Below are 55570 nucleotides of genomic sequence, written 5' to 3' on the forward strand. Positions count from 1 at the left end.
TACATATTCCCCGCGCTTTTCACCGCCCGGATAGCAACCGCCCGAGTTGCAGCCCTTTACCTGTTGGCCCCAATTGTTCGCCGGCTGGCCGGACTTGCCGCTGTTCTGCGCCATCGCAGTCGTGGCAAGACCACTCAACAAGATCGCCGCACTGGCAGTCAGGAATCTGGTCATCGATCTTCTCCCGTTTCGGGAAATATTAGATCGTCAGCCGATGGATTGCAGTTCCACCAAAATACGGTAGCCGTTCAACAATCCGGTTAGGTATCGAAAGGCAAGTCACGTCTTCTGTCATAGACGACTAACCCAAACTCCAGATTTTTGGTGCCAGAAACGTAAGAAACCAACATCCTTCATATTGGGGGACGGCAGCTACGGAGAAATGAAAATGGGAGTTGCCATTAGAATAACGATGGGAATTGCATTCCTCTCGCTCGCAGGGTGCGAAACGAGTTCGCTCCCGTGCGATATGTCTCAAGCAAACATTCAAAAGGGTAATTGCTGCAGCGTGTCCGGCGGACAGTGCGAGAGAGGCGAAGGAGACACCGGTGGACGGGAGCGCGGCCAAAGAGCCCAAGCGTAAGGCGACGCTGACGCGCAGGTACTGCCTGCTTTCAGTGCCCGCTCGACCCAAGGCCGGGCGGGCCTTTGGCCTGCCATCCTATTGCGCGACGATGACGGCATCGTCCGGGCCGGCGACGCTCCGGCCGGCATGGGAGTTGAGCGCGAACACGACCGCGAACGAAAGCACGATCCCGACGCCGACGCCGTAGATGAACGTCCTGGTAGCCCGCATCTCAACCGGCCTCTGAGGTTCCGCGCTCTCGCAGTTGCCGGGCCGCGCGGGTCAGCACCTCACGGCTGTCGCCGTGCTTCCTGATCAGCATCATCGTCTGTTCGATGGTGAGGCCGTTCTGCTCGGCAAAGTGCCTGACCTCGTATTCATCCTCGGCCGAAACGCGGTCACGATCCTGAAAATCCCGCTTCGTCTTGTCATCCACCATCATGGCTTCTCCACTCCAGCAGCGATCCTCGGCAAGCCGGGCTTCGTTGGGCGACTTCAAGTAACGCACGGCGGTACTCCACGTGGGGCGTAACGCCCGCCGGGCGATTCAGTTGCCTGCGTGCGGATTTTGCCCGTGCCTGCGTGCGGATTTTGCCCGGAAGCGGCCAGGCCGCTTCGGTCCGGCGCTTTACGCGACGTGCTTCAGGGCAGAAGGTGGAGGGCGTGGCGCGAGGGCGTCAGGAACACCCCCTCGCCCAGTTGATGCAGGGGCGCCTCGGCCGGATTGGCGCTGTCGACGGTCCACTGCCCGGCACCTTCCACTTCGATCAGGTATTCGGCGATGTTGCCGAGAAACATGACCCGCCTGACGGTCCCCTTGAAGAGGCCGGAATCGGGCGAAAGGTGAATGGCTTCCGGCCGCAGCACGGCGGAAACGGCCTCGCCCGGCCTGCGGGCCGGCATTCGGGCGACGGGCAGGCGCACGCCGGCGATCTCCACCGTTTCGCCGTTGACGACGGTCGTGGCGAGGAAATTCGCCTTGCCGATGAAATCGGCGACGAAACGGCTCGACGGCCGCGCATAGATCGCGTGCGGCGAGCCGACCTGCTCGACCACGCCGGCATTCATGACCACGATCTCGTCGGAGATGCTCATCGCCTCGACCTGGTCGTGAGTGACGTAGATCGAGGTGATGCCGACGCGCTGCTGCAACTCGCGGATTTCGACGCGCATCTGCTCGCGCAGCTTGGCGTCGAGATTGGAAAGCGGCTCGTCGAACAGAAGCACGCGCGGTTCCATGACGATGCAGCGCGCCAGCGCCACGCGCTGCTGCTGGCCGCCGGAAAGCTGGCTGGGCGAGCGCCGCGCATAGCTGGCGAGACCGGTCTGCTCCAGCACCTTTTCGACGCGCCGCTCTAACTCTTCCCGGCCGAGCTTGCGCAGCCTGAGCCCGAAGGCGACGTTCTCGAAGACGTCGAGGTGCGGGAACACGGCATAGGACTGGAACACCATGGCGGTATCGCGCCGGTTCGGCGGCTCGTCGTTCATGCGCCGGGCGCCGAAGAAGATGTCGCCCGCGGTCGGTTCCTCGAAGCCGGCGATCATCCTGAGCAGCGTGGTCTTGCCGCATCCGGAGGGTCCCAGCAGCGTCACCAGCCTGCCGGTGCCGATTTCCAGGTTGATGTCGCGCACCGCGGCAACTGGGCTGCCGTCCGGGCCGGCGAAGGCCTTGTTCAGGCCGACGATGCGGATGTTGTCGGTCATTGTTCTAGAACCTCACCATGGCTGTGTGCCGGCTCCAGCGATTGACGAGGCGGCTGATGATGACGATCGCGACCAGCACGATGGCGATGACGACCACGCTGAAGGCGGCTGCCACGCCAAGCCGGCCGGAGCCGACCTGGTTCAGGATCTGCACCGTCATCAGGTTCCAGTTGGCGGAAACCAGGAAGATCGCCGCGCTGATCGCCGTCATGGCGCGCACGAAGGCGTATACGAGGCCGGAGAAGAAGGCCGGCGCGATCAGCGGCAGCGTTATCTTGCGGAAGGTGGTCAGGCTGGTGGCGCCGAGATTCTGCGCCGCCTCCTCGATCGCCGGGTCGATCTGGCGCAGTACCGCGATGCCCGACTGGATGCCGACCGGCACGTAGCGAAAGACGAAGCACGCCACCAGGATCGCCAGCGTGCCGGTCAAAACCAGCGGCGGCGCATTGAAGGCCATGATGTAGCCGATGCCGACGACGGTACCCGGCACGGCAAAGGACAGGATCGAGCCGAATTCCAGCGCCGTGCGGCCGGGAAAATTGCGCCGCACGACCAGAAACGCCACCAGCATGCCGAGCAGGCCGCTGATCGGCGTCGTCACCAGCGCGACGATGAGCGTATCCTTGACCGACTGAAAGCCGACATCGAAGACATAGAGAAAATGCGTGACGGTCGGCGTGTAGTTGAACCCCCAGACCTTGGTGAAGGCGCCGACCAAAATGACCGCGTAGAAGGCCGTCACCAGCAGCGCGAACAAAAGGGTGATGCCGTAGAGCGCCCATTTCGCCATCGGGCTGACGACCTTCGAGGTCGAGGCGGTCGGCTTGCCGGTCACGGTGATGTACTGCCGCTTCGACAGGTAGTAGCGCTGGATGGCGAAGGCGGTCATGGAAGGAATAAGCAGCACGATCGCCAATGTCGCGCCGCGCGACAGGTTGAACGAGCCGGTGATTTCCAGATAGGCCTGCGGCGCCAGCATCGGGAAGCCGGCCCCCGCCAGCACCAGCGGATTACCGAAATCGGCCATGGATTCGATGAAGACGACGAGGAAGGCGCTGGCGATGCCCGGCAGCGCGAGCGGGAAGGAAACCTTCCAGAAGGCCTGCCAGCGGGTAGCGCCGATGTTGAGCGCGGCATCCTCCAGCGTCGGGCTGAGCGAGGCGAGCACGCCGCGCAGCGACAGGTAGGCGATGGGCGCGAAGGTGAAGACCTGCGACAACACCACGCCATGGAAACCGTAGATCGAGAAGTCGTTCAGCCCCAGCAACTGGCGCGTCACCAGCCCGTTGAAGCCGAACAGGAACAGGATCGACACCGCGCTGACGAAAGGCGGAGAAATGATCGGCAGGATGGTGACGTAGTGCAGCAGCGTCTTGCCCGGCACGTCGAGCCTGGTCAGCACGAAGGCGTTGACGAAGCCGATGGCGACGCCGAGCACGCCGACAAGGGCGCCGACGCCGAGGCTGTTGATCAGCGCATTGCGATAGAGCCTGCGCTCGGCCAGTTCCGCATAGCCGGCGAACGACCAGGCGCCGTCGACCTGGAAGCTGGCGAGCAGCACCCGGACCAGCGGATAGACGACGAAGATGGCGACCGACGCCGCGATCGCCACCAGAAGCACCAGCAGGATCGGATCGCGCGCAAGCTGCCGCAACTGCGCGCGGGCGGTACCGGACATGGCAGGCGTCCTACTGGCCAAGCACGTCCTTGGTCCAGCGCTCGACCAGCCGCTTCTTGTTCTCCGCGGCAAATTTCGGGTCGCCGGACACCAGCTTGATCTTGTCGAGCGCCGGCACGCCGCTGCCGCCGCTGACGTCGCTGCGGATCGGCAGGAAGTAGGTCTTGGCCGCACTCAGGGCGCCCTGGCCGTCGGCCGAGGTCATCCAGTCGACCAGCTTCTTGGCATCGTCCTCGTTCTTGGCGCCCTTGAGGATCGACATGGCGGCGACTTCGTAGCCGACGCCCTCGCTGGGGAATACCACCTGCACCGGATAGCCCTCGTCGGTCAGTTTCAGGAAGCCCGGCGTGAACTGGATCGCCAGCGGCGTCTCGCCGACGCCGAGCGCGCCGGAAGGCGCGGTGCCGCTTTGCGTGTAGGTCTGGACGTTCGGATTGATCGCCTTCAGGTAGTCGAAGGCGCCGTCCTCGCCGCGCTCGTCGATCAGCGTCAGGATCAGTGCATAGGCGGTGCCGGAGGACTGCGGCGACGGCATCTGGATCAGCCCCTTGTAGGCGGGGTTCTTGAGGTCCTCCCACGAGGTCGGCACCGGCGCCTTGCGGCTTTCGAGGATATCGGTGCGCACGCCGATCGCCAGCGGGTTGGTATAGATGGCGTGCCAGTAGCCTTCCTTGTCCTTGAACTCGTCGGAAAGGGCCGCGGCGTTCTGCGAGGCATAGGGCTCGGTCAGGCCGCGCTCCTTGGCCAGGATATGGTTCTCGCTCGGCGCGCCGAACCAGACGTCGGCCTGCGGATTGGCCTTCTCGGCCTCGATGCGCGACAGCGCGGGACCGGAGGACAGGAACACCATCTGCGTTTCCACGCCGGTCGCCTTGGAGAAGGCATCGAGCAGTTTCTTGGCGTTCTCTTCGTCGACGCTCGAATAGACGGTGAGCGCATGCGCCGAGCCAATCGCCAGCAGCGACGTAACCGCCGCCGCCGCGACGCGAACCAGGAACCTCATGATGGCCTCTCTTTCCCCGAATGGTATTGCCGAGTTGATAGTCGGCAAAACTATCGCGGCCCAAAGCGCCGGGTCAACCGTCGACAGGCGGAGAAGCAATCTGGCCTTTGGATAAGGTGGCCGGCACCGGTGTCATCCTGGCGCCCACGCGCACGGCGTAACGCTTGTCACGCCGTGGCGAACTTTCGACCGGCTTTAGCGAAGACGTTTCTTGGATGCGTCGATCAGAAGGTGAGCGCGGCGCGGAGAAAGGGACCGTGGAAAAGCGGATCCTTGTCCGCCGTGACCGAGTATGGTTCGAGGCTGTCGGTTACGGTTGCGCCTGCCCGGAGGTTCCACCACTTCTGCAGCCTATAGCCTGCCGTTAGCGTAAACTGGCTCGTCGTGTGCCACGACAAACCGGCCAGGGCCTCGATATTGTAGACGGTCCTGTGGCTGTCGGACGTGGTCGACGGAGCCAGCCAATCATAATAGCTATTGTCGAAGTTGCCGAACAGGATCGAACCCGACCCCTCCGCGACGAACCCGAACTGCGACCCGCCGAGCATCGTCTCGGTCTGGAAACCGGCGCGCGGACCGAACGCCCAGCCTTCGGCGCCATAGCTGCCGCGTCGGGTAGCCCCGCCGGTAAGGGTCATGCTGTCATTCAGATGCAGGGCACGGATACCGAACAGCAGGCGGTTGAGGGGGTTCGCGCCAGGGTGGTAGCCAAGATCGAGATCGACCGTCTGAAAGTCGAGATCGGATTTGAACCTGTTTACGCCATCGGAGGAAGACGTGTCCACGCCGGTTGCCGTGCCGGTGATCTGCCAGTCCCACTGCGGCTGGAACAGCCGCCGATAAGTGACCGCACCGTAGAAGCCGTCCTCGTCGTCCATCTTGCCGTATTTGTCCGAGGAGCGGTCGAAATTCCCGGTGTTCCAGACCGGCCCGCCCTCTACGGAGAGGTAATTGACCGCATCGACCTCCGGCGGCAGCGTAACCGGCATATCCGCAGCATTCGCGTCCGGAACCGCAACCGCGAACAACGGAAGCACAAAGAGTGGAGCTAGTTTAGAAGTCATGTCAACCCGCCGATCTCGACAACGATCCGGGGCCTCTTTCGAAGCGGCGTGAGGCTTGGCAAAGTCGCCAAATCGTTCCGCTAGGGCAGGTCCGCGTTACACGCCCAGAAGCCATATTCTCGGTTCGCCGTCAATATTACCTGTCGGTGATATACGCGGCTGTCCCTTTAAAACTGATGCAAGAACCGGATATCTGGCGTACACGACCGGTGGCTGAGATTATTCTTGCGATATCCTTCGTTTTCTCGATCACGAGTCGGCAGTGAAGCACCCCGTCCAGTTCAAGACCATGCCGGCCAGTCTCGAATCGTTCGGGGTAGCCGTCGATTTCCTGTCCCGGCGCGAGCCCTTCGTCGCGGACCAGGTGGGACCGTTCATCCGTGCCGTTCGACGCCAGATCCTGCGGCGCGAGCATGTGGTGGGCTTTGATGGCGCGACGCTCGTCGGCTACGCCGGCTGGCTTCCGACCACCCGGGCCGCCGCCGATGCGTGGCTGGAAAACGGTGGCGAGTTGCATTCCGCCGACCATGGCGCCGACGCCGTCGCCCTCACCATCGTGGCCGTCGACGATCCCAGGGTAACGCTCGGCCTGATGCGCGCCGCCCGTGAACTCAATCCGGGCCTGCGGGTGTTCTTCAAGCGCTCCTATGCCGACGCGACCCGCGAAGCCCGCAAGTCGGCCGTCATGAACCGCACCGGCCTGACGCCGGACCAGAGTGTCGAGAACCGGCCGGCACCTCCTGCGGCTGCCCCTGCCCGCTCCGGCGCGCGGCCGCCCATCGCGGACGATCCATGCGCTTTCCTCTATGCGCTTGCCGAACGCTCGCCGGGCGCGACCGAACGCGTGGCGATCGGCGAGGAACAGGTTCTGGTCGTCCAGGACCCGCAGGTCGCCGCCCATGTGTTGGTCGACAACCTTGCCAACTATTCCAAGAATTTCTCGTCCTTCACGCCGTTTTTCGGCCGAAGCCGGCTGACCCTCGACGGCGATGCCTGGCGGCGCTCGCAACGGATCAGCCAGGGTTTCATCGCCCCGCACGATACGGCCCGCGCCACGGAAATCTTTTCGCGGCTCTATGCCGGGCTGGCCGAGGAGCTTGCCTCACGGGGCGGGGCGGCCGGTCCCGTCGACGGCGCCCTCGATCGGGCAGCGGTGGCGGCGCTGACGGAGACGGCGTTTTCCACCCCGCTTGCCGAACTCGGCGACGGCTTTGCCGCCGACCTTCGCCCGATCATCCATTATACCGCCAGACGCGCCTGGGACCTGCCCGGCGTACCGCCCGCCGTCAATGAAACGATGCTGGCGGAAGCGCAGGCAGCGGCTGGCCGCGTGCGCAAGGCGATCGCCAGGATGGTCGAGCGGCGCCGCCGCGTCGAGCCGCGCGACAACGACGCCTTGTCGGCGCTGATTGCCGCGGCCGATCGCACGGAATGCGAACCGGAGGAAATACGGATCGATCTTGCCGGCGAACTGGTGACGCTGGTCGTCGCCGGATCGGACACCACGTCGGCCGCCCTCGGCTGGGCGCTGTCGATCCTCGCCGCCTTCCCCGCCTTCCAGAACGCACTCCGTGACGAGATTTTTGCCGCATTCGGTCATGGCGGACCAACGCTGGAAAATCTGGAGCGCGTGCCTAATCTGCGTCCCTTCATCGATGAGACGCTCCGGATGTTCCCGCCGGTCGCGATCCTTTCGCGGTTTGCCAACGGCTCCGACACTGTCGGCGGCCACGCCGTCGCCGCCGGCGATCGCGTCCTCGTATCGGTTATCGGGCTTCACCAGAACCCGGCAAACTGGGACGCGCCGCGTGAATTCCTGATCGAGCGACACCATGCCGAGCAGCGCGCGCGTGGCGAGCGACGTTCGCGTTTCATGGCGTTTTCGGCCGGGCCGCGAATTTGCGGCGGCGCCCGCTTCGCCCGCATGGAAATGGAAATCGCCCTTGCCCAGATATTGCGGACCTGCCGGCTGGAACTGGCCGAGCCGCTTCCGCTCGCCTTCGACTGGGGCGCCTCGATGCGCCGGCGCGGCGGCCAGAAGATCAAGGTGACTAGACTCTAGCAATCGGGCGCGGCACCGCGACTCAGGGCGCCGCAGACGCTTCGCCCCGACCTGAAGTATTGATTCCAGGCGATCTTCGGAGTCATGCTCGGCGAGACCCCGCGCCGCAATAGCGAGGCTTTCTTTACAGGCGCCTGTCCAGGTTCGTTAAACAACCGGCCGCTGCGGGTACAACGACATGGCCGTTTCCATGATTTTGCCATCCGGTGCTGTTTCGTGCCTTCGCTGCGACCAGCCTGAGCGATACTGCTACGAAAATGCGTGAGGCCATGAGCCAAACCGAGACACCGGCGAGAGGCAAGCGACTGAGCGAGGGCCTCGCGCAGGCGGTCGCCCATATCCTGGAGCCGCGTGTGTTCGGCCCCATCGTCGGCGCGGCAGCGGTGGCGATTGCGCTGTTCGTTATCCACGAGATCAGCGGCAAGGTGCACCTGCACCAGATCGAGACCGCCCTCGCCTCCACCTCCTTCGCAACGGTGGCGCCGGCGCTCGTCTTCACCTTCATCAGCTTCGTCGCCATGGGATGTTACGACGTCATGGCGGTGCGGCGCGTGGCGCCCGGCAAGGTGCCCATGCGGCTCGCCATGTTCGCCGGCTTCGTCGGCTACGGCTTCTCCAACGCCATCGGCTTCCACGTCTTCGTCGGCGGCCCGGTGCGCTACCGCATCTACCAGTCGGCCGGCGCGGACGCGGCCGACGTCGGCCGCATCGTCGGCATCTCCTTCCTCACCTTCTGGGGCGGCCTGCTGACCGTCATCGGGCTGGCCCTGCTGTTCGATCCGGACGGGCTGCCGGCGCTAAACCTTTTGATGCCGGCCGGCGACCGCATCCTCGGCGGCGCGATCATGGCGGGCCTCGCGGCCATCATCGTCTGGCTGTCGCGCGGCAACCGGCGCATCTCCATCCTCGGTTGGGATTTCCCCCTGCCCTCGGCGGCCAGCGCGCTGGCGCAGATCGGCATCGGCGCCATCGACATCGGCGCGGCGGCGGCCGCCCTCTACGTGCTTTTGCCGGCCGACATCGCGCCGGGCTACACGATCTTCCTCATCCTGTTCGTGGCCGCCATCATCGCCAGCGTCGTCAGCCATGCGCCGGGTGGCCTCGGCGTGCTGGAGGCGACGATCCTGCTCGGCCTCGGGGCCGGCACCCGGCCCGATGTCGTGGCCGCGCTGGTGCTGTTCAGGCTCGTCTACTACGTGCTGCCGCTGCTGCTGGCGGCCTCGGCGCTGCTGGCCTTCGAGGTCTATCGCATCCGCTCCACCGTTTCGACCGTTGCGGGGCGCACGCTCAAGGTGACGCGCCGCGTGGTGCCGCCGGTCACCGCGACGCTCGCCTTTGCGGGCGGCATGGTGCTGATGCTTGCCGGCAATACGCCCGCCGCCGTCGAGCGCACCGACTGGCTGAGCGACATCCTTCCGCTGCCGTTCGCCGAAGCCTCGCACCTGCTCGCCTCGATCACCGGCCTGCTTCTGGTGGTCATCGCGCGCGGCCTTTACCGGCGTATCGCGTTCGCCCGCATCGCCGCCATCGTGCTGCTTCTGTCGGGCGCCGCCTTCTCGCTGCTGAAGGGCCTGGACTGGGAGGAGGCAACGCTCCTGTCGGCCATCGCGCTGGTGCTGTTCATCTACCGCAGGGCCTTCTACCGGCGCGAGGACTGGCGCGCCTTCCGCCCCGACCCGACCTGGATCGGCCTCATCGCCATCGTCATCATCGCCTCCACCCTGGTCGGCCTGCTGGCCTACCGGCACGTCGACTACCAGGCCGACCTGTGGTGGCAGTTCGCCTGGGATGGCGACGCACCGCGTTTCCTTCGCGCCACGCTAGCGCTCGCCATCATCGCGGCGTCGATCGCCGCCGATTCGATCATCAACCGGCCGGTTTACGCCAAGCAGCCGGGCCGGGTCCCGATTCCCGACGCGGTTCGCCGCATCCTGGAAACGACCTCCGATACCCAGCCGTGCCTGGCCCTGCTGGGAGACAAGTCCTTCATGGCCTCGCCCTGCGGCAGGGCCTTCCTCATGTATGCCGTCTCCGGCGGAAGCTGGATCACCATGGGCGATCCGGTCGGCGATCAAAAGGCCGGCAGGGCCCTGATCTGGCACTTCGCGGAGGCCGCCGATCACGCCGGCGCGAGAACGGTGTTCTATGCCGTTCACGAGAAGTTTCTGCCCTCCTATCTGGACATGAACCTCGCGATCCTGAAGATCGGCGAGATGGCGCGTGTCGATCTGACGGCCTTCAATCTGCAGGGCCCGGCCCGGCAGCCGCTGCGTTACGCCGCGGGCAAGGCGGCCCGCGAAGAGCTCGCCTTCTGCGTCATCCCCAAGGCCGAGGTGCCGGCCATCCTGCCGCAGTTGCGCAGCGTTTCCGACGCCTGGCTCGAGAGCAAGAACGGGCATGAGAAAGGTTTTTCGCTCGGCTGTTTCGACGACGCCTATTTGAGCGAGTTCGACTGCGCGGTGCTGAGCAAGGACGGCGAGATCGTCGCTTTCGCCAATCTGTGGCGCAGCGGCGACCGCGACGAATTCTCGATCGACCTCATGCGCTACCGGCCGGGCGTCTCGAAAGTGGCGATGGAAGCGCTGTTCGTGCACATCCTGCTCTACGGCAAGGCCGAGGGCTACCACTGGTTCAACCTCGGGGCTGCGCCGCTGGCCGGGCTCGCCGACCATCCGCTCGCCTCCACCTGGAGCAGGGTCGGCACCTTCATTTACCGGCGCGGTGACGAATTCTACAACTTCGAGGGCCTGCGCGCCTTCAAGCAGAAGTTCGATCCGGTCTGGACGCCGCAATACATCGCCTGCCCCGGCGGGCTGGCCATCGCGCAGATCCTTCTTAACGTGACCACCCTCATTTCCGGCAGCCCCATCAGGATCTTCAAGCGATGAAACGTTCCCTGGCCTTTCTTCTCCCGGTCTTTGCCGCCATCGGTTCCGCCTCCGCCCAGTCCACGCCGACGGCGGCGGCCGCAACGGTCAGCGCCGGCAGGCTGGAGAACGTGCGCCTGCTGCCCCCCGACGGCCCGCCGAAGGCAATGGTCGTCCATTTCTCCGATCGCGCCGGCTGGACGCAGGCCGACGACACCGTCGCGGCCGCCTTGCGCAAGGATGGCGACGTGGTGCTCGGCGTCGATCTTGCCGCCTATGCGCAGGCGCTCGACAAGGCGGACGGCGAATGCCTCTATGTCGTCGGCGAAATCACCGACCTTGCCCAGACCGCGCAGCGCCAGCTCGACATCCAGACCTACCTGCCGCCGATCGTTACCGGACGCGGCGAGGGCGCGACCTTCGCCTATGCCGCGCTGGCCGACGCCCCGGCCAATACGCTGGGCGGCGCCGTCGCTTCCGACTTCGCCAACAAGCTGACGCTGAGGCTGCCCTTCTGCCCCGGCTCGACCGCCACCAAGGCCGCGGACGGCGCGAGCTATAGCTATGCCTTCGACGTGCCCTTGCCGGAGCCCGCCTCGCTCTTCGTCGACGAAACCTCGCTGGATACCGTGCGCGGCGAGGCCTCTGCGCAGAACACGATCACGGTGGATTTGCTGGACGCCGACGATCCGGCCGGCCAGATCGTCACCGCCGTCTCGTCGCTGGCGGATGGGATCGAACCCTTCGGCAAGCTGCCGGCGCTCGACCTTCCGGCCACCAACGGCAAGCCCAAAGCCATCGCCATTCTCGTCTCTGGCGACGGCGGCTGGCGCGACCTCGACAAGACCATCGGCGAATGGCTGTCCACGCAGGAAATCCACGTCGTCGGGCTCGATGCGCTGCACTATTTCTGGGCGAAGCGCACGCCGCAGGAACTGGCGACCGATGTTGCCGCCATCGTCAAGGGAACGGACCCGAAGGGCGAACTCCCGGTGATGCTGATCGGTTACTCCTTCGGCGCGGACACCATCCCCTTCGCCTGGCCGCTGCTGCCCAAGGCGCTCCAGGACCGCATCAAGGTCATCGCGCTGATGGCGCCGGGGCTGACCACCTCCTTCCAGGTCACCATCTCCGGCTGGCTCGGCATCGACGACAGCGGCTACGAGATCCCGCCGGCCATTGCCGCGCTGCCGGTCGACCGCGTGATCTGCGTGTCCGGTAAGGAGGAAGACCAAAGCGCCTGCCGCGACCCGGCCCTGAAGAACGTCACCCATATCGAAACCGACGGCGGGCATCACTTCGACGGCAACTATGCCGCGATCGCGCAGAAATTCCTCGACAAGCTGTGACGGGTCGGCGGTCGAGGATCGCGCGGCCAGTAGAAGTCTAGAACGCCTCGACGATCTGCCTAAGGCGCGTCCTGCCGAAGCTGGCGAAATGGCCGCCATGAACGATCGATACCGGCAGGGCAACCAGCCGCTGCAGGGAACGGCGATAGTCCTGGAGATCGGAATAGAAGGTATCCGTCACCAGTTCGCCGTCATAGACGATGTCGCCGGCAATCAGGGTGCCGGGCGCCTCCTCATAGAGGGCGATGCCGCCCGGTGAATGTCCCGGCGTGTGAATGACGGTGAACTTGCGATCGCCGAGGTTGATCGTGTCGCCATCGGCCAGCAGCTTGGTCGCCGGCGCAGGCTTCACGCGATAGGCCTTCGTGTCCCAGCCTTGGGGCGGAGCGATGAACATGGCCTCGTCGGCATAGCCGGCGGCCAGCGTCCATTCCGGGCGCGGATCGGCCAGGATTTCCGCTTCGGCGGCGTGTATCCAGCGCTCCTCGAATTCGTGGTGACTGCCGATATGGTCGAAATGCGCATGGCTCGCCACGCAGACCAGCGGCTTTCCGCCCTGGAGCAGCGGCACATTGGCCCGCAACGGAAAATGACCGAGGCCGGTATCGACCAGTAGGTCGAAGTCGCGGCCGCCGACATGCCACATGTTGCAGCGGAAGAAGGGCTGTATCCACGGCTCATGGATAAGGCTGATGCCGTCCGCGAAACGGATGACCTCGTACCAGTGCTCCTCAGCGATCGCCTCCATGCCGGCTACTCCTGCAACAGGCCGATGTGGTGCGGCGCGGCATGCATTTCGACGCGCTCGCCGATCCTGGCAGGCACATCGACCGGAAGTTTCAGCACGATATGCTGCCCGCTCGCCGCGCGCACCGCCACCTTGCGATAACTGCCCTGAAAAACGCTTTCGACAACCTCTCCGCTACCCAGCGAAACATGGTCCGGCGGCGTGGCTCCGAGCCTTATGTTCTCCGGCCGTATTGTAAGCGTTGCCTTACCTGATCGGACGCCCTGGCGGTCGAGCGCGAAGGTCCCGAGCGCCGTCTGCAAGGTCGCGGTCGTGCCCGACACACCCGTCACCTGTGCGTCGATCAACGTGTTCTCGCCCATGAAGGTCGCGCTGAACCGGGTGGAGGGCCGGGTATAGACCCGCTCGGGGTCGCCCTGGTCGACGATGCGGCCGTCCTGCATCACCAGGAGCACATCGGCCAGCGCCATGGCTTCCTCCTGGTCGTGGGTGACGTGGACGAAGGCGGTGCCGACGCGCTTCTGGATCGCCTTCAATTCTTCCTGCATCTGCCGGCGCAGGCCCAGGTCGAGCGCGCCCAGTGGTTCGTCCAGCAGAAGCAAGCGTGGCTTCATGACCAGCGCGCGGGCCAGCGCCACCCGTTGCCGCTGGCCGCCGGAAAGCTGGTGCGGCTTCTTGTCGAGCGCCTGCTCCAGCCCCACCAGCGCCAGCGTCTCGCGCGCCTGGCGCGCCCGCTCGGCCTTCGCCACGCCGTTCATGCGCAGGCCGAAGGCGACGTTGGCGCCGACGCTCATATGCGGGAACAGCGCGTAGTCCTGGAACACGGTAGTGGTCGGGCGTTTCGCCGGGGGCATGCGGGTGCAATCCCGGCCATCGATCAGCACCTCGCCTTTCGTCGGCTGCAGGAAGCCGCCCAGAATGGACAAAAGCGTGGTCTTGCCCGACCCCGATGGGCCGAGCAGCACCAGATATTCGCCGGGCTCGATGTCGAGCGACAGTTCATGCAGCACTGTCAGCGCGCCGAAGGCGTGCGACAGGTTGCGGATCGAGACGGCCGGGGCGCTCATGCCTTCTTCTTTCCCTTGCCGAAGATCGCCAGTTCCGCCAGCACTACCAGCAGGATCGAGACGCCGAACACCAGCGCGCCGATGGCGTTGGCCTTCGGGTTGAGGCCGGAGCGCAGCAGCGTCCAGATTTCCACCGGCAGCGTCGTCTCGAAGCGGGTGAGCAGGAAGGCGATCAGGAATTCGTCCCACGACAGCGTCAGCGACAGGACGAAGCTTGCCAGCAGCGCCGGCCACAGCACGGGTGCTACCACCAGTGCCAGCACCTGCCACTCGCGCGCGCCAAGGTCGCGGGCGGCCTGTTCCAGCCGGATGATGTTGTCGCTCATCTGGCTGTAGAGAATGGCGAAACACAGCGGCAGGTTGATCACCACATGGCCGATGCCGACCGCAAACAGTGATTTCGGCACGCCCGCCCAGTTGAACAGCACGACCAGCCCCATGCCGATGATGAGATAGCTGACCGACAGCGGCGCGATCAGCAGAGCGCGGACCATGCCGCCGAGGCGGCCCCTCATGCGCGCGCAGCCATAGGCGGCGAGGAAGCCGAGCAGCACGGCGACGGCGGAGGAAACGAAGCCGACGACGACCGAGTTCAGCATCGCGCCGGTGAACTTGGAATCGGCGAGCACCTCACCATACCAGCGCAGCGACGGCCCGGTGAAGGGCGGCAGGGGGAAGCGGCTCGCCTGGAAGGAAAACAGCACCAGCACCACGATCGGCAGGTAGATGAAGCAGTAGGCCGCAACTGCGTAAAGACCGGCCACGAGGTCGAGGAAGCGCTTCATGGCGTCACGTACGCTCCAGCTTCAGCCAGCGCGCGCAGGCGAGATAGGCGATGGAGATGACGACCATCAGGATCAGCGACAGCGCGGCAGCCAGCGGCAGGTCGGCGCGCCGGCCGATCTGCTGGATAATCAGCTGCGGCATCAGCAGTTCGTTGGAGCCGCCGAGCAGTTGCGGCGTCACATAGTCGCCGATGGCCAGCACGAAGGCGAGAAAGGCGCCGACCATGATGCCGGGCAGCGTCAGCGGCAGCACGACATAGAGGAAGGTTTGCAGGCCGCTGGCACCGAGGTCGGCGGCGGCCTTGCGGCAGCTCGGGCTCAACTGCCGGAAATTGGCATAGATGGTGAGCGTCAGCAGCATGATGAAGAAATGCACGAAGCCGATCACGGTGGCGGTGCGCGTATTGGCCAGCTGCAGCGGCTGGTCGATGAGGCCGCTTGCCATCAGGGCCCGGTTGACGACGCCGCGCTCGGCCAGCAGCAGCAGCCAGCTATAGGAGCGCACCACATAGGAGGTCCAGAACGGCAGGATGGTGAGCATCAGCGCCACCCGTTGCCAGCGCTCCGGCACCCGCTCGGCCAGCACCCAGGCCAGCGGATAGGCAACGACCACGGATATGGCGGTGACGACCAGCGTCACCTGCAGCGAGTTGACCAGCGCGCGCACATAGCTCGGTTGGGTCAGGAAATGACGATAGTTGTCGAGCGAAAACGCCCCGCCGGCGGTGAACGAGGCCGCACCCATCGCCACCAGCGGCACCAGGAAGAACAGCACCGTGAACAGCGCTGCCGGGCCGACCAGCCAAAGCGTGTTCCAGTTGATCTTGGAGCCGGTCATTGCGGCACCGCCATCGGTGCATCGCACCGCCACGGCATGCTTTCCCGGTGCGCTTCGATACCCCCACCCCTAGCCCCTCCCCACAAGGGGGAGGGGGAGTCGCGGAGGTGCCCGCCAAGTTCCCCTTCCCCTTGTGGGGAGGGGCTAGGGGTGGGGGTCTGAAACCCGCAACGTGGGCAAGGCCCCCATAGGCGGCCCAGCCCGCAAAGGGTATCGAAAAACATCGGCTGCCAGCACAAGATCATGGCGGTTTCGTACAGCGTAGCGGCGGTGGAACACCCTTCCTCTCGACGAGAGGAAGGGCGACGGAGCGAGCCCTAGTTCGCCTGCAGCACGTCGTTCCACAAATCCTGCATCTTCTTGTCGAGCTCGGCGTCGGGCGCGGGGTAGCGGTTCGAGGCCGCAAGGTCCTTGGCCTGCTGCTCGGAGGAGAATTTGAGCGTCTTCTTCTGCTCGTCGTTCAGCGCCGCATCCTTCTGCGCCGGCATGCCCCAGTAGCAGGAAGAGGTCGCCAGCGCCGCCTGTCCTTCGGGGCTCAGCACATGCTGGATGAACTTCAGCGCCAGATCGGCCTTCTTACTGTCCTTGAGGATGGCAAGCGACTGCGTCCACAGGATGCCGCCTTCCTCGGGGATGACGAAATCGAGGTCGGGATTTTCGGCGTGCAGGCCGGCCGTCACCCACTCGCCGGCGCCGACCACGACGTCGACCTCACCGGTGGCCAGCGCCGTCTGGCTGGCCGAGACCTCGCCGACCAGCTTGGAATTGGCCTTGAGCTTCAGCATCAGGTCCTTGACCGGAGCCAGCGTCGCCTCGCTGAAATCCTTGGTCGGCGTGCCGGTCGCCACCGAGGCCATGCCTTCCACCGGCAGGTAGTAGTCGTAAATCGCCAGTCGCCCCTTGAACTTGGGATCGGTGAGTTTCTTCAGCGTCGATACGTCCTCGGCCGAGAACGCCTTGCTGTTGTAGGAAATGGCGTTGAAGCCCCACTTTTCCGTCACCGCATAGCGCTTGCCGTCGAGCACCAGCACGTCGTCCATCCGCACTTCGGGGAACTGGCTGGCAAGCGGCAGGCTGTCGTCGGCCAGCGGCAGGAACCGCTCCTTGGCGATGCGCTGGACATCGATGGAGTCGATGACCATCACGTCCCAGTCGCCCGGCTGCGACTGGTCAAGGATCGAAAGCCCGGCGCCGGTACCTTCATAGACCTTGAGGTTGACCTTGACGTCGTTGGCCTTCTCGAAAGGCTCGATCAGGGCCGGATCGGTGTTGTCGCACCATACCAGCGCGTTGAGTTCCTCCGTCGCATTGGCCGGCGATAACGCCAGGACGGAGACCGAAAAGGCGAGCATGCCCAGGCGGGCCATGAATGAAGATCGTGCGTCAAACATCGTTTCCTCCCTGTCCAATTTCCGAAATCGCATCCCCCAAAAATATGAATTGCCTTCAAAAATGAGTCAATTCATATTTAGCGGCAATGACCGGCTTGAGACAGAGGCAGAAGATCGACAGGGACCGCCGCATCGTCGAGGCGGCGGCGCGGCTGTTTCGCGAATTCGGGTTCGAGGGCGTGAAGATCGAGACCATAGCCGAGCAGGCCGGAGTCTCGGTCGGCACCATCTACAATTATTACGAAAGCAAGGGCGACGTGCTGATCGCGGTCGTCTCGCTGGAAGTGAACGAGGTCATCAGCGCCGGCGAGAGCGTGCTGGCGCGCCCACCGGCGCGCGCGGCTGACGCGGTCGATGCGCTGTTCGACATCTATTTGCGCCACTCCCTGTATTATCTCAGCAAGGAGATGTGGCGCGCCGCCATGTCGATGTCGATCCTGCATCCGGACTCGCCGCTGGGACGCCATTACGGCCACCTCGACGAAAAGCTCTGCCAGCAGGTCTGCCGGCTCCTGGCCAAGCTGCGGCAGGAGGGTTCCATCGACGCGACTGTCGATACCGAGATCACCGGGCGCATCCTGTTCAACACCATGAACATGTCGTTCATGACCTTCGTGAAGGACGACGGCATGGATGTCGAAACCGTGATTGGCGCCGTCCGCAGGCAATCTGCAACGATGGTGGTGCTGGGCAACGGCTGACGCCGCGGGCAAAAATACCGCTGGCCGGATGCGCAAGCCGGCAACAAGGATAAGGAGCTTCACATGACAACCCGGTTCAACCAGCCGCTCGGCGGCAACGAGATGCCCCGCTTCGGCGGGCCGGCCACCATGATGCGGCTGCCGTCGCAGCCGACCGCCGAGGGGCTCAACGCCTGCTTCGTCGGCATCCCGATGGATATCGGCTCCTCCAACCGCTCCGGCACCCGGCACGGCCCGCGCCAGATCCGCGCCGAATCCTGCATGCTGCGGCCCTACAACATGGCAACCGGCGCCGCCCCCTTCGAGCACCTGCAGGTGGCCGACATAGGCGACATCGCCATCAACACCTTCGACCTGAAGAAAACCGTCGACATCATCACGGAAGCCTATGACGCCATCCTGGCGCATGACTGCATCCCGCTGACGCTGGGCGGCGACCACACGCTGACCTATCCGGTGCTGCGCGCCATCGCAAGGAAGCACGGCCCGGTGGCGTTGATCCACATCGACGCCCATGCCGATATCAACGACGAGATGTTCGGCGAGAAGATCGCCCATGGCACGCCGTTCCGCCGCGCCTTCGACGACGGGCTATTGCAGAACGACAAGGTGTTCCAGATCGGCCTGCGCGGCACCGGCTATTCACCCGACGATTTCAACTGGGCGCGCAAGCAGGGCTGGACGGTGGTGCAGGCGGAGGAATGCTGGGGCAAGTCGCTGAAGCCGCTCATCGACGACGTGCGCAGCAGGATCGGCGATGCGCCGACCTACCTGACCTACGATATCGACAGCCTCGACCCCGCTTTCGCGCCCGGCACCGGCACGGTGGAGATCGGCGGACTGACGACCTGGCAGGCGCTGGAACTGGTTCGCGGCTGCGCCGGCCTCAACCTCGTCGGCGGCGACCTGGTCGAAGTCTCGCCGCCCTACGATCCCTCCGGCAACACCGCCCTCATCGGCGCCAACCTGCTCTACGAAATGCTGTGCGTCCTGCCACGCGTCCCATAAGGCTGAACCGGCAACAGCCGCCGGCGAGTGTTCCGGAACGAGCGGTACCGTCGCGGCATCGCTCGTGAGCGTCCTGCAAGGGCGCGGCGCCCAGGGCTTACAATCCCCCTCTGAACGACCGCCTCAATTCGCGGACGGCGAAAGATGGCGGCAGGACGGCACTCATCAGATGCTGCGTGTATTCGTTGCCGGGATTATTGAGGACGTCCTCCGCCGCCCCAAAGTCCACCATTCGGCCTTTGTGCAGGACGCCGATCTTGTCGGAAAGCGTCCTGACGACACCGATGTCGTGGCTGATGAGGATGTAAGAGATGCCGCGCTCGGAACGCAGGCGAAGCAGCAGCGCGAGGATTTGCGCTTGCACGGTGGCGTCGAGCGACGAGGTCGGTTCGTCGAGCACGATAACGTCGGGCTCCACTGCAATGGCGCGCGCGATGCAGGCGCGTTGACGCTGCCCGCCCGAAAGCTGATGCGGAAGCCGGTCCTTGTGCTCCGGCTTCAACCCGACGGCATCGATCAGATCGTCGATGGCGGCATTCGGGTTGGCGGGGTGCCGGCCCGGGAAAGCAACCCACGGCTCCCTGATGGAATCGGCGATGGTGTATCGCGGATCGAGGGCCGCGAGCGAATCCTGGAACACCATCTGCATGCGCCATTTCTCGGCCGGCTTCTCCCTCGCATCCGGCTTGAGAACGTCACGACCGTTCAGGAGCACTTCCCCGCGCGAGGGCAGGTCGAGACCGATGGCGATGCGCCCGAGGGTGGACTTGCCCGAGCCGGACTCGCCGACGATGCCGAGGACCTCCCCCTTGTGCAAGGTCAGGTCGATGTCCCGCAGGACTTCCAGTGCGCCGAACGACTTTCCGACGTTCTTCATCTGCAAAAGCTCGGCGGCGGAAGAAGCGCCCTGCCCTGGGGTCGGATGCGACATCATCATGACACCACGCTTTCCAGCAGCCTGCGCGAATAGGGATGGTCGGGACCGGAAAAGAACCTGTCCGCATCCGTGATCTCGATGATGCGGCCGCCATGCATGACGGCGATGTCGTCGGCCATGTAACCGGCCACGCCCAGATCGTGGGTGATCAGCAGCAGGGCCAGGTTCTGTTCGTGCTGGATTTCCATGATCAGCTCCAGAATCTGGCGCTGCGTCGTGACGTCCAGCGCGGTGGTCGGCTCGTCCGCGATCATGATTTCGGGCGCCTGGGCGATCGCCATGGCGATGGCGACGCGCTGGCGCATGCCACCGGAGAATTCATGCGGATAGGCCGTGAGCCGTTCGGCAGCGTTGGCGATGCGCACATTGTCCAGCAGTTCCAGCGCCCTGCGTTGCAGCGCGGCACCGGAAAGCCCCATTCGGATACGCAGGATCTGCTTGAGCTGATAGCCGATAGTCAGGACCGGATTGAGGGCGGACATGGCGTCCTGGAAAACCATGCAGATGCGCCGGCCCCGCACGTTCTTGAACGCCCCCGGCCCCTTGCCGCCGAGTTCCTCGCCACCGAGATAGATATTGCCTCTGCACACACGAGCGGACTGCTGCGGAAGAAGTCCCATCAGAGCCCGCACGGTCAGGCTCTTGCCGGAGCCGGATTCGCCGACGATGCCAAGCGTCCTGCCTCGATCGAGATCGAACGAAACGCCCCGGACGATCTCCATCCAGCCTGTCCCGGGGGGCCTGACTTCGATAGAGAGATCGCGCACGCGCAGGCGCCCGGAAGCATCCGCGCCGACAGCCGGCCGGTACACCGCGGACGCCATGCTCATTTCGACAGATCTCCCCTGGGGTCGAGCAAGGTTCGCAACGCCTCGCCCAATATGGTGAAGGCCAGCACCGCCACGCAGATCGTCGCGCCCGCAAACAAGGTTATCCATGGCGCCGTGCGCAGATGTGCGCTTCCCTCCGACAGGATCGTTCCCCAGCTTGCCGTGGGCGGCTGCACGCCTGCGCCGATGAAGCTCAACCCGGCCTCGATGTTGATGGCGGTGCCGACCGACAGGCTGGCGAACGCAAGCACAGGTCCCATTGCGTTGGGCAGGATGTGGCGGAAGAGAATAGCTGTCGTCGACCGGCCGAGCGAGCGCGAGACCAGAACGAATTCGCGCTGGCTTACCGCCAGTACGCTCGAGCGCGCAATGCGGATGATGGTCGGCACCTGTGTGATGGCGATCACGACGATGAGGAGCTTCAGATTCGGGCCGAGCACGAAGGCGAGCGCGATGGCGACGACCACGAACGGAAAGGAGATCAGCACGTCATTGACCCGCATGACGACATTGTCGAGCCAGACCGGGCCGAAGCCGCAGAATCCGCCGACGATCACGCCCCCGACCAGCGCGGCAAGCGTGCCCGTGACGCCGACCAGCAGCGAGACCCGACCGCCCGCCACCAGCCGACTTAGAATGTCGCGTCCCAGCTGATCGGTCCCGAACAGATGGGCGGCGCCCGGCGAGCCCAATCTATTTGCCAGATCGAGCGCGTTGGGATCACGCAGGAAAAGCGGCCCGGCCGCAGCCAGCAGCGTGAGAGCAAGCACCAGTCCGGCGGCAAACCGCGTGCCTGGAATATCGAAGAATTTGTTCAGCCCACGCATGTTCCAGCCTCAGCGCTTCTGCCTGATCCTCGGGTCCAGCAGCCCGTAGAGGATATCCGTGACGAGGTTGACCAGTACGAACGCGACGGTGATGACGAGAAGGCAGCCCTGCAGGACCGGATAGTCGCGACGGAAAACGCTCTGAACCAGAAGGTTGCCGACGCCCGGCAAGGCAAAAACGATCTCGGTCAGGACCGCCCCACCGACGAGCAGCCCGAACTGCAATCCGATCACGGTCACGATGGGGATCAGCGCATTGGGAAAGATATGGGTCCACAAGACCGTCCGCGGCGGAAGGCCGTTCGCCCAGGCGGTCTCGACATAGGGCTGGTTGACGATTTCAAGCATCGCGCCCCGTGTCGTCCGCGCCAGGATGCCGGCGAAGGAAATGCCGACCGAGACACTCGGCAGCAACAGGGCCTTCCACCCGAAATCGAAGGGTGACCCGCCCGCCGGAAGCACGGCCAGGCGGACCGAGAAGATCAGGATCAGCACCAGGCCGATCCAGTAGACGGGGATCGAGACGCCGCCGAGCGCAAAGACCCGGCTGAACCGGTCGACCCAGCCGCCCGGATGCAGGGACGAATAAAGACCCAGTGGCATGCCGATCGCACAGGCAAGAAGGGTCCCGCCAACGGCGAGAAGCAAGCTGATCATGACGGCAGGCTTCAGCAGCGACCACACCGGGTCGCCGCTGAACAGCGAGGTTCCGAGGTTTCCCCTGGCTATCTGCATAAGCCAGGAGAAATACTGAACCACGATGGACGAATCGAGATTGAGGTCGCGCCTCAAGCTCGCAGCGGCTTCCGGCGTGTAGCGATCACCGAGGATCGCGGTGACGGGATCGCCGGGAACCGCCTGCAGCAACGCGAAAGCCAGCAACGAGATCCCGATGACAACGGGAATGCTTGCCGCTGCACGCTTGACGACGAACAGCCACATTGCGATCAGTTTTTCTTCGCCACGTCACGCAGCAGGACGATGTTGGCCGCCGCAGCCGTCCAGCCCTCGATCTTGCTCGACGTCAGGTTCACCTGCTGGAAGAAATTGAGACGCAATTGCGGCGGGTCCTCGTTGAGCGCCTCCGCAATGGCCGACCATTGTGGCTTGGCCTTGGCATTGCTGTCGGGCCCGGCGTCCGAGAACTTCAGCGCCTCGCGCAGCATTTCTTCCACCTTGGGATTCTGCCTGCCGCCGTCACGATTGAAGAGGCTGGAATTCAGCGGACCTTCTGCACCGTACTGGTAGTAGGCAAACTCATAGGCCGTTCCCGACAACGGGGTGATGATGCGAATGGCGACGGGCCCCAGCCACTGCTTCGGATCATTGCTGGAGACGATGCCGGCAAGCGTGGTGTATTCCATGGGCCGCACATCCATCGTCACGCCGATCTGCGCTAGCTGCGCCTGGATGGCGACGGCCTGGTCGATAAGCAACTGCCGGTTCATCACCATCGCGGTGAAGGACAGGTTGGACGCACCGGCTTCGGCTAGCAGGCTCTTGGCTCGGTCGAGGTCGGGCTTGACCTGAATGCTTTCGTCGTGCGCCCAGTGCCAGGAGGGAAACAGGTCGCCGGCCGGCTCCGCGAAGCCATAGAAGAACGCGTCCGCAATCTGCTGGCGGTCGATCCCCAGTGACAGCGCCAGCCGCACCCTCGGATCGTCGAAAGGTTTCGTGGCGGTCTGGAACGTCATCAAGGTGGTGCCGCAGGCCGGGCTGACATGCGACAGGAAACGGCCGTCGGCCACGGCCCCGGCGACATCCTTCGGGTCCGGATTGAGATCGACGTCGATCTGCCCGGCCTCCAGCGCGGCCAGGCGCGCCGACGCGTCGGGAATGGTACGGATGACCACGTTTTTCATTTTCGCGGCGCCCTGCGGGGAAACCGCCTGGTCGGCCCGCTCGAGGCGGATGTAGTTGCCGACCTTCCAATCGGTTACCTTGAACGGACCGCTGCCGGACCATTGGCTGCGGCCAAAACCTTCCGCCTTGAAGGCCGCTTCCTGAACGACCGGGGTCTCCAGGTTGCCGAGCCACGCATTGAGGAAGGGCCATGGCTTCTTCAGCTTGAAGCGCACCGACATGTCGTCCGGCGCGTCGATCGCCGACACATATTCGTTCCAGATCGCTCGGTCGAAGGACTTGGGGTTGGTAAGGACCTCGTTCAGCGTGAAGAGGACATCCTTGGCGGTCAGGTCCGAGCCGTCATGGAACTTCAGCCCGCTGCGTATCTTGTAGACGATCTCCAGCGCGTCCGGTGCATCGGGCAACGCCTCGGCGAGGCCGGGTACCAGTTCGGTGAAAGACGCGTTGCGGTTGACCAGGCTGTCGGTGGTGTTGTTGACCACGAGAAGTCCCATCAGCCCCGGGTCCTCCACCGGGATCTGCATGGAACGCACGTCCGTGGAAACGCCGATCACCAGGGTGTCGGCGTCCGGACTGATCTGGGCAAACGCACGGCCGGGCAGCGCGGAAAGCCCCGCGCCGCCTGCCAGGCACAGAACGCTGCCGATGAGAAAGTCCCTTCTGCTGGGTTTCAGGCTTATGTCGTTCACGTCCAGGTTCAACTGATCCGCCATGTTCTCCTCCCCACTCACAAAGTTATCCTAAACGGTCCGGTCCACGGGAACCGCGGCCAGCAAAGTCGACGGATCGAATCGCATCCCTCCCTTGAACACGACAAGCGGATTGTCCGTCGACTCCAGATCGGCCCTGGGATCCTTTTCCAGAAGGATAAGGTCCGCCAACTTCCCGACTTCGATGCTGCCGAGTTCGTCTGCGGCGCCGAGCGCGCGCGCGCCGCCCATGGTCGCCGCGATGAGGATGTCCATGTTCGACAGCCCTCCCCACTCCGCCATCAGGCGCATCTCGATGCCCATGTCCTCATAGCCGTCGGTGCCCACGGCAAGCTTACCGCCCGCCTCGACCACCTGGCGATAGGACTTCCGGCGCGCCGCCTGGATTTCCTTGGCACGGGCGTGGCCCGGCAGGTCGTGCCCAGCGCCGACGGAGTCCAGCATGGCCGTAACCGTCAGGGTCGGAATCACGTAGATGCCGCTGCGGGCAATCGCTTCCGCCGATTCCTGGTCGGCCAGCCCGGCATGCTCGATCGTATCAGCGCCCGCCTCGATGGAAGCCAGGATGGCGGACTTCGGATGGGCGTGAACGGCGACCCGGCGCTCGGCCTTGTGTGCCTCCTCGACACCGGCGCGAAGCTCGTCGAGGCCGAGCTGGGCCGTATGGGCCAGGTCCCGATCGGCAAGCAGACCGCCGCCGCTCGCCATGAACTTGATGACGTTGGCGCCCTTCTTCAACTCGTTGCGGACGGCGGTCTTGACCCCATCCACCCCGTCGGCCTCTACCGAATGCGGCACCCCGTGGCCACCGGTCATGGCGATGGCCGCGCCGCAGGCATAGATGCGGGGGCCATGGATCATCTCCTTGTCGACGAGGTCACGGACGATCACGTTCACGCTGTCGAGCGAACCGAGGTCGCGGACGGTGGTGACGCCGTGTGCCAGCGAATGCAGGCAACTGCGCACCGAGCGGCCGAGTGTCCAATGGCTGGACAGCGACAAAGCATTCGGATGGGGCTGGCGGGTGATCTGCCAGAAGCTGCCCACCGCATATTTCAGGTCGAGGTGATCGTGCATGTCGATCTTGCCCGGCATTAGGTACTTGCCGGAGCCGTCGAGCACGTCCGTGCCTTCGATGTTCTCGCCGAACTCGGCTGCCGGGCCTACCGCCGCGATCCGGCCATCTTCGATGACCACGACGCCTTTCTCGATGACACGGTCATCCTTGCAGGGAATGACCGTGACGTTCTTGATTACTTGCTTCATCTTCTTCTACCGAACTTCCAAACAGCACCGATCAGGGTTTCACCAGAACCGCGATCTTGGTGATCGCGCCCTTCTGGACCCATTTGCCGGAATCCATGGCGGAATAGGTGAGAACCTGGCCGGCCCGAGCCACATGGGAAACGCCCTCTTCATCGATAACCTCGGCTTCGCCGTCGAGGATGACGTCGAACTTCTGTCCTTCTACCTTGCCTCCGCCGTTCAAGATGCCGATGTCCGCCTTACGGGTCCAGAAATATAGGGTAACCTTCCCGTCTGGCGTCTGGAATATATGGGACTTCCTTCCAGGTCCGGTTCCGGCCGGGGTTTCATCTTCGCTAAGCTCGACTTCTTTCCAGTCGTTACGGTTCTTGGGGTCCAGAACTGCTATGGTCATTGCTCTCTCCGTTGGCTGTACCCGCACCTTAGCCGCACCGGAACCGCCAAAAATAGCAATGTATGATATCTTACATTTGCTTTTATCAATGTGATAGAAGTGTCGTTGCCGGTTGGAAGCAAGCGCCGAGCCCCGAGGACTTGACGTCATGAAAATTTCCAAGACAGATATAAAGCTGCTTGAAATATTCGATACCGTTGTCAAGCACGGTGGTTTCGCATCGGCCGAAGCTTCTCTCAATATATCTTCGTCGACCATCAGTAACCACATGGCAAATCTCGAGAGCCGTCTCGGTGTTCGTCTTTGCAACAGGGGTCGCGGAGGTTTCTTCCTGACCGACGAGGGCAGCCGTGTCTACGAAGCTTCGAAAGCACTCTTCAAGGCCAGGCGAGATTTCGAATCCGAACTGGGGGCACTTCGGGGCCACCTGATCGGATCGATCAAGATCGCCGTGGCGGACGCGACGGTCGACGATCCCAACAACAAGCTGCCGGTCGCCCTGAGGACCTTCAACAAGGCTGCGCCGAACGTGACGGTATCGCTTTACCTGGAGCGATCCGAAGTGATGCAGGAACAGGTGCTTTCGGGAGCCTACCATTGCGGGATCGGGAATTTCCCGCATTTGAGCTCGAGCCTGATCCGAAACAAACTGTATCGCGAAAGGCACCTGCTCTACGCCGGCTCCGGACATGTCCTGTTCGGCCGGCCGGACGCCGAGATCACCGAGGACATGATCATCAGGCAACCCATCGTCGGCAGACATTACTGGGGCCCTACCGAACAGAAGCGTTTTCGAGTGGGGCCGCCGAAGGCCTTCACCGACCACGTCGAACCTATCGTCTCCTTCCTGCTTTCGGGCGTCTATATCGGCTTCCTGCCCGAACATTTTGCCGGCTCCTGGGTCGAGCGCGGGCTGCTGCGCCCCCTGTGTCCGGAAAAATACTGCTTCCTGTGCGACTTCGATCTCATCACCAAACGGGGCCCGACAAGGTCGCAGGTGCTGCAGAAATTCTGCAGCCACATCGTCGAAGCCTACAACGACGAGGACGGTTCATGACTTGGGAGGTGGCGCCCAGTCCCATCTCCCGCCAACGGCCCTACGCTCCTGGCGCGAGCCATAGCTTGGCCAGGTCGATTACGATGGCGACGAATACTCCGGCGCAGATCAGGATCACCCCGGTCGCGAACTGTCGATTGGCCTTCTCGAAGACGTTCTTCTTGAGGGACGCCGGCGACAGCAGGCCGATCAGCGCCAGCAGTTGCCATACGATCCCGGCGCACAGCAACAGGACCGGGGGAGCGTCGACCAAGTTCCATGGCAATGGGTTGTTCGCCCACTGGGTGAGGAAGCCGAGCGAAAACGAGAGCACGATGCCGACGACGGTCAGGGTTCCGTTTCGGAACAGTGTTTCGATCAGTTGTTCATTGTCGTCGTTGAGATTCATGGCAGGCCACCTCCCGCGGTCGCCCGGTCAGCGTACTACCAGCACGGGGACATGGCTATGCGCCAGAACCTCCGCCGTCTGGCTCCCGAGCAGCAGCCGTTTGACGCCGCGGCGCCCATGGGAAGCCATGACGATCAGGTCGCACCCGCGCTCCTCCGCCGTGCTGATGATCGCGAGCGCCGGCAAGGCGTCCGGGACATAGACGACCGCAGCGGCGATCCCCAGCCTTGCAGCGGATTCCTGTGCCTGCGACAGAATGCTGTCCGCGAGTTTCTTCTGATGGTCGTCGTAGCCTGCGACATCCCAGGAAGAGCCTGCCCAGCTCTCCACCATGCCGACGGGTGGCACCGCGATCGGCTGGGTGGCCGTGACGATCGAAACCTTGCTGCCCAGCGCCTTCGCCAGCGAGAGACCTTGATCGACACCACGCTGCGCCAAATCCGAACCGTCGGTCGGGATGAGAATATGGTCGTACAAGGCCGGTCTCCTTCTGCCGCTGTCTCCCACTGTATCATGAAGTAGTCACCGCCAGCCCGACCGACAAGCGCCGGTGCGGTGCCGATGCAGCACGGCGCCGGGAAGCCTCTCAAGCCCGCCTTTTCCGGATCGCCTTGACCAGACGGAACACGGCGAAGGCAGCGGAAGCGAGATACAGAAATCCGCCGATGAACATGATGCCGTAAACACCGGCGAACAGCTCGCGGTCTTCCCTGAACCTGTCAGGCGGCCCGGTTACGGGATAGACATAGGCCGCGATGATTTCCCCAATCCCGTATCCGACGAAGACGCAGACCGGCACAAGCAGGACAAGGCTGAGGACGAAAACGACGATCGGTTTCAGCATCGCCCCTACCTCCCGACGTCGACCAGCCTGTCGAGCGAAAATCGCTCGGAATTCGCGTCGCATCGGTGCCAGTCCATCACAGCGTTCGCCTCATCGCGATGGCCGTAGCACCAGTTCCGTTCGTTGAGCGCGAAACCGTAGATCCTCATCGATGCACAGGCGACGGTAACCCGGACGTCGGGACTGCGGCTGTGCAGGCAGCCATCGCCTGCCTCGTCGAAAAGTTTCTTGAGCTGGTCGTCGGTCTCGGTGGCTTTCGCAAACAGTTTTTCCGCGGCCATGGCCGGGCTTGCGACCTGCGATCCAACGGCGAACAGGGAAAGGACGAGCAGCATTCGGTTCATCGTGTTCTCCTTGTCAGCGTGGCGATCCGGAGGGGAGCGGTTGCAGTCCGTCGTCGATGCCGCGTCCGGTCAGCCTGAAACATTTCGCCAGCCGGTCGACTACCGCGTCATAGGTCTTCGCCTCGCCCGCCGGATAGGTCAGGCGAAAGGCGCGCACGGTGTCGATGCCGCCCGCCGCGTTCCGCTCCAGCAGGGCCTTGGCGTAGAAAATGGCACCGTTCTGTTCGCCGGAGACGACAGCCCAGTCTTTTGCATCGCGTCGATAGCCGACGACGGCATTTTCGCCGGGGAGGTCCGCGACGATGGCGTCCGCATCCTGTTCCAGAACATTATACCCGCCCCAGACCACCAGTTCGGCGCCCGACGTGCCGGTGAACTTGCAGCCATCGCCATTGTCGGCTTCGGGCTGGGCGGTCAGAAGATCGGCCGGATAGCAGATTTCGTAGCCGAAGCGCGCATTGGCATAGACATTCCATCGATGATCCGCCGCCACGGCGGGCACGCATAGGAACGAAATGGATAAGGCCGCTGCAAAGGATCGTCTCAAAATACTCATCCGTCTCTCTATTCGATAACCGTAGGTGGCCGGAATTCCGTTCAAACGAAACGCACCATGATCGCCGCGCTTAATCCGACAAGGATGCCGCCGCTGACCTTCGAAACCCAGGCACCGGAGCCGGAGGAAGACACGCGCGGCGCAGCGAAGGAGGCGACGCCGACCGAGGCGAGATCGCCGAGCGAGAAGGCGCCATTGACGATGACGCCAAGCAGCAGGAACTGAAGCCAGTTCGGCATCGCCGCCTGCGGATCGACGAATTGCGGCAGGAAGGTGAGGAAAAACAGCGCGGTCTTCGGATTGAGGGCCTCGACCACGATGCTGTCGCGCAGGACGCCCGGTGCTGCCGCGCGGGTGCCTCGGTCTCTCCCTCCACGCCGGCGGGAAAGATCATCCGTCCACCCGCCACAGCATGTAGAGCGCCCCCGCCATCCGCACGAGCGAATAGAGCGCGGGCGCATGGTGCAGGAGCGCGGCCAGCCCGATGGATGCCGCCGCGATATGGACGTAGCAGCCGAGATGGATGCCGAGCGCGGCCATCAGGCCGGCCCGGTGCCCGTAGGCCAGGGTCTGCGCCGACATATACAGGATGGCCGGGCCCAGCATGAAAGCGAAGGCCGGCGTCGCGAGGGCGAACGGAATCCAGGTTTCGAGCGACAATAGCTGCCGACCTCCCGTTTCCCGCCAAGATAGAGTGAAGCAGCCTTCATTGATCATGAGAAACGATTTATCATCATGCTATTGATGACGATCTGAGGTGGATCGATGTTCGACATCGTGCTGTTGCGAACCTTCGAGGCGGTCGCCAGCCTGTCCAGCTTCACCAAGGCCGGCCAGCAACTGAACCTGACGCAATCGGCCGTCAGCGCCCACATCCGTCGGCTTGAGGAACAGGCGGGCGCCGCCCTTCTCGAGCGCAGCACCCGCACGGTCGGGCTGACCCCGCAGGGGCAGGCGCTGCTCGGCTATGCGAAGGTGATCCTGCGCCTCAGCGAGGAAGCCCGCACCCTGATGAAGGGAAGCGGCGGCGCGTTTCACCTGCGCATCGGCGCCTCCGACAATCTGACGAGCACCTGGCTGCCGGCGGCGCTGAAGAAATTCCAGGATTCCCGCTCGGCACGGACGCTGGAAATCCAGATTTCCGATCCGACAACCTTGCTCGAAGTCATGGACAGGGGCGAGCTCGACCTGATCATCGGCTGCCGGTGCCGGGGCGACCAGTCCGGCATCCACCTCTGGAACGAGCCGCTCAGATGGGCGTTCGGGAAGGCTCCGCTCGATGCTGACGCGCCGATTCCGCTCGCTGTCTTCCCGAGCCGTGCCCCTACCGGGACGCCGCCCTCGCCGCGCTCGCCTCGCAGAGCTGCACAGGGCGGATTGCCAGCGTCAGCCCCAGCCTCGGCAGCCTGACGGCCATGGCCGCCGCCGGGCTCGCGGTCACGCCGCTGAATTCCAGTTCGATCCCGCCCGGCCTGCAATCGGCGGAGGCCAACGAGCGACTGCCTGCGCTGCCGGATGTGGAATTCGTCGCCCATGTCAGGCCCGACCTGTCGGAAGAAAATGCGCTGCTGACGCGCTCGGTCATCGGCTGGATCACCGCCAACAGGCCGCAGGGCAGTTAGGCTTCGCGCAGGCCGGAGCCTCGGCACACGCTTTGACGTTCTCATTGTCGCCGCGGCATCCGTCCGTCTTTCAGCCTTCGTTTACCATCCGCGGCGATATTGCTTTCGCGGATGAGTTTGTGAGTTCCGCCTCAGGCAGCGCCCGCTCCGGAAACGGAGCGGGCTTTCTCTGTCGATTGAACGAGCAGCCGATCCTGCGCACGACAGGGCCCTCCGCCTGCCCCGTCACCGCCTATTTGCTGGCTTCGACCAGGGCTTCATGGATGCGATCGGCCAAGGCGCCCGCATTCCCCTTTTCCGGCTGGTAGTCGATGCCCTGCACCACATAGGCGGTATGATCGCCGACCGCGATGCAATAAACCAGCAGGGACGCACCGCCCTGCGCCAGCCCGCCGGAGACGACGGCGAGCTTTCCGAGCGTCCGATCCACGGAATGCACATAGCCGTTGCTGCCGGCTTCGCGTTGGGCAATCTCGGCGCATTTGTCCAGACTGAGCCTGGAGGCGTCGACGCGCTCGACATTATAGGCAACGTTGAACTGGTCCGACGCTGCCTGGGCGAGCGACGGAGCGAAGCCGAAGGCAACCAGGGTCGAGGCGATCAATAGGCGCATAGATAGAATCTCCGAGCGCCCCCCCATTGCTTCTTAGCGGGCAAAGGGTGCCGGTAAAAGACGCAATCCTGTGGCGCGCGTATCTATCAGGCTCAAGCGGTGAACCGGGCGCTGATCGTTCCAAACGCGCCACAGTCGGCCGTCACGCGGTCGCCCGGCAGGACTTCGATCGGAACCATGCACGTGCCCGTCGTCACCACCTCGCCGGCCTTCAACGTCACGCCCATTCCGGAAAGTTCGTTGGCGATCCAGGTCAGCGCCACCCGCGGGTCGCCGAGCACGTTCGAGCCGACCCCGGCCCGATGTTCTTCAACGCCGTTCCTCGTTCGCACGGCCTGCACCGGAAAAGCCGAGAGATCGATCTCCCGCCAGTTTGCCGAGGCCGCCTCGCCAAGCATGAACAGATGGGCGCATGCGTTGTCGGCGATCAGCTGCGCCTCGCCCGCCGTCACGAAATCGTTGTAGCGGGAGTCGGGAATCTCGATGGCGGGATGCAGCGAGCGGACGGCGGCAAGGACCTCGGAGACCTCATACGGCACACTACGCGGCCGCAAATCCGCGCCCATCCGGAACGCGAACTCGATTTCCGCGACCTTCATCAAATTGGACTTCAGCGACACCTCAGAACCGGGCGTCACGGTGCGCTCCCGAAAAATCCGCCCCGCCATCGGCCCGTCGACCCCGATGTGGTGCTGGCCGGCCTTGCTGGTGGCGGCGATCTTCCATCCGAACAGGGGCCATTCGCTCGTCTTTTCCAGGAGCGCCTGGATCGCATAGCCTTCCGCGCGGGTCGCGGGCCTCCTGCCGACCGGCAACATGTTGAGCCGCTCCCCCGCCAGCCACTTCTCGTACAGCAGGTCGGAAGCAGCGTGCAGTTGGGCGTCACTGAGCATTTTACACCTCACGGGATCGGAGCGATCGGCACCTTTGCGCGCGGCGCAGCGGAGCGTCAATCCAGGGAGGGGAGAATGAGGCCAGCAGTAAGGAGACGCGCGCCATGGAAGTGCCGCGCCTTTTGGTGTGCTTCTGCCATTTTGGGCTTGACTGGAGATACGCCATCGATAGGCTCGGCCGCAGAGATACCGGCCTGATTGCCGGACGGCATGATTGCCTCGCACGCCACGCCTCACCGGTGCTGGCGGCGGGGCATTGTTGTTTTGGGGGTTTGCTTGAAGCGTCGGGTCGAGATCGGCGTTCTTTATTCGCGGTCGGGCAACTACCAGCTCGTCTCCGAAGCCTGTCGCGCCGGCGCCATGAACGCCATCGCGGCCGTCAACGCCAATCCGGCGCTGCCGATCGAGTTTGTTCCCGTTGAGCGTGACCCCGGCGCCAACATCGAGCGCTATGCGGCAGGCTGCGCCGACATCCTCGACAATAGCTCGGCGCGACATGTCATCGGCTGCGTCACCTCCTGGAGCCGCAAGGAGGTAATCCCGACCCTCGAGCGGGCCGGCGGCACGCTCTGGTATGCCTGCCCCTATGAGGGGTTCGAGGCCAACGATCATGTCGTCTACATGCACGCCTGCCCCAACCAGCAGATCGTGCCGATGATGGCCTATGTCGTGCCGCGCTTCGGCGCCAACGGCTTCCTGCTCGGCTCGAACTATATCTGGGGCTGGGAGACCAATCGAGTCGCGCGCGACCTCATCGCCGATGCCGGCGGCAAGGTGCTGGGCGAGCGCTACCTGCCGCTCGGCGAGACGGAGGTTTCGCGGCTCGTCGCCGAGATCGAGGCGACGCGGCCGGATTTCATCCTTAACAATCTCATCGGCACGTCCTCCTACGCCTTCTTCCGCGCCTATTCCGAACTCGGCCGACGCGACCCGCATTTCAGGCCGGAAAGCTGCCCGATCCTTTCCTGCAACCTCACGGAATGCGAACTTGCGGCCATCGCCGGCATCGGCGACGGCCACCTCTCGGCCGGGCCATATTTCCATGATCCGGCACAAGGCGGCGCCATGCCGGCCTCGTCGTTCGAGGCGGCGGCCCATGCCAGCGTGCTGGCGCTGGCCGAAATCCTCGCCGTGAAGCCGGGGGCGCAGTGGACCGACCTGCCCGAAATGTTCGCCGGCAGGTCCTTCCGCTCGCCGCTGGGCGACATCACCATCGACCCGCAGACCCAGCACGCGACGCTGCCGGTTCGCATCGGGCGGATCGAGGGCACGGCCTTCGCGACGGTCAGCCACCTGAGGTCGGTCGCGCCCGATCCCTACCTGTCCCACTACGACCGCAACGCCACGTTCGGCCGGCCGGGCCTGAGGGTGATTTCGTGAGCCGGCTTTCGCACATCCCCAATCTCGGCGGCGCCAAGGCCTTCGTGCTGCATCGCCAGCACCCGACCGTGCAAGCGATCAGCCGCCAGCTGGCGGCGATCGGCCTCGAGGTGCACGACTGCTGGCCCGACCTGCCGGCCGACGTGCTGGCGGGCGATTTCGTCTTCTTCGACGTCGACATGGGCTTCGACGAGCAGTTCCCCTGGACGCCCGGCGCAGCACCCATGCCGCTGATCGCGCTGATCGGCTCCGAGGCGCCCGGCCGCATCGAATGGGCGCTCTCGCACAAGGCCGACGCCCAGCTCGTCAAGCCCATCGGCAATTCCGGCGTCTACAGCGCCCTGCTCATCGCCCGCCAGTCGTTCGAGGCGAGGCAGCGCCTAGCCGGAGAAATCGCGGCGCTCGAAGCCCGCGTCGCCGAGCGGCAGACCATCGTGCGCGCCGTCGGCGCCCTTTCGGCGCAGGGCTTCGACGACGAGCGCGCCTATGCGCAGTTGCGGTCGCTGGCCATGGGCTGGCAGGTCAGCCTGGAGGAAGCCGCAAGGCGCGTCATGGCGATGACAAGGGAGGAAGAAGGCGATGGCCAATCCCGTCACGCCTGATTTCCCGGCGGCGAGCGCTTCGCCGGCCCGGCCCCGCCCCGGCATCTGGCGCCGGCTGGTCAGGCGGCCGCTGGCGCTGATCGGCCTGGTCATCATCGCCGTCACCCTGCTCGGGGCGGCCTTCGCGCCGTGGCTGACCGCCTTCGGGCCGGACGAGCAGATGTTCGACGGGCTGACCCTGTCGGGCGAGCCGCTGCCGCCCAACACCACCTTCTGGCTCGGCACCGACCTGCTCGGCCGCGACCTCCTGACCCGCATCCTCTACGGCGCGCGCACATCGCTGTTCATCGGCATCATCGCCAACGGCACCGCGCTGTTGATCGGCACGCTGGTCGGCGTCACCGCCGGCTATTTCCGCGGCTGGATCGGCAGCGCGCTGATGCGCTTCACCGACCTGATGATGGCGTTCCCCGCGCTGTTGCTCGCCATCTGCCTGGCCGCCGTTTTCCAGCCCAGCCTGTGGATCGTAGCCATGGTGATCGCACTGGTGAACTGGGTGCAGACGGCGCGCGTGATGTTCACGCAGACCAGTTCGCTGACCGAGCGTGAATTCATAGCCGCCGAAAAGACCCTGGGGGCGAGCAGCGCCCGCATCCTCCTGCGGCACATCCTGCCGCATCTCATCCCCACCATCATCGTCTGGGGAACGCTCGGCATTTCCACCACGGTGCTGCTCGAGGCGACGCTTTCCTATCTCGGCATCGGCGTGCAGCCGCCGACGCCGTCCTGGGGCAACATCATCTTCGAGAACCAGACCTATTTCCAGGCAGCACCCTGGCTGGTGTTCTTCCCCGGCGTCGCCATCCTGGCGCTGGCGCTGGCCTTCAACCTGGTAGGCGACGCGCTGCGCGACATTCTCGATCCAACCCAGCGGGGGCGTTCATGATCGCCTATCTCGCACGCCGCATCATCCAGTCGATCCTGATCCTGATCGGCATCTCCGCCATCACCTTCGCCCTGCTGTACCTGCTGCCGGCGGACCCGGTGCGCCAGATCGCCGGGCGCAGCGCCACGCCGGCGACGGTGGAGAGCATCCGCCGCCAGCTCGGGCTCGACCAGCCCTTCCTCGTCCAGTACGGGCGCTATTTGTGGAACCTTGTGCAGGGCGATCTCGGCCGCTCCTACATCCAGCGCTCCGAGGTGTCGCAGCTCATCGTCGCCCGGCTGCCGGCAACGCTGCTGTTGATGATAGGCGCGATCGTCTGCGAACTGCTGATCGGCCTCACCATGGGGCTGGTGGCCGCCGTGCGGCGCGGCTCGCGCACCGACGACTCGCTGATGGTCGCCTCCTTCATCGGCGTGTCGGCGCCGCAATTCGTGGTCGGGCTGCTCCTGCTTTACGTCTTCGCGGTACGGCTCTCGTGGTTTCCCATCGGCGGTTACGGCACGTTCTCGCATCTCGTCCTGCCTTCGTTGACAGTCGGCATCATGGGCGCAGGCTGGTACGCGCGCATGATGCGATCCTCGATGATCGACGTGCTCTACCAGGACTATATCCGCACCGCCCGCGCCAAGGGCCTGGACCGGCTGACCATCCTCATCCGCCACGCGCTGCCCAACGCCATCCTGCCGATCGTCGCCATGGTCGGCATCGACATAGGCATCCTGATGGGCGGCATCGTGGTGGTGGAAAGCCTCTTCGGCTGGCCGGGCATCGGCCAGCTGGTCTGGCAGGCCATCCAGCGCGTCGACATCCCCATCATCATGGGCGTCACGCTGGTTTCCGCCTTCGCCATCGTGCTCGGCAATTTGCTGGCCGACATCGTTGCCCCATTCATCGATCCGCGCATCAAGCTCAGATAACAACAAGGAAAGGGAACCGACATGAAGAAGTATCTTGTTTCCACGGTCGCCGCCGCGGCGCTGGCATTGGGCCTGTCCGCCGCCTCGGCCTCGGCACAGGAGTTGGACCCCAACGCCAAGCCCGGCGGCGATATCGTCATCACCTACAAGGACGACGTCGCAACCCTCGACCCGGCGATCGGTTACGACTGGCAGAACTGGTCGATGATCAAGAGCCTGTTCGACGGCCTGATGGACTACAAGCCCGGCACCACGGAACTGGTGCCAGACCTTGCCGAAAGCTACGAGATCTCGCCCGACGGCAAGACCTTCACCTTCAAGCTGCGGCCCGGCGTGAAATTCCACAATGGCCGCGAGATGACCGCCGAGGACGTGAAATATTCCATCGACCGCGTGGTCAACCCGGTAACGCAGAGCCCCGGCCAGGGCTTCTTCGCCTCCATCAAGGGCTATGAGGAAGCTGCCGCAGGCAAGGCCGATGGCCTGTCGGGCATCACGGTCGTCGATCCCTCGACCATCAAGTTCGAGCTGACGCGGCCGGACGCCACCTTCCTTCACGTCATGGCGATCAACTTCAGCCATGTCGTGCCGAAGGAAGAAGTGGAGAAGTACGGCGCCGATTTCGGCAAGCACCCGGTCGGCACGGGCGCCTTCAAGCTCGGCGAATGGACGCTCGGACAGCGCGTCGTCTTCGAGAAAAACCCCGACTACTGGCACAAGGGCCTGCCCTATCTCGACAAGATCACCTTCGAGATCGGCCAGGAGCCGATCGTGGCGCTGCTTCGCCTGCAGAAGGGCGAGATCGACGTGCCCGGCGACGGCATCCCGCCGGCCAAGTTCCAGGAAGTCATGAACGACCCGGCCCAGAAGGCGCGCGTGGTCGAAGGCGGCCAGCTTCACACCGGCTACGTCACCATGAACGTCAACGTCCCGCCCTTCGACAACGTCAAGGTGCGCCAGGCGGTCAACATGGCCATCAACAAGGAGCGCATCGTCCAGCTGATCAACAACCGCGCGGTGCCGGCCAACCAGCCGCTGCCGCCGTCGATGCCGGGCTACGCCAAGGACTACAAGGGCTATCCCCATGACCCGGCCAAGGCCAAGGAACTGCTGGCCGAAGCCGGGCAGGGCGACGGCTTCACCACCGACCTCTACGTCATGAACACCGATCCCAACCCGCGCATCGCGCAGGGCATCCAGCAGGACCTGGCCGCCATCGGCATCAAGGCCAACATCCAGGCGCTGGCGCAGGCCAACGTGATCGCCGCCGGCGGCGAGAAGGAAGGCGCGCCGATGATCTGGTCGGGCGGCATGGCGTGGATCGCCGACTTCCCCGACCCGTCGAACTTCTACGGCCCGATCCTGGGCTGCGGCGGCGCGGTGCCCGGCGGCTGGAACTGGTCCTGGTACTGCAACGAGGACCTCGACAAGAAGGCTGCCGAGGCCGACTCCATCGTCGATCCCGCCAAGGCCGAGGAGCGCAACAAGATGTGGAGCGACATCTACGTCAAGATCATGGAGGACGCGCCCTGGGCGCCGGTGTTCAACGAACAGCGCTTCACGATGAAGTCCGCGCGCATGGGCGGTGCCGACAACCTCTATGTCGACCCGGTCCATATCCCGATCAACTACGACCATGTGTATGTGAACGATGTGCAATAACTGCAATTACACCATCCACGGGCGCCATCACCATTTCGGCTGGGACAATTCCTTCGTCCCGGCCGAGAAGGTGGCGCCCGGCTCGACCATCCACTTCGAATGCCTCGACTCCTCGGGCGGTCAGTTGTCGCCCGACAGCACGGTCCAGGACATCGCCAAACTCGACTTCGGCAAGATCAACCCAGTCACCGGGCCGATCTTCGTCGACAGCGCCGAACCCGGCGATGCGCTGAAAGTGACGATCGAGCAGTTCAAGCCCTCCGGCTTCGGCTGGACGGCCAACATTCCGGGCTTCGGGTTGCTCGCCGACGACTTCAACGAGCCGGCGCTGACGATCTGGAAATACGATCCGTCGTCGCTCGAGCCGGCCCTGTTCGGCAAACAGGGTCGGGTGCCGCTGAAGCCGTTCGCCGGCACCATCGGCAATGCGCCGGCTGAAAAGGGCCTGCATTCGGTGGTGCCGCCGCGGCGCGTCGGCGGCAACCTCGACATCCGCGACCTCGCGGCCGGCACCACGCTCTACCTGCCGGTGGAGGTGGCGGGCGCGCTGTTCTCGGTCGGCGACACCCACGCCGCGCAGGGCGACGGCGAGGTCTGCGGCACGGCCATCGAAAGCCCGATGGACGTGGTGCTGACGCTCGACCTGGTGAAGGGCGCCAACCTGAAGACGCCGCGCTTCACCACGCCCGGCCCGGTAACGCGCCATCTCGACGCCAAGGGCTACGAGGTGACGACGGGCGTCGGCCCCGACCTGATGGAGGGGGCCAAGAGCGCCGTCGCCCAGATGGTCGACCTGCTCGCCGGCCGCTACAACCTCGATCCGGTCGACGCCTATATGCTGGTGTCGGTGTGCGGCGATCTCAGGATCAGCGAGATCGTCGACATGCCGAACTGGGTGGTGTCGTTCTACTTCCCGCGCTGCGTGTTCGAATGAACCCGGGCGCTGCCGCAAACGCCGCCGGGCCATCGGCCGTGGCCTCCGCCACGGCCGCGCCGGTGCTCGACGTTTCCGGCCTGACGATTACCGTGCGCGGCGAGGAAGGAGAGCGGGAGGTCGTCTCCGACCTCTCCTTCACGCTCGCGCGCGGCGAAACGCTATGCATCGCCGGTGAATCGGGCTCCGGCAAGTCGATGACCTCGCTTGCCGTCATGCGGCTCCTGCCGAAGCCGGCCGCCCGCATCGCTTCCGGCGCCATCGGCTTTGCCGGCAAGGACCTTGCCGGCCTCGACGAGCGGGCCATGCAGGCGATCCGCGGCAACCGCATCGCCATGATCTTCCAGGAGCCGATGACCTCGCTCAACCCGGTGCTGTCGATCGGGCGGCAGTTGATCGAGGCGATCGAAACCCACACCGACCTTTCGCGCCGCGAAGCCCGGCAACACGCCGTCGAGGCGCTGAAGGCGGTGCGCATCCCCGAGGCCGAAAGCCGGCTCGGGCAATATCCGCACGAACTTTCCGGCGGCATGCGCCAGCGCGTCATGATCGCCATGGCGTTGGCGCTGCAACCCGACGTTTTGATCGCCGACGAGCCGACCACCGCTCTCGACGTCACCGTACAGGGCGAGGTGCTGGAGCTGCTGCGCGACCTGCAACGCCGGCACGGCACCAGCATCATCCTGATCACCCACGACATGGGCGTGGTCGCCGAGATGGCCGACCGCGTCATCGTCATGCGCAACGGCCGCATGGTCGAGCAGGGCAAGGTGGGCGACATCTTCGAGGCGCCGACGCAGGCCTATACGCGCGAATTGCTGGCGGCCGTGCCGCGTATGGGCACGGGAGCCGCGCGCGGCGAGGCCGAGGCGCCCGCGCCTGCCGCGCCCGACGCCGTGGCGAGCGTTCGCGACCTCACCGTTCGCTTCGACCGGCATGGGGGTTTCCTCGGCCGGGTCACGCACCGCGTCCATGCCGTCGAGGGGGTGAGCTTCGACATCCGCCCGAACGAAACGCTGGCGCTGGTCGGCGAATCCGGCTGCGGCAAGTCGACCACCGCCAAGGCGATCGCCGGGCTGGTGCCGTTCACCGGCTCGATCGCCGTCAACGGCCGCGATTTCGCCGGCCTGTCGCGCGAGGCGCTGAAGGCGGTCAAGCGCGACGTGCAGATGATCTTCCAGGACCCTTACGCCTCGCTCGATCCGCGCATGCGCGTCGGCGACCTCGTCGCCGAACCGATGCTGATCCACGGCATCGGCTCGGCCGCCGAGCGGCGCGAGCGGGTCGCGGCCCTGTTCGAGCGGGTCGGGCTGCGGGCCGACCAGATGGAGCTTTACCCGCACGAATTCTCCGGCGGCCAGCGCCAGCGCGTCTGCATCGCCCGCGCTCTGGCGCTGCGGCCGAAGCTCATCATCGCCGACGAAAGCGTGTCGGCGCTCGACGTTTCGGTGCAGGCAAGGGTGCTGGAACTGCTGAAGGAGTTGCAGCAGGAATTCGGCATCGCCTACCTGTTCATCTCGCACGACATGGCGGTGGTGGAAAACATCTCCGACCGCGTCGCCGTCATGTATCTCGGCCAGATCGTCGAGATGGGAACGCGCGCGCAGGTCTTCGGCGACCCGCGCCATCCCTATACGAGGCGGCTGATCGAGGCCGTGCCGATCCCCGACCCGGCGCGGCGGCGCGGCAACTTCGCCCGGCTGGTGAGCGAGATCCCCAGCGTGACGCGGCCGCTGGGGAACGAGCCGCAAAGGCTGCGGCTGGCCGATGTCGGCGACGGCCATCTGGTCGTCGCGGAGGCCGTCTGAGGCAGGCGCTCAGAACATCACGCAGAAGCGGCCCTTTGCCGTGCCCCGGTCAAGGGCCGACAAGGCATCCGTGACATCGTCCAGGGAGATCCTGGTGATTTCGCCGGCAAGCGGTTCCCTTGCATGGATGGCCATCAGCTCCGCCATCTGCGCCCGCGTGCCGACGCTGGTTCCGGTGATGCGCACGCCGCTGGCGGTGAGCCATTCCTGGTCGAGGCCGACCGGCTGCGAGACCATGGCTGCCGCGATGATGCGGCCGCGCGGGCAGATGGCCGCCAGCATCACGTCCCAGGTGGCCGTGGTCGGGGCAAAATTGACGCAGACGTGGGCGCGGTCGTCCGCATCCCACCCGCCGGCGAGGCCGGGCGTCGCCAGAACGGTTTTGTGCGCGCCACGGGCGGCAGCGACCGCCAGTTTGGCCTCGTCGCTGTCCACGGCGATCACCCTGGCACCGGCGCGAACGGCCAGCTCGACGGCATAAAGGCCGAGGCCGCCGCAGCCGAAGATCGCACAGGTCTCGCCTCTGGCCAATTCCGCCCTTTGCAGCGCGCCATAGGCCGTCAGCCCGGCGCACATGAGCGGCGCCAGCATGGAGGCGTCGCCCTCGGGAAGCCGCGCGGCAAAGCGCGCATCCGCCACCACATATTCGGCGAAGGTTCCAGGAACATTGAAGCCATGCGCCCGGTGCGTCTGGCAAAACGATTCCTCTCCGTCGCGGCATTCCGCGCAGGAGCCGCAGGTATCGTGCAGCCACGCTGCCCCTGCCCTTTCCCCGACGGACCAGTCCGTCACGCCGGGACCGACCGCGGCGACGACCCCCACTCCCTCGTGCCCAAGCACGAAGGGCGACGGGGCGGCGGCCGGCACGACGCTGCCGCGCCAGATGTGGACGTCGGTGTGGCACACGCCGGAAGCCTCGAGCCTGATCAGCAACTGGCCAGGCCCCGGCGCCGGGATCGCCACATCCATTATCCGCAGCGGCTGCCCGTGCCCGGACAGGACCGCAGCCCGCATCGTGCCAGAATCCATGCTATTCCCCGATCGCCGTCTTGACCGCCGCAAGGCCGGGCTGGCCGTCGAACGTCGTCACGCCGTCAAGCCACTTTTCCACCTTCTCGGGATGCTTGGCCATCATGGCGACGGCCGCGTTCTCGGCGGTTTCGCCCTTGTTCATGATCATGTCCATGCCGACATTCTCGTAGGCCAGGTCGAAGACCAGGTTCGAGAACAGGCGGGCGGCATTGGGGCACTCCGCTGAAAAATCCTTGCGTGCGATGGTGCGCACGGTCGCGCCGCCGAAATTGGGGCCGAACTCGAGGTCTCCGCCGGCCAGATATTCCATCTGCAACGACATGTTCATCGGGTGCGGCTCCCAGCCGAGGAAGACGACCCATTCCTTCTTGGGGATGCTTTTGTCGACCTGCGCCAGCATCGCCGCCTCGCTCGATTCGACGATCTCCCACTTGCCGAGGCCATGCCGGTCGGCAGCGACCATGTCGAGGAGCGCCTGGTTCGAGCCCGGTTCGATCGCATAGATCTTGCTGCCGAACTGGTCGGCGTGCGCGGCCAGGTCGTCGAACGACTTCACGCCGGCATCGGCCACATATTTCGGCACCGCAAGCGTGTACTTCGCCCCCTCCAGATTGACCGCCAGCGGGACCACGGAACCTTCGTCGTAGTAGGACTTGAACTGCTCGTCCTGGATCGGGCGCCAATTGCCGAGGAAGACGTCGAGGTCGCCCTTCTTCAGCATCTCATAGGTGACGTTCAGGCCGAGCAGCTGCATCTCGGGCTGGTAGCCCAGCGCGGTCAGGATCTTCGCGGCCGTGTTGCTGGTGAGCGCGATGTCGGTCCAGCCGAGGTCGGAAATGCGAACCGTGCGGCAGCTTTCCGGGTCGGCGGCTTGGACGGTGGTGGCGGCGCCAACCACGGTCGAAAGAAGAAGGGCGGCGATCAGTCTGCGCATCGGTGGTCTCCCATTGCCACGGTTCGTCGTCAGGCGCAGGAACCTAGCTTCCGCTGTTTTGCTGTCAATATAAAAAATTGTTAGAGCGTTCAAATTATTATTCACGTATACAGGGCCATGGCGACTTCCCCACCCCCCAGGCGAACCCGGATCGAAGACATCCGCCGCATCGAGATCATCGAGGCCGCGCATCGCGTGTTTCTGGTTGGGGGGTTCAACGCGCTGACGACGACCCGCATCTGCAAGGAAGCCGGCATGTCGCAGGGCATCCTGACCTATTATTTCAAGAGCAAGGACGAAGTGCTCTTCGAAATGGTGCGCTACGCCAACCGCCTGCTCATGGACGAGGTAACCCGGCGCCTGCGGCAGGCCGAGACAAGCTGGGAGCGCCTTGCCGCCATCGTCGAAGGGATTTTCCCGGAAGCGCATTTCGAGCCGAACATCGCCAACGCCTGGGTTTCGTTCTATGCGGCGACCGCCGAGAACCAGCGCTATGCCAGGCTCCAGAACCTGTTCTATCGGCGGCTGCGTTCGAACCTGGCGTCGGCTCTCGGCGACACATTGAGCTCTCCCGAACTCGACCATTTTTCGCTCGGCTTCGCGGCCATGGTCGACGGGCTCTGGCTCGGCCGCGGCCAGAACAAGAGCCTAGAAGCTTCCGAGGCGACCGCGTTGCTGATGGAATATTCAGAAAAGATGCTGGGCACGGACAGGGTTTCGGCGCTCAAGAAAAAGCCCGGCCAGCTTCATTCGAGCCGGACAAAAAGGAAAAGCAGCCCATGACCGACCTCTGTTACCTCAGCGCGACGCAAGCCCTCGACCTGTTCAAGGCGCGGAAACTGTCGCCGGTCGAACTGCTGTCGGCCTATATTTCGCGCGCCGAGGCGGTGGAGCCCGCGATCAACGCCTTTACCGACACCTATTTCGACGAAGCGATGGCTGAGGCGAAGGCAGCCGAACAGCGCTACATGAGCGGTGACGCGCAGGCCCTGCGCCCGCTGGAAGGGCTGCCGGTCGCGGTGAAGGACGCGCAGCGCGTCGCCGGCAAGCGCACCACCTACGGCTCGGCCATCCTGGCCGACAATGTCGATGACCATTCCGATCCGATGATCGAACGCCTGCAGGGCGCCGGCGCGATCGTCCACGCCCGCACCACGACACCGGAGTTCTGCCTGTCCTCGTCGTGCAACACGAAGCTTTGGGGCCGCACCCTCAATCCGTTCAATACGCAATACGGTCCCGGCGGCTCCTCGGGCGGGTCGGCGGCATCGCTGGCAGCCGGGACCTCGGCGCTGGCGACCGGCACCGATATCGGCGGCTCGATCCGGATTCCCGCAAGCTGCTGCGGCTTGGTCGGCTACAAGCCGCCGAAGGGGCGCAACCCCGACGGGCCGCCGGCGAATTTCGATCCCTATAACCATTGCGGACCGCTCGCCCGCTCCGTCGCCGATGCTGCGCTGGTGCAGAACGTGGTTTCGGGCCGCCACCCGCGCGACCACAGTTCGCTGCGCGACAAGGTCCACATCCCCGATGCCTTCGCGCCCGTCCGGGGCATGCGGATCGCATGGTCGATGGACCTCGGCTACATGCCCATCGACCGGGAAGTCCGAGCGGCGACGCTTACGGCGCTCGAGGTCTTCCGTTCCCTCGGCTGCATCGTCGAGGAAGTCGACCTCGGCTGGACGGCCGAATGCGACAGGGCCGCACTCGCCTGGTACAACGCGATGCACTTCGGCCGCCAGCCGCTATGGTACCTGAAGGACAACGAGGCGCGGATGACGGACTATGCGGTCGCCGCAGCCCAAGCTGCGAGCCGGCTCTCCCCCGACGACGTGGCGCGGTCCTGGGAGACGCAGAACGCCATGTACCAGGACTTCGCAACGGTGATGGAAACGCATGACCTTTTCATCTGCCCGACCAATTCGCTCCCGGCCTTGCGGGCCGACCAGGACATGGCGGACCCGGATTTCACGATCGACGGGCAAAAGGCCGACCCGGAATACGGATGGATCCTGACCCACCATTTCAACATGCTGCATAATTGCCCGGTCATGTCGGTTCCGTCCGGGCGGGCGGCGAACGGCGTGCCGATGGGAATCCAGCTCGTCGGACCGACCTTCGACGACCTCACGGTCTTCCAGGCGGCCTCGGCCTACGAGCACGCCGTCGGCGGCTGGTTCGGCCCCGACTGGCGCCCCGCGCTATAGCGGTGGCGGCGATCAGGACGGACGTGGCATCTGCCTGGGCGACTCGCGATAAAACCTCATAGCGAGCCGTCGCGATCGAGACCCTCTGGGCGCCGATCGCCGTTGATCGCCGCCCAGAGACGATCGGGGCTCGCGGGCATCTCGAAATGGCGAATGCCGAGTGGGGCGAGCGCATGGTTGATCGCGTTCATAGCAGCAGGCAGCGCCCCTACCGTTCCCGCCTCGCCAGCCCCCTTGATGCCCAAGGCATTCGTAGTCGCCGGAACCTGGTTGCCTTCGACCACCATCCGCGGCATGTGCTCGGCGCGCGGCATATAATAATCCTGAAACGATGCCGTGACGAGCTGACCCTGGCTGTCATAGCGGATGCTCTCCCCGATGGCCTGGCCCAACCCTTGCACGATACCGCCATGCATCTGCCCCTTCACGAGCAGCGGGTTGACGATGCGCCCCACATCATCGACGACCCAGTAACCGACTATATCGAGACGCCCGGTCGCGCTGTCGATCTCCACCTCGCAGATGTGGCAGCCGTTCGGGAACGTCGGCGCAGCCAGCGTGACGGTTGCACTGGCCGAGAAGCCAAGCTCGAAGTCCGCCGGCAGCAAGTCCGACCGAAACGCCGTTTGCGCCACTTCGACTATGCTGACCTGGCGGTTACTCCGCACGACCCTGAAAAGTCCTTCCTCGAACTCGATATCGGCAACGTCGGCTTCCAGCAGATGCGCGGCGATCTCCCGTCCGCGTGATACCAGCTTGTCGGACGCGGCCTTGAGCGAAGCACCCACGGCAGCAGCCGTCCGCGACCCGAAGCTTCCACGTCCGAAGGCCACCTGGTCGGTATCGCCGAAGCTCACACGAACCCGGGCGGCCGGCAGCCCCAGAAACTCGCCGACCAACTGCGCAAAGGCAGTCACATGGCCCTGCCCCTGCGACGTCGACCCTGTCAACACATGCGCGTAGCCGCTCTGGTCGAAGCGGATTTCGGCAAACTCCTCGGAGGGGCGTGCCAGCGGACCGCCGGCGATCTCGATAACGCTGGCAAGGCCGATGCCGCGCAACTTCCCGCGCGAAAGAGCCTCGCGGCGGCGCGTCTCGAAGTGATCCCAATCGCTCAACTCAAGTGCACGATCGATATTCCTGCCGAACTCCCCGCTGTCATAAGTGTAGAGCAGGCCCGTCTTGAACGGCATCATGTCGGGCGTGATAAGATTGCGCCGGCGCAATTCCAGGCGGTCGATGCCCATCTCGGCCGCAGCGACGTCGATCACGCGCTCGATCGCGTATGACGCTTCCGGTCTGCCGGCCCCTCGATAGGCGGAAGTGGGATTGGTGTTGGAAAAGACGCCTTGTACGCGGACGTATATGTTGGGTGTCGTATAAGTCCCGGCCAGCCCGCCGACATTGTTGGTCGGCGTGTGGATGCCATGGACATCGAGATAAGCCCCGAGGTTCGCCGTAGTCGACACGCGAAGCGCGAGGAAACGGCCGTTCCGATCGAGGGCAAGTTCGACCCGGGAAACGTTGTCACGGGCATGGTGGTCGGACATGAAAGCCTCGCTGCGGTCGCTGACCCAGCGAACCGGCCGCCCCAGCTTGCGGGCCGCCCACAGGACAAGGACCTGCTCGGGAAACGCGCCATACTTCATTCCGAACGACCCGCCACAGTCCGGAGTCACGATGCGGATATTGGCTTCCGGTACCTTGAGTATCTGTTCGGCCAGTTCGTTGCGAAGCACGTGCGGCGACTGGTCGGCGCTGTAGAGCGTGTAACGATCAAAAGCAGCGTCGTAGAGGCCGATCGCGTTGCGGGGTTCCAAAGGGGTCGCGCCAACGCGTGAGACCGTGAAAGCGAGGGTGGTCACGTGGTCCGCGGCCGCAAAGGAGGCTTCTACCGCCTCCCGGTCTCCCGCCTCGTAGACGAAGCAGATGTTGTTCGGAGCCTCGGGCCAGATCTGGGGAGAACCCGGTGCCGCGGCACCACCCGTATCCGTAACCGAAGGCAGCGGCTCATAGCCGACATCGATAAGCTCGAGGGCATCCTTGGCGATATCGAGCGTCTCGGCGATGACGGCAGCAACGCCCTCGCCCACGTGCCGTACCGTGTCGGTCGCCAATACCGCAAACGGCGGTACGAAATTCGGCTCGCCGTTCGGCGCCTTTCGGCGGACCCTTACTGGCAAAAAGCCGATGCCGTCGGACAGGACGTCCTGTCCGGTGTAAACAGCCAGCACACCCGGCAATTCGAGGGCAGCGGTGCAATCGATATGCCCGATGCGCGCATGCGGGTAAGGCGAGCGCAGGACCGCCAGACAAGCCTGCCGCGCGAAATTCAAATCCGCCCCGTAGGAACCCCGCCCCTGGACGAGGCGGCTGTCTTCAAGGCGAGGTAATGCGGCGCCGATGCCAACCGGGCCGGATTCCGCTGCTTGTCGTGTCGAAGTCATGAGTACCCCCTCGCCGATCCCGCTTACCGCACCATCGACGCCACGGCCCTGGCGGTCAGCGCCCGGATCAGGGCCATCTTGTAGGATGCAGGCGCGCCGTGGTCGTCGCTGAGCATGTCGGCGTCGATCTCGATCGTCGAGACGGCCTGCGGCGACCAGTCGTCCGCAAGTGCAGCCTCCGCCGCCGCCACGCGAAATACGCCATGGCCACCACCGGTGACGGCCACCCTGATATCCGTGCCCGTTCTCGCCACCATGACCCCGATCAGCGCATAGCCCGAAGCAGGACTTGGAAATTTCATATAGGTGGCTTCATCCGGCACAGGAAAGGAAACGGCCGTCAGTATCTCGCCTTCCTCGAGCGCGGTCTCGAACAGACCGAGGAAGAAATCATCCGCCTTGATGATGCGCCGGTCGGTGATGACGACAGCGCCCAGGCCAAGAAGGCCTGCGGGGTAGTCGGCGGCAGGATCGTTGTTGGCAACCGACCCGCCGATCGTACCCCGATGACGGACCTGCTGGTCTCCGATCAGGCCGGCGAGTCGAGCGAGACCAGGAATTGCCATGCGCACGGTTTCGCTTGCTGCAACCTCGAAATGGCGCGTCATCGCGCCGATCCGCAGCATCCCGTCCTGCATCGAAATACCGGCCAGTTCGCGTATGCCGGCAAGATCGATGAGCGTCGACGGCCGCGCCAGCCGCTGTTTGCATGCCGGCAGAAGGGTCATGCCGCCCGCAAGAAACTTACTGTCGGCTTCCTCTGCCGATTGCAGCGCCTCCGCGAGGGCAGCCGGTTTCGTATAGTGGAAGTCATACATGAGCGTTCGCTCCGCCGTTTGGCTGTTGCGCGCACTCGAGTGCCGCTTCGACGATCGACTGGTAGCCGGTGCAACGGCAGATATTGCCTTCAAGCCATTTCCGCACCGAGTGCTCGTCGGGATGCGGTTCCACGCGCAGCAGATCGATCAGGCTCATGATCATGCCGGGCGTGCAGTAACCGCATTGCAGCCCGTGCTTGTGGTTGAAAGCCTCTTGCATCGGGTGCAGTCCCTCGCTCGAGGCTATGCCCTCGATTGTCACAACCTCAGCGCTTTCGCATTGGACAGCGAGAATGGTGCAGCTTTTGACGGACACGCCGTCAAGATGGACAACACAGGCTCCGCATTGGCTGGTGTCGCAGCCGATATGGGTTCCCGTGAGAAGCAGCCGGTCGCGCAGGAGTTGAACCAGCAATGTCCGGTTTTCGACCTCCGCCGTCACCGGTTGACCGTTGACCGTAAGCGAGACGCTTGGCATTCAATTTCCTCCGGCTTCAAGCAAACCGCGCGCCGCTACGGGATCGGCCCCGGCACGCTCGACCTGATCCTTGAAAACGTCGATCGAACAGACCCAGAAAACCTGGGCGTCCTCCTCGCCGACCGAGATCGCACAGTGGCCCATGGTGCTGTCGAAGTAGAGCGAGTCGCCTTCATGGAGCACGACCGGTTCGTAGTATTCCGTATGAACCTCGATCGCGCCGGAAAGCACGACGATGATCTCCTCGCCGTCATGGCGCACCCAGCCGTCGAACTCGCTTCTGGAGCGCGCTGTAATCCGGCTCCTGAACGGCAGCATCTTCTTTCGGGAAACATCGGCTGCAAGCAACTCATGGACATAGGTGGGGCTCGAAAGGCGTTTACCCTGCCCCTTGAGGGTCAGGCTGCGCCGCCCGCGCGGCTCCTGGCTGGAGTCCGCGTCGAACAGATCGACCAGGTCGATCTGCATGCGCATCGTCAGGCGCCGGAGCAGGTCGAATGTCGGAGACATCTGGCCGTTCTCGATCTTCGACAAGGTCGAGCGCCCGACACCGGTCACCCCGCTCGCCTGCTCCAGCGTCCATCCCAGATCCTGCCTGAATCGCCTCAGCCGCGCTCCAAGGGAGACCCGCTCTTCATAAGCCTCCAAGGGTGGCGGCTGCTCCTGCCCCGCCGCCAGCGCGCCCGCCCGGCGCTTCGCCCCCATGGGTCTGCCACGCTTTCGAACTGCCTTGCCCATCACGCCGTCTCACATGGCCATGCGAGCGCCCCTGTGAGAGGCGTGCCAGGGCAGCATGTAACGCTCGAGCGCGTCGACGAGATAGAAAAGGATGGTGCCCATCAGGCCGAGAATGACGATCGAGGCGAAGACGCGCGGCGTGTCGAACATGCCCTGCGCGAGCAGAATGGCATGCCCCAAACCCTGGCTTCCGGCGACGAATTCGCCGACAAGGGCGCCGACAAGGGCAAAAGAAATGGCTACCTTCATCCCGGCGAACAGGCTGGGCAAGGCTGACGGAAAGCGGATCTTGCGCAGTATCTGCCACTCGTTCGCCCGCGCGGCGCGCGCCATGTTGAGGGTTTCGGGATCCACCGAGCGCAGCCCCAGAACCGTGTCCACGACGATGGCGAAGATGGCGATGGTCACCGCGATGGCGATCTTGGGCGCCATTTCGGTACCGAGCCAGATAACGAAAAGCGGCGCGAGCGCGACCTTCGGAATGCTGTTCAGCGCAACCAGCAGCGAATAGAGCGTATTCTCCAGGAGACGCGAATAGACAATGCCTACTGCCAACGCCACGCCCAGTGACAGCGCGATGGCGAAGCCGACGAGGGTGACGAGCAGCGTGTACAGCGCGTTGCGCGCGAAGAACCCCGGGTAATTCAGGATTTCCATGATGATCGTCGACGGCGCCGGGAAGAGAAATTCCCGCACCCCGAGCAGTCGAACTGCCACCTCCCACAGCAGGACACAGGCGGCAAGGAACCCGGCACCCTGAACAAACCCGCTCGATGCTAGCTTCGGCATGACTCACTCCGTGCTGATGGCGCCGATGTCGGCGAACCGTTCGCGGATGCGATGCACGATCGCCGAAAACTCGGCAGAATCACGCATCTTGAGCGTACGCGGACGAGGCAGGTCGATTTCGAAAATATCGACGATCCTGCCAGGATTTCTCGCCATCATGGCCACCCTGTCAGAGAGGAAGACAGCTTCCTGGATGCCGTGCGTTATGAACACCACGGTTTTGCGCGTCTCCTGCCATAGCCGGGCAAGTTCAAGGTTGAGATCGTCACGCGTCATCGCGTCGAGCGCGCCGAATGGCTCGTCCATGAGCAGGAGTTCAGGGTTGTCCAGGATGGCCCGGCAAATCGCCGCCCGCTGGCGCATACCGCCCGAAAGCTCCCAGGGATAGCGCCGCTGAAAATCACCCAACCCGAACCGGACCAGCAGTTCCGCCGCCTTTGCCTCGAGTTCGTCCGTCCGCGTTCCCCGAAATTCGGAGATGACCAGCACGTTCTCCAGGATAGTACGCCAATCGAGCAACAGGTCACGCTGGAACACGATCCCCATTTGCGACGGCGGCCCGGAAATATCTTCCCCCCGCACCCTGATCGTGCCGGAGGTGATGGCCTCCAGGCCGGCAACACACTTCAGCAGGGTGCTCTTTCCGCAGCCGCTCGGTCCGACGATACTCAGGAACTCCTGGGGCCGCACCTCGAGATCGATCGACCGCAACGCTTCGACGCCGGACGGCGCCGAACCGTAGACCTTGCCAACATTCCGGACTTCCAGGATCGGCTGCATCTTACTCGCCGATGAAGGCATTGGTGTAGAAGTCCTGCGGCTTGAAGCCATCTCCGAGCACGCCGGCCTCGACCATCGACTTGATCGTGCTCGCCCAATCGTCCTCCGACTGCCAGCCGAACGGCTTGCCCTCGGTATTGGGCGTCGTGAAGAAGGGCCGGTAGAGCTCGATCTGGCTCTTGAGGATTTCCGGATTCAGCTTGAGGTCGGCGCGCTGGCTGATAATCGCCGCCACGGCTTCGTCGACATGACCGTCATAGATGTATTGGAAGGCACGCGTCTGTGTGGCTAAGAACCGGCGCAAGATGTCTTCCTTCCCCTCGATCACGCTCTCTGTCGAGAAGTAGCCGTAGCTCGGATAGGAAATGCCGGCCTGCTCGGCCAGCACCAGCGAGGCAGGACGATCCCGTTCCGCCAGCGCCTGCCCATAGGGCCCGGCGGTCAGCACACCGTCAGCCTGGCCGGACGTATAGGTGGTCATCATCGCCGACGGTTCGACGTAAAGCAGGTTGACGTCATCGCGCGTCAAACCTCCAGCCTTCAGGAAGGTATCCAGAAAAGGCAGGAAGGGACTGGCCGCAAACAGGGCCAGCTTCTTGCCCTTCAGATCGGCAATCGTGCTGATGCCAGCCGTCTTGTCCACGACCGCTGCGAGATCGCCTTTCCTGACCCAACCGGCAATCGACTTCAGCGGGATACCGCTTTTCTCCCTTGCAGTCGCCATCGGTCCAAGCTGGGCCATACCGACATCGGCCTCGCCGACGCCGACCAACTGGATCGTGCTGACGCTGCCGCGCCCGTCACGCACGTTCACGTTGAGGCCCTGCTCCTTGAACCAGCCTTTCTCCGCCGCGAGATGCACCCCGGCGTGCAACCCCCACGGGGCAAAGTCGAGAAGAACGGACAGGTCGTCGTCCGCCCGGGCCGAGGTGGTAGCGATCAGTGCGGCGGCTAAGCCGACTGCAAGAAAACGCCCGATGCGCAGATAGGACATGACAACCTCCCAGAGTCAGGTGACGATCGCGAATATGAAAAACTCTTATCAGGAATTTTTCTCCTATCATACACTTTTTTTATTTTATGATCATTTTTATGTTGAAACAGGGACATTCGCTCTATAGAGCCGAAGTGGCTATCATGCTGCAATGGAGGAACTTATGCCAGTCGTTCGAATCTCGCTGATCTCGGGCCGCACCAATGAACAGAAGGCCAAGGTCGCCGCCGCGGTAACGCAGGCGATGGTCGACCATGCCGGCTCGACCGCCGAGCACGTCAACGTCATCTTCGACGAGCAGCCCCGGAACAACTGGGCCATCTCCGGGAAGCTCCTCTCGGAAGGTTAAGCCGCGCCAGCTTTCTGCACGCTAAGGATTTTCAGATGTCACTCAGTTTTGCCGACTTCGGCGCGGTCGAAGCCGCACTTAAGCCACGTGAATTGGTCGATGCCCTGCGGACGGGCTTTCGCTCCGGCTGCGAGATGCCGCCACGCCACCGGCACACTTGGGGCCGGAGCAACGAGCCCGACGCCACTTTCGTCCTTATGCCTGCCTGGCAGAACGACGGTGTCCTGGGCGTCAAGCTCACCTCGATCGTCCCGGGAAATTCCGCCCGCGGTCTCGCGTCGGTCATGCCGATCTACATTCTGTTCGATCCCGTGACCGGCAAGCCGACCAAGGTGCTGGACGGGCGCGCGATCACCCTGAACCGGACGGCCGCCGCGTCGGCTCTCGCAGCGACTTATCTGGCGCGAGAGGACGCTACCCGGCTCGTGATGATGGGGACCGGTGAATTGGCGCCCTATCTGGTGCGGGCGCACTGCGCGGTGCGTCCGATCCGACACGTCGAAATCTGGGGCCGTAATCCCGACAAGGCTCGGTTGACCGCCCAATCCCTTGCCGGCCTGGGACTAGATATAAAAGTCGTCGAAAATATCGAGGAATCGGTATCAAGGGCGGACATCATTTCCTGCGCCACGCTGGCGACGGAACCGATCGTTCGCGGTGCATGGCTTTCGCCCGGCGCTCATCTAGACCTGGTCGGCTCCTTCACGCCGCTCATGCGTGAGGCCGATGACGAGGCGGTGGCCCGAGCAAGCCTTTTCGCCGACAAACGTGAGGCCTGCCTGCAAGAGCCGGGCGATTTCACGCAACCGATCAAGGCAGGCGTGATCAGCGAAGCCAGCGTTCTGGCGGATCTGTTCTCCCTGACGCGGGAAGAGCACCCGGGCCGCACAAGTCGCGACGAGATCACACTTTTCAAATCGGTCGGCCTTGCGCTCGAGGACCTCGTCGCCGCCCAGCTCGTCGTCCAAAAGCAGAACGGATAGTCCCGGGAACGCTTCGATACCGCAGGCATCCTTCGGTGCCTGCGGTATCGTCAATGTTGCCTACAAGGGATCACCCGAACAGATCCAGAGCACCTCGGCATCGCCCGTCCCCACCGAGATAACGCGGTGGCCCATCCGGCTGTCGAAGTAGATCGAGTCGCCTTCCTGCAAGACAGCGGGGGCATAATATTCCGTGTGGACCTCGACGGCGCCGGACACGACGATAATCACCTCCTCGCCATCGTGCCTCACCCAGGCAGGAAACTCATCGACCGAACGCGCGGTGATGATGCTCTTGAACGGCAGCATTCGCTTGTGGGAGATATCCGTCGCGAGAAGTTCGTGCCGATAGGTCGGCGTTGTATGGATCTTGCCTTCGCCCTTGCGGGTAATACTTCGGCGACCTTTAGGCTCGAGATCGGCCCCCTCGTCGAAGAGCTCGACAATATCTATGTCGAGCCCCCGTGTGATCTTGCGAAGCAGGTCGAAGGTGGGTGACATCAGGCCGTTCTCGATCTTCGAGAGCGTCGAGCGCCCGACCGAACTGTGCTTGCTCGCCTCCTCCAGGGTCCATTTCCGCCCAAGCCGAATCGCGCGAAGACGCTCCCCGAGATCGCCGCGCTCCGACCGGCCCTCGTCTTCGGCGACGTTGGAATCGATAGACGCTGCCCTTACCCGCCCGCGGGCCTTCCGGCTGTGTGTCACGGCCATCCGATCACCGCCTTTCAGTACATAGTTCAACTATCTCTAGCCATCGCTACCAGCGGGAGCGCGGATTTCCAAGTATTGAGCTCCCGCTTTCTCCGTTTTATTGCCAAAACCCCCGGGCGCAATACGACCTGCCCGCCAGGCGGGGCGGACGGCGGAGTTACCGGTTTCGGTCAGATGGCCCTGAACACGGAGACGTCGATCGGCAGGCCGCGTCCCAGCCATGGGCAGGCGCTCAGCCCGACGAGACAGTCCATTTCGGCCCGCAATTCGATCCGCGCAGGCTTCTCCAATTGCTTGTGAACAAGCTCCATCTTACCCGTGGCGCCGTCGATCCTGGTTTCCTGGAAGATGTTGAAAGGGCTCGGAATGTCCTCGGCAGCGATCGCCCATGGTTGGAGCGCGCCGGTCAGATTTTCCCAGCAGCCGTGATCCGGAATCTGCTCCCGGGTCACGCCGAACCGCTCCTCTATCCGGTATGATTCATATAGCGGCCCCTTGAACAAGGCGTATCCGGCAGCACTGCACATGCCGAACTGCAGATCGTGATAGCCCAAGCCGAGGCTGTCGCTGACGATGGTCAGCATGGGCAGGTTCGACTTCGAATAGAGCATGTTGCCGGTGCTGACGAAGATGCTGCTGTTGTTGATCTTCGTGCGCGCCTGGTCAAAGCGTTCCCGTACGTTATGCAAATCGAAGAAGACCGCATCAACTGTGGTACGCCCCTCGATGCGCAGCACGTCCCCCTTGGGCAGTTTGAACGCGAATCCGGTATTATAGGGCATATGCTTCTGCATGATCTGGTTCACGGCCAACTCCCGTTTTCGAGGGCGCCTATCCTAGCCGAGGTAGAGCGCCTTGATGATATCCGGAGTCAGCGCATCGCCGGCCCCTTCGAAGACAATGCCGCCTGTCCGCATGACGTAGACCCGGCTCGACATGCGGATGGCGTCCATCGCATTCTGCTCGACCATCAGTATCGTCGTTCCCTGCCGCCTTATGTCGTCGATCTTGGCGAGAATCACGTCCACCATCTTGGGCGAGAGCCCCATCGTCGGCTCGTCCATTATCAGCAGTTTCGGGCGTGACATCAGGGCCCGCCCGATAGCCAGCATCTGCTGCTCGCCGCCTGAAAGCGTACCGCTCGTCTGATTTCGGCGCTCGCGAAGCAGGGGGAACAGGTCGAAGACGGCTCCCAGCGTCTCCTCCATCGCCAAGCCGGGGACCGTGTAGCCGCCGAGCGCCAGATTCTCGAAGACGGACATCGAGGCGAACACCCTGCGCCCTTCCGGCACGTGGGCTATGCCGCAGGACACGCGGGCACTCGGGGCAAGCGCGAGAAGATTTCTACCCTCTATGGTGACGGAGCCGGAGCTTGCCCGGATCAGGCCGGAGACGGCCCGCAGGGTCGTGCTCTTGCCTGCCCCATTGCTGCCGAGAAGGCTGACGAGTTCGCCTTGCCGAACCTCGAATGACACATCCCTGACGGCCTGGATCGGGCCGTAGGCGACACTGAGCCCGCTAACCTTCAGCATGTGTCACTTCCCGGCCCAGATATGCGCTCTGGACGCGCGCATCCGCGAAAATCCCATCGGGCGGACCATCGGCAATCTTCTCCCCGTGATGCAGGACCGTAACGCGATCCGAAAGGGACCTGACGATCTCGACGTCGTGCTCCACCAGCAGGATAGCGGTGCCATCAGCGCGTATTTGCGAGATCAGCTCCGCCAGTTCGGCCTTCTCCACGACGTTCATGCCAGCCATTGGTTCATCGAGCAGGAGAACGGAGGGCGCAAGCATGAGCGCCCGCGCGATTTCGAGACGGCGCTGATGGCCGTAGGCCAGGCTCCCGGCAAGCTGGCCATCCCTGCCGTTCAACCCGACAAAAGCGAGCAGCTCCCTGGCCTGGTCAATGAATCGGGCCTCCTCTTCCGCTGCCTTTGCCCGCCTGAACAACAGGTCCAGGATCGATCTCTCCAGATTTCGGTGGCAGCCGACCAGGACGTTTTCCAGAACGGTCATGCCGCCGAACAGGCGGATGTTCTGGAATGTACGCGCCATTCCCAGCTCCGCCACCTCATAGGCCGCCTTTCCCGCGACAGGTCTGCCCGCAAGCAGGGTCTCGCCCCCGCTCGCTTTTACAAACC

General features: G+C 64.2%; 60 protein-coding genes and 1 pseudogene (2 of these 61 only partly in view). 19 read left to right on the forward strand and 42 right to left on the reverse strand.

Translation table 11 applies throughout. The features are described 5' to 3' along the window. From ACFOHJ_RS04660 to ACFOHJ_RS04690, 8 genes and pseudogenes are all read right to left on the reverse strand, one after another. A protein-coding gene (locus tag ACFOHJ_RS04660) for a hypothetical protein (protein ID WP_378219004.1) crosses the window boundary here: on the reverse strand, positions 1-174 show its 5' portion. The gene continues 102 nt to the left of window position 1, outside the view; only the first 174 of its 276 coding nucleotides appear in the window; it begins with the start codon at positions 172-174; the stop codon falls past the left edge of the window. Positions 175-661: 487 nt separating this feature from the next. Further along, positions 662-796 (reverse strand): hypothetical protein, encoded by a 135-nt coding sequence (locus tag ACFOHJ_RS04665; protein ID WP_378219006.1) that lies wholly within the window; start codon positions 794-796, stop codon positions 662-664. Position 797: 1 nt separating this feature from the next. Next, complete coding sequence (locus ACFOHJ_RS04670; protein WP_378219008.1) at positions 798-1073, reverse strand: DUF3606 domain-containing protein; 276 nt, start codon at positions 1071-1073, stop codon at positions 798-800. A gap of 134 nt (positions 1074-1207) precedes the next feature. Then, the gene (locus ACFOHJ_RS24895) at positions 1208-1804 is read right to left on the reverse strand and encodes an ABC transporter ATP-binding protein (RefSeq protein WP_449224160.1); all 597 of its coding nucleotides are present in this window, start codon (positions 1802-1804) and stop codon (positions 1208-1210) included. 24 nt (positions 1805-1828) lie between these two features. Continuing rightward, a pseudogene (locus ACFOHJ_RS24900) lies at positions 1829-2152 on the reverse strand (ABC transporter ATP-binding protein); the annotation flags it as partial. Positions 2153-2273: 121 nt separating this feature from the next. Next, positions 2274-3947 carry an ABC transporter permease gene (locus ACFOHJ_RS04680; protein ID WP_378219011.1) on the reverse strand — a complete coding sequence of 558 codons (1674 nt, stop codon included), beginning with the start codon at positions 3945-3947 and terminating at the stop codon, positions 2274-2276. 10 nt (positions 3948-3957) lie between these two features. Beyond that, positions 3958-4950 (reverse strand): ABC transporter substrate-binding protein, encoded by a 993-nt coding sequence (locus ACFOHJ_RS04685; RefSeq protein ID WP_378219013.1) that lies wholly within the window; start codon positions 4948-4950, stop codon positions 3958-3960. A 224-nt stretch (positions 4951-5174) separates the two neighbouring features. Continuing rightward, entirely contained in the window at positions 5175-5978 is an 804-nt protein-coding gene (locus ACFOHJ_RS04690) for an Lpg1974 family pore-forming outer membrane protein (protein WP_378219015.1), read from the reverse strand. A gap of 298 nt (positions 5979-6276) precedes the next feature. Between ACFOHJ_RS04690 and ACFOHJ_RS04695 the strand changes: the two genes are divergently transcribed. The 3 genes from ACFOHJ_RS04695 (at position 6277) to ACFOHJ_RS04705 (ending at position 12292) form a co-directional block, all read left to right on the forward strand. After that, positions 6277-8076 carry a cytochrome P450 gene (locus tag ACFOHJ_RS04695; protein ID WP_378219017.1) on the forward strand — a complete coding sequence of 600 codons (1800 nt, stop codon included), beginning with the start codon at positions 6277-6279 and terminating at the stop codon, positions 8074-8076. Positions 8077-8345: 269 nt separating this feature from the next. After that, entirely contained in the window at positions 8346-10964 is a 2619-nt protein-coding gene (gene mprF, locus ACFOHJ_RS04700) for a bifunctional lysylphosphatidylglycerol flippase/synthetase MprF (protein WP_378219019.1), read from the forward strand. Continuing rightward, positions 10961-12292: an AcvB/VirJ family lysyl-phosphatidylglycerol hydrolase gene (locus ACFOHJ_RS04705; RefSeq protein WP_378219021.1), complete on the forward strand. Its 1332-nt coding sequence runs from the start codon at positions 10961-10963 to the stop codon at positions 12290-12292. Before mprF ends, ACFOHJ_RS04705 begins: the two co-directional genes overlap by 4 nt. A gap of 37 nt (positions 12293-12329) precedes the next feature. Here the strand turns inward: ACFOHJ_RS04705 and ACFOHJ_RS04710 are convergent, their stop codons facing one another. The 5 genes from ACFOHJ_RS04710 to ACFOHJ_RS04730 all read right to left on the reverse strand — a co-directional run bounded on the left by ACFOHJ_RS04710 (position 12330) and on the right by ACFOHJ_RS04730 (position 17121). Beyond that, on the reverse strand, positions 12330-13040 hold the full coding sequence (locus ACFOHJ_RS04710) for an MBL fold metallo-hydrolase (RefSeq protein ID WP_378219023.1): 711 nt from the start codon (positions 13038-13040) through the stop codon (positions 12330-12332). Positions 13041-13045: 5 nt separating this feature from the next. Beyond that, the gene (locus tag ACFOHJ_RS04715; RefSeq protein WP_378219025.1) at positions 13046-14107 is read right to left on the reverse strand and encodes an ABC transporter ATP-binding protein; all 1062 of its coding nucleotides are present in this window, start codon (positions 14105-14107) and stop codon (positions 13046-13048) included. Further along, on the reverse strand, positions 14104-14892 hold the full coding sequence (locus ACFOHJ_RS04720) for an ABC transporter permease (RefSeq protein WP_378219027.1): 789 nt from the start codon (positions 14890-14892) through the stop codon (positions 14104-14106). Before ACFOHJ_RS04720 ends, ACFOHJ_RS04715 begins: the two co-directional genes overlap by 4 nt. A gap of 4 nt (positions 14893-14896) precedes the next feature. After that, on the reverse strand, positions 14897-15730 hold the full coding sequence (locus ACFOHJ_RS04725; protein WP_378219029.1) for an ABC transporter permease: 834 nt from the start codon (positions 15728-15730) through the stop codon (positions 14897-14899). 317 nt (positions 15731-16047) lie between these two features. Next, complete coding sequence (locus tag ACFOHJ_RS04730; RefSeq protein ID WP_378219030.1) at positions 16048-17121, reverse strand: polyamine ABC transporter substrate-binding protein; 1074 nt, start codon at positions 17119-17121, stop codon at positions 16048-16050. An 86-nt stretch (positions 17122-17207) separates the two neighbouring features. Between ACFOHJ_RS04730 and ACFOHJ_RS04735 the strand changes: the two genes are divergently transcribed. Together ACFOHJ_RS04735 and speB are read left to right on the forward strand one after the other, a co-directional pair. Then, entirely contained in the window at positions 17208-17822 is a 615-nt protein-coding gene (locus ACFOHJ_RS04735; RefSeq protein ID WP_378219032.1) for a TetR/AcrR family transcriptional regulator, read from the forward strand. A 63-nt stretch (positions 17823-17885) separates the two neighbouring features. Further along, positions 17886-18830: an agmatinase gene (speB, locus tag ACFOHJ_RS04740; RefSeq protein WP_378219034.1), complete on the forward strand. Its 945-nt coding sequence runs from the start codon at positions 17886-17888 to the stop codon at positions 18828-18830. A gap of 97 nt (positions 18831-18927) precedes the next feature. On the opposite strand, the gene ACFOHJ_RS04745 is transcribed toward speB, so the two are convergent. Genes ACFOHJ_RS04745 through ACFOHJ_RS04775 form a run of 7 tightly spaced genes read right to left on the reverse strand, consistent with a single transcriptional unit; the run spans position 18928 to position 25930 of the window. Then, a complete protein-coding gene (locus tag ACFOHJ_RS04745; protein WP_378219036.1) occupies positions 18928-19767 on the reverse strand; it encodes an ABC transporter ATP-binding protein in 840 nt (279 codons plus the stop codon). Next, positions 19764-20597 (reverse strand): ABC transporter ATP-binding protein, encoded by an 834-nt coding sequence (locus ACFOHJ_RS04750; RefSeq protein WP_378219038.1) that lies wholly within the window; start codon positions 20595-20597, stop codon positions 19764-19766. The genes ACFOHJ_RS04745 and ACFOHJ_RS04750 overlap by 4 nt, the downstream gene beginning before the upstream one ends. After that, a complete protein-coding gene (locus ACFOHJ_RS04755) occupies positions 20594-21424 on the reverse strand; it encodes an ABC transporter permease (RefSeq protein ID WP_378219040.1) in 831 nt (276 codons plus the stop codon). The genes ACFOHJ_RS04750 and ACFOHJ_RS04755 overlap by 4 nt, the downstream gene beginning before the upstream one ends. Before the next feature lie 9 nt (positions 21425-21433). Beyond that, on the reverse strand, positions 21434-22366 hold the full coding sequence (locus tag ACFOHJ_RS04760) for an ABC transporter permease (protein ID WP_378219042.1): 933 nt from the start codon (positions 22364-22366) through the stop codon (positions 21434-21436). A 5-nt stretch (positions 22367-22371) separates the two neighbouring features. Beyond that, the gene (locus tag ACFOHJ_RS04765; protein WP_378219044.1) at positions 22372-24003 is read right to left on the reverse strand and encodes an ABC transporter substrate-binding protein; all 1632 of its coding nucleotides are present in this window, start codon (positions 24001-24003) and stop codon (positions 22372-22374) included. 27 nt (positions 24004-24030) lie between these two features. Continuing rightward, positions 24031-25266: an amidohydrolase family protein gene (locus ACFOHJ_RS04770; protein ID WP_378219045.1), complete on the reverse strand. Its 1236-nt coding sequence runs from the start codon at positions 25264-25266 to the stop codon at positions 24031-24033. Positions 25267-25297: 31 nt separating this feature from the next. After that, positions 25298-25930 (reverse strand): hypothetical protein, encoded by a 633-nt coding sequence (locus ACFOHJ_RS04775; protein ID WP_378219212.1) that lies wholly within the window; start codon positions 25928-25930, stop codon positions 25298-25300. Between ACFOHJ_RS04775 and ACFOHJ_RS04780 the strand changes: the two genes are divergently transcribed. Next, positions 25845-26717 carry a LysR family transcriptional regulator gene (locus ACFOHJ_RS04780; RefSeq protein WP_378219206.1) on the forward strand — a complete coding sequence of 291 codons (873 nt, stop codon included), beginning with the start codon at positions 25845-25847 and terminating at the stop codon, positions 26715-26717. The genes ACFOHJ_RS04775 and ACFOHJ_RS04780 overlap by 86 nt on opposite strands. A 40-nt stretch (positions 26718-26757) precedes the next feature. Here the strand turns inward: ACFOHJ_RS04780 and ACFOHJ_RS04785 are convergent, their stop codons facing one another. From ACFOHJ_RS04785 to ACFOHJ_RS04815, 7 genes are all read right to left on the reverse strand, one after another. Next, positions 26758-27105, reverse strand: coding sequence for a hypothetical protein (locus ACFOHJ_RS04785; protein ID WP_378219047.1), 348 nt, complete (start codon positions 27103-27105; stop codon positions 26758-26760). Between the two features lie 27 nt (positions 27106-27132). Further along, positions 27133-27582 carry a universal stress protein gene (locus ACFOHJ_RS04790; RefSeq protein WP_378219049.1) on the reverse strand — a complete coding sequence of 150 codons (450 nt, stop codon included), beginning with the start codon at positions 27580-27582 and terminating at the stop codon, positions 27133-27135. 109 nt (positions 27583-27691) lie between these two features. Continuing rightward, positions 27692-27949 (reverse strand): hypothetical protein, encoded by a 258-nt coding sequence (locus tag ACFOHJ_RS04795; RefSeq protein ID WP_378219051.1) that lies wholly within the window; start codon positions 27947-27949, stop codon positions 27692-27694. Between the two features lie 5 nt (positions 27950-27954). Next, positions 27955-28293 carry a hypothetical protein gene (locus tag ACFOHJ_RS04800; protein WP_378219052.1) on the reverse strand — a complete coding sequence of 113 codons (339 nt, stop codon included), beginning with the start codon at positions 28291-28293 and terminating at the stop codon, positions 27955-27957. 13 nt (positions 28294-28306) lie between these two features. Further along, the gene (locus ACFOHJ_RS04805; protein ID WP_378219054.1) at positions 28307-28894 is read right to left on the reverse strand and encodes a hypothetical protein; all 588 of its coding nucleotides are present in this window, start codon (positions 28892-28894) and stop codon (positions 28307-28309) included. Continuing rightward, a complete protein-coding gene (locus ACFOHJ_RS04810; protein WP_378219056.1) occupies positions 28891-29166 on the reverse strand; it encodes a hypothetical protein in 276 nt (91 codons plus the stop codon). The genes ACFOHJ_RS04805 and ACFOHJ_RS04810 overlap by 4 nt, the downstream gene beginning before the upstream one ends. Before the next feature lie 73 nt (positions 29167-29239). Further along, positions 29240-29509, reverse strand: a complete 270-nt coding sequence (locus ACFOHJ_RS04815; RefSeq protein ID WP_378219058.1) for a LysE family translocator — start codon at positions 29507-29509, stop codon at positions 29240-29242. Between the two features lie 105 nt (positions 29510-29614). On the opposite strand from ACFOHJ_RS04815, the gene ACFOHJ_RS04820 reads away from it, so the two are divergent. Further along, the gene (locus ACFOHJ_RS04820; protein WP_378219059.1) at positions 29615-30259 is read left to right on the forward strand and encodes a LysR family transcriptional regulator; all 645 of its coding nucleotides are present in this window, start codon (positions 29615-29617) and stop codon (positions 30257-30259) included. Positions 30260-30264: 5 nt separating this feature from the next. Then, positions 30265-30471: a hypothetical protein gene (locus ACFOHJ_RS04825; protein WP_378219061.1), complete on the forward strand. Its 207-nt coding sequence runs from the start codon at positions 30265-30267 to the stop codon at positions 30469-30471. A gap of 232 nt (positions 30472-30703) precedes the next feature. On the opposite strand, the gene ACFOHJ_RS04830 is transcribed toward ACFOHJ_RS04825, so the two are convergent. Next, positions 30704-31084, reverse strand: coding sequence for a DUF6180 family protein (locus ACFOHJ_RS04830; RefSeq protein ID WP_378219063.1), 381 nt, complete (start codon positions 31082-31084; stop codon positions 30704-30706). A 92-nt stretch (positions 31085-31176) separates the two neighbouring features. After that, positions 31177-31977: a 2-keto-4-pentenoate hydratase gene (locus ACFOHJ_RS04835; RefSeq protein WP_378219208.1), complete on the reverse strand. Its 801-nt coding sequence runs from the start codon at positions 31975-31977 to the stop codon at positions 31177-31179. Between the two features lie 276 nt (positions 31978-32253). Between ACFOHJ_RS04835 and ACFOHJ_RS04840 the strand changes: the two genes are divergently transcribed. The 7 genes from ACFOHJ_RS04840 to ACFOHJ_RS04870 are packed head-to-tail and all read left to right on the forward strand — an operon-like array spanning position 32254 to position 40166. After that, the gene (locus ACFOHJ_RS04840) at positions 32254-33357 is read left to right on the forward strand and encodes a transporter substrate-binding protein (RefSeq protein WP_378219064.1); all 1104 of its coding nucleotides are present in this window, start codon (positions 32254-32256) and stop codon (positions 33355-33357) included. Next, the gene (locus ACFOHJ_RS04845; RefSeq protein ID WP_378219066.1) at positions 33354-33959 is read left to right on the forward strand and encodes an ANTAR domain-containing response regulator; all 606 of its coding nucleotides are present in this window, start codon (positions 33354-33356) and stop codon (positions 33957-33959) included. The genes ACFOHJ_RS04840 and ACFOHJ_RS04845 overlap by 4 nt, the downstream gene beginning before the upstream one ends. Further along, the gene (locus tag ACFOHJ_RS04850; protein WP_378219067.1) at positions 33937-34845 is read left to right on the forward strand and encodes an ABC transporter permease; all 909 of its coding nucleotides are present in this window, start codon (positions 33937-33939) and stop codon (positions 34843-34845) included. The genes ACFOHJ_RS04845 and ACFOHJ_RS04850 overlap by 23 nt, the downstream gene beginning before the upstream one ends. Then, positions 34842-35762 (forward strand): ABC transporter permease, encoded by a 921-nt coding sequence (locus tag ACFOHJ_RS04855; RefSeq protein WP_378219069.1) that lies wholly within the window; start codon positions 34842-34844, stop codon positions 35760-35762. Before ACFOHJ_RS04850 ends, ACFOHJ_RS04855 begins: the two co-directional genes overlap by 4 nt. Positions 35763-35783: 21 nt before the next feature. Beyond that, entirely contained in the window at positions 35784-37424 is a 1641-nt protein-coding gene (locus ACFOHJ_RS04860; protein WP_378219071.1) for an ABC transporter substrate-binding protein, read from the forward strand. After that, the gene (locus ACFOHJ_RS04865) at positions 37414-38358 is read left to right on the forward strand and encodes an acetamidase/formamidase family protein (RefSeq protein WP_378219073.1); all 945 of its coding nucleotides are present in this window, start codon (positions 37414-37416) and stop codon (positions 38356-38358) included. The genes ACFOHJ_RS04860 and ACFOHJ_RS04865 overlap by 11 nt, the downstream gene beginning before the upstream one ends. After that, the gene (locus ACFOHJ_RS04870; protein ID WP_378219075.1) at positions 38355-40166 is read left to right on the forward strand and encodes an ABC transporter ATP-binding protein; all 1812 of its coding nucleotides are present in this window, start codon (positions 38355-38357) and stop codon (positions 40164-40166) included. The genes ACFOHJ_RS04865 and ACFOHJ_RS04870 overlap by 4 nt, the downstream gene beginning before the upstream one ends. Before the next feature lie 9 nt (positions 40167-40175). Here the strand turns inward: ACFOHJ_RS04870 and ACFOHJ_RS04875 are convergent, their stop codons facing one another. Further along, on the reverse strand, positions 40176-41195 hold the full coding sequence (locus ACFOHJ_RS04875; protein ID WP_378219077.1) for an alcohol dehydrogenase catalytic domain-containing protein: 1020 nt from the start codon (positions 41193-41195) through the stop codon (positions 40176-40178). Between the two features lies 1 nt (position 41196). After that, positions 41197-42132 (reverse strand): choline ABC transporter substrate-binding protein, encoded by a 936-nt coding sequence (gene choX / locus ACFOHJ_RS04880; RefSeq protein ID WP_378219079.1) that lies wholly within the window; start codon positions 42130-42132, stop codon positions 41197-41199. 117 nt (positions 42133-42249) lie between these two features. On the opposite strand from choX, the gene betI reads away from it, so the two are divergent. Together betI and ACFOHJ_RS04890 are read left to right on the forward strand one after the other, a co-directional pair. Next, positions 42250-42915, forward strand: a complete 666-nt coding sequence (gene betI / locus ACFOHJ_RS04885; RefSeq protein ID WP_378219081.1) for a transcriptional regulator BetI — start codon at positions 42250-42252, stop codon at positions 42913-42915. Then, positions 42912-44339 carry an amidase gene (locus ACFOHJ_RS04890; RefSeq protein WP_378219083.1) on the forward strand — a complete coding sequence of 476 codons (1428 nt, stop codon included), beginning with the start codon at positions 42912-42914 and terminating at the stop codon, positions 44337-44339. Before betI ends, ACFOHJ_RS04890 begins: the two co-directional genes overlap by 4 nt. Before the next feature lie 56 nt (positions 44340-44395). On the opposite strand, the gene ACFOHJ_RS04895 is transcribed toward ACFOHJ_RS04890, so the two are convergent. The 7 genes from ACFOHJ_RS04895 to ACFOHJ_RS04925 are packed head-to-tail and all read right to left on the reverse strand — an operon-like array spanning position 44396 to position 51383. Further along, positions 44396-46786, reverse strand: a complete 2391-nt coding sequence (locus ACFOHJ_RS04895) for a xanthine dehydrogenase family protein molybdopterin-binding subunit (RefSeq protein ID WP_378219085.1) — start codon at positions 46784-46786, stop codon at positions 44396-44398. A gap of 23 nt (positions 46787-46809) precedes the next feature. Continuing rightward, a complete protein-coding gene (locus tag ACFOHJ_RS04900) occupies positions 46810-47604 on the reverse strand; it encodes an FAD binding domain-containing protein (RefSeq protein ID WP_378219087.1) in 795 nt (264 codons plus the stop codon). Continuing rightward, the gene (locus tag ACFOHJ_RS04905; RefSeq protein ID WP_378219089.1) at positions 47597-48082 is read right to left on the reverse strand and encodes a (2Fe-2S)-binding protein; all 486 of its coding nucleotides are present in this window, start codon (positions 48080-48082) and stop codon (positions 47597-47599) included. The genes ACFOHJ_RS04900 and ACFOHJ_RS04905 overlap by 8 nt, the downstream gene beginning before the upstream one ends. After that, entirely contained in the window at positions 48083-48787 is a 705-nt protein-coding gene (locus tag ACFOHJ_RS04910) for a helix-turn-helix domain-containing protein (RefSeq protein WP_378219091.1), read from the reverse strand. Between the two features lie 42 nt (positions 48788-48829). After that, positions 48830-49609 carry an ABC transporter permease gene (locus ACFOHJ_RS04915; RefSeq protein WP_378219093.1) on the reverse strand — a complete coding sequence of 260 codons (780 nt, stop codon included), beginning with the start codon at positions 49607-49609 and terminating at the stop codon, positions 48830-48832. A 3-nt stretch (positions 49610-49612) separates the two neighbouring features. After that, complete coding sequence (locus ACFOHJ_RS04920; protein WP_378219095.1) at positions 49613-50389, reverse strand: ABC transporter ATP-binding protein; 777 nt, start codon at positions 50387-50389, stop codon at positions 49613-49615. Between the two features lies 1 nt (position 50390). Next, positions 50391-51383 (reverse strand): ABC transporter substrate-binding protein, encoded by a 993-nt coding sequence (locus ACFOHJ_RS04925; protein ID WP_378219097.1) that lies wholly within the window; start codon positions 51381-51383, stop codon positions 50391-50393. Positions 51384-51546: 163 nt separating this feature from the next. On the opposite strand from ACFOHJ_RS04925, the gene ACFOHJ_RS04930 reads away from it, so the two are divergent. Then, positions 51547-51732, forward strand: coding sequence for a 2-hydroxymuconate tautomerase (locus ACFOHJ_RS04930; protein ID WP_378219099.1), 186 nt, complete (start codon positions 51547-51549; stop codon positions 51730-51732). Between the two features lie 35 nt (positions 51733-51767). Beyond that, positions 51768-52715, forward strand: a complete 948-nt coding sequence (locus ACFOHJ_RS04935) for an ornithine cyclodeaminase family protein (RefSeq protein ID WP_378219101.1) — start codon at positions 51768-51770, stop codon at positions 52713-52715. A gap of 60 nt (positions 52716-52775) precedes the next feature. Here ACFOHJ_RS04935 and ACFOHJ_RS04940 read toward each other — a convergent pair whose 3' ends face one another. From ACFOHJ_RS04940 to ACFOHJ_RS04955, 4 genes are all read right to left on the reverse strand, one after another. Further along, the gene (locus ACFOHJ_RS04940) at positions 52776-53456 is read right to left on the reverse strand and encodes a helix-turn-helix domain-containing protein (RefSeq protein ID WP_378219103.1); all 681 of its coding nucleotides are present in this window, start codon (positions 53454-53456) and stop codon (positions 52776-52778) included. A 140-nt stretch (positions 53457-53596) separates the two neighbouring features. Continuing rightward, positions 53597-54232, reverse strand: a complete 636-nt coding sequence (locus ACFOHJ_RS04945; RefSeq protein ID WP_378219105.1) for a DUF1989 domain-containing protein — start codon at positions 54230-54232, stop codon at positions 53597-53599. Between the two features lie 30 nt (positions 54233-54262). Continuing rightward, entirely contained in the window at positions 54263-54958 is a 696-nt protein-coding gene (locus ACFOHJ_RS04950; protein WP_378219107.1) for an ABC transporter ATP-binding protein, read from the reverse strand. Continuing rightward, positions 54945-55570: the 3' portion of an ABC transporter ATP-binding protein gene (locus ACFOHJ_RS04955; protein ID WP_378219109.1), read on the reverse strand. Its footprint extends 178 nt past the window's final position; 626 of the gene's 804 nt are visible here — the last part of the coding sequence; its start codon lies beyond the right edge, outside the window — the gene reads right to left on this strand; the stop codon is at positions 54945-54947. The genes ACFOHJ_RS04950 and ACFOHJ_RS04955 overlap by 14 nt, the downstream gene beginning before the upstream one ends.

Source organism: Aquamicrobium soli, assembly GCF_042646345.1.
GTDB classification, from domain to species: Bacteria; Pseudomonadota; Alphaproteobacteria; order Rhizobiales; family Rhizobiaceae; genus Mesorhizobium; species Mesorhizobium soli_A.

Bases quoted from the DNA above. Each gene is read 5' to 3' on its own strand.
- ACFOHJ_RS04665 (WP_378219006.1), bottom strand. From the start codon at position 796: ATGCGGGCTACCAGGACGTTCATCTACGGCGTCGGCGTCGGGATCGTG.
- ACFOHJ_RS24895 (WP_449224160.1), bottom strand. From the start codon at position 1,804: ATGGAACCGCGCGTGCTTCTGTTCGACGAGCCGCTTTCCAATCTCGAC.
- ACFOHJ_RS04680 (WP_378219011.1), bottom strand. From the start codon at position 3,947: ATGTCCGGTACCGCCCGCGCGCAGTTGCGGCAGCTTGCGCGCGATCCG.
- ACFOHJ_RS04685 (WP_378219013.1), bottom strand. From the start codon at position 4,950: ATGAGGTTCCTGGTTCGCGTCGCGGCGGCGGCGGTTACGTCGCTGCTG.
- mprF (WP_378219019.1), top strand. From the start codon at position 8,346: ATGAGCCAAACCGAGACACCGGCGAGAGGCAAGCGACTGAGCGAGGGC.
- ACFOHJ_RS04705 (WP_378219021.1), top strand. From the start codon at position 10,961: ATGAAACGTTCCCTGGCCTTTCTTCTCCCGGTCTTTGCCGCCATCGGT.
- ACFOHJ_RS04710 (WP_378219023.1), bottom strand. From the start codon at position 13,040: ATGGAGGCGATCGCTGAGGAGCACTGGTACGAGGTCATCCGTTTCGCG.
- ACFOHJ_RS04715 (WP_378219025.1), bottom strand. From the start codon at position 14,107: ATGAGCGCCCCGGCCGTCTCGATCCGCAACCTGTCGCACGCCTTCGGC.
- ACFOHJ_RS04720 (WP_378219027.1), bottom strand. From the start codon at position 14,892: ATGAAGCGCTTCCTCGACCTCGTGGCCGGTCTTTACGCAGTTGCGGCC.
- ACFOHJ_RS04725 (WP_378219029.1), bottom strand. From the start codon at position 15,730: ATGACCGGCTCCAAGATCAACTGGAACACGCTTTGGCTGGTCGGCCCG.
- ACFOHJ_RS04730 (WP_378219030.1), bottom strand. From the start codon at position 17,121: ATGTTTGACGCACGATCTTCATTCATGGCCCGCCTGGGCATGCTCGCC.
- ACFOHJ_RS04735 (WP_378219032.1), top strand. From the start codon at position 17,208: ATGACCGGCTTGAGACAGAGGCAGAAGATCGACAGGGACCGCCGCATC.
- speB (WP_378219034.1), top strand. From the start codon at position 17,886: ATGACAACCCGGTTCAACCAGCCGCTCGGCGGCAACGAGATGCCCCGC.
- ACFOHJ_RS04745 (WP_378219036.1), bottom strand. From the start codon at position 19,767: ATGATGATGTCGCATCCGACCCCAGGGCAGGGCGCTTCTTCCGCCGCC.
- ACFOHJ_RS04750 (WP_378219038.1), bottom strand. From the start codon at position 20,597: ATGAGCATGGCGTCCGCGGTGTACCGGCCGGCTGTCGGCGCGGATGCT.
- ACFOHJ_RS04755 (WP_378219040.1), bottom strand. From the start codon at position 21,424: ATGCGTGGGCTGAACAAATTCTTCGATATTCCAGGCACGCGGTTTGCC.
- ACFOHJ_RS04760 (WP_378219042.1), bottom strand. From the start codon at position 22,366: ATGTGGCTGTTCGTCGTCAAGCGTGCAGCGGCAAGCATTCCCGTTGTC.
- ACFOHJ_RS04765 (WP_378219044.1), bottom strand. From the start codon at position 24,003: ATGGCGGATCAGTTGAACCTGGACGTGAACGACATAAGCCTGAAACCC.
- ACFOHJ_RS04770 (WP_378219045.1), bottom strand. From the start codon at position 25,266: ATGAAGCAAGTAATCAAGAACGTCACGGTCATTCCCTGCAAGGATGAC.
- ACFOHJ_RS04775 (WP_378219212.1), bottom strand. From the start codon at position 25,930: ATGTGGTTACTGATGGTCGACGAAGATATATTGAGAGAAGCTTCGGCC.
- ACFOHJ_RS04785 (WP_378219047.1), bottom strand. From the start codon at position 27,105: ATGAATCTCAACGACGACAATGAACAACTGATCGAAACACTGTTCCGA.
- ACFOHJ_RS04795 (WP_378219051.1), bottom strand. From the start codon at position 27,949: ATGCTGAAACCGATCGTCGTTTTCGTCCTCAGCCTTGTCCTGCTTGTG.
- ACFOHJ_RS04800 (WP_378219052.1), bottom strand. From the start codon at position 28,293: ATGAACCGAATGCTGCTCGTCCTTTCCCTGTTCGCCGTTGGATCGCAG.
- ACFOHJ_RS04820 (WP_378219059.1), top strand. From the start codon at position 29,615: ATGTTCGACATCGTGCTGTTGCGAACCTTCGAGGCGGTCGCCAGCCTG.
- ACFOHJ_RS04825 (WP_378219061.1), top strand. From the start codon at position 30,265: ATGGCCGCCGCCGGGCTCGCGGTCACGCCGCTGAATTCCAGTTCGATC.
- ACFOHJ_RS04830 (WP_378219063.1), bottom strand. From the start codon at position 31,084: ATGCGCCTATTGATCGCCTCGACCCTGGTTGCCTTCGGCTTCGCTCCG.
- ACFOHJ_RS04835 (WP_378219208.1), bottom strand. From the start codon at position 31,977: ATGCTCAGTGACGCCCAACTGCACGCTGCTTCCGACCTGCTGTACGAG.
- ACFOHJ_RS04850 (WP_378219067.1), top strand. From the start codon at position 33,937: ATGGCCAATCCCGTCACGCCTGATTTCCCGGCGGCGAGCGCTTCGCCG.
- ACFOHJ_RS04855 (WP_378219069.1), top strand. From the start codon at position 34,842: ATGATCGCCTATCTCGCACGCCGCATCATCCAGTCGATCCTGATCCTG.
- ACFOHJ_RS04860 (WP_378219071.1), top strand. From the start codon at position 35,784: ATGAAGAAGTATCTTGTTTCCACGGTCGCCGCCGCGGCGCTGGCATTG.
- ACFOHJ_RS04865 (WP_378219073.1), top strand. From the start codon at position 37,414: ATGTGCAATAACTGCAATTACACCATCCACGGGCGCCATCACCATTTC.
- ACFOHJ_RS04870 (WP_378219075.1), top strand. From the start codon at position 38,355: ATGAACCCGGGCGCTGCCGCAAACGCCGCCGGGCCATCGGCCGTGGCC.
- ACFOHJ_RS04875 (WP_378219077.1), bottom strand. From the start codon at position 41,195: ATGGATTCTGGCACGATGCGGGCTGCGGTCCTGTCCGGGCACGGGCAG.
- choX (WP_378219079.1), bottom strand. From the start codon at position 42,132: ATGCGCAGACTGATCGCCGCCCTTCTTCTTTCGACCGTGGTTGGCGCC.
- betI (WP_378219081.1), top strand. From the start codon at position 42,250: ATGGCGACTTCCCCACCCCCCAGGCGAACCCGGATCGAAGACATCCGC.
- ACFOHJ_RS04890 (WP_378219083.1), top strand. From the start codon at position 42,912: ATGACCGACCTCTGTTACCTCAGCGCGACGCAAGCCCTCGACCTGTTC.
- ACFOHJ_RS04895 (WP_378219085.1), bottom strand. From the start codon at position 46,786: ATGACTTCGACACGACAAGCAGCGGAATCCGGCCCGGTTGGCATCGGC.
- ACFOHJ_RS04900 (WP_378219087.1), bottom strand. From the start codon at position 47,604: ATGTATGACTTCCACTATACGAAACCGGCTGCCCTCGCGGAGGCGCTG.
- ACFOHJ_RS04905 (WP_378219089.1), bottom strand. From the start codon at position 48,082: ATGCCAAGCGTCTCGCTTACGGTCAACGGTCAACCGGTGACGGCGGAG.
- ACFOHJ_RS04910 (WP_378219091.1), bottom strand. From the start codon at position 48,787: ATGGGGGCGAAGCGCCGGGCGGGCGCGCTGGCGGCGGGGCAGGAGCAG.
- ACFOHJ_RS04915 (WP_378219093.1), bottom strand. From the start codon at position 49,609: ATGCCGAAGCTAGCATCGAGCGGGTTTGTTCAGGGTGCCGGGTTCCTT.
- ACFOHJ_RS04920 (WP_378219095.1), bottom strand. From the start codon at position 50,389: ATGCAGCCGATCCTGGAAGTCCGGAATGTTGGCAAGGTCTACGGTTCG.
- ACFOHJ_RS04925 (WP_378219097.1), bottom strand. From the start codon at position 51,383: ATGTCCTATCTGCGCATCGGGCGTTTTCTTGCAGTCGGCTTAGCCGCC.
- ACFOHJ_RS04930 (WP_378219099.1), top strand. From the start codon at position 51,547: ATGCCAGTCGTTCGAATCTCGCTGATCTCGGGCCGCACCAATGAACAG.
- ACFOHJ_RS04935 (WP_378219101.1), top strand. From the start codon at position 51,768: ATGTCACTCAGTTTTGCCGACTTCGGCGCGGTCGAAGCCGCACTTAAG.
- ACFOHJ_RS04950 (WP_378219107.1), bottom strand. From the start codon at position 54,958: ATGCTGAAGGTTAGCGGGCTCAGTGTCGCCTACGGCCCGATCCAGGCC.